Below are 54,973 nucleotides of genomic sequence, written 5' to 3'. Positions count from 1 at the left end.
CGGCCCGGCAGCGGCGGCAAGCACCGCCGCGCGGGCCATGCACGCCGCCGGGCGAAGCGGCGGCGCAAGGCGGCCTAGGCCTGCGGGGGCACCGCCGGCCGAAGCCGTAAGCACGCCGCCGCAGAAGGCGTGCATCTGCATTTGCTGCGCGACGTATGTGCGCAGCAGGCTGCAGCCACCCAGGCGCCACATGCACCCAAGAAAAGTGAAAATGCAGCTAAAACAGCGCCCGAAGGATGAATAGGTGGAAAAAGTAGACTTATTTCTCGCTGAAATCATCATTTAGAAGATTTAGGTGGAAGAAGTAAACTTAATTAGACGACGTGACCTTAAAAAGAAGCAAAACGATTGAACTAGTGATACTTTTTCCACTTATATTGTGGAACGCGTAATATTCGAGCAACTTAGTGATACTTTTTCCACTTAATCAGTTACCAGTGTCTCCAAGAAGAGATGTAACGTTTTACATTAACTTCTTGATGCTGCCACCCGGCCGCCACACGCACCCAACAACAGCAAAAATGCCGTTATTTCCGCCACCTGCGCGCCACACGCACCCAACAACAGCAAAAATGCCGTTAATACCGCCGCCCGCGCGCCACACGCACCGAACAACAGCAAAAATGCCGTTAATACCGCCGCCCGCGCGCCACACGCACCCAACAACAGCAAAAATGCCGTTAATACCGCCGCCCGCGCGCCACACGCACCCAACAACAGCAAAAATGCCGTTATTCCCGCCACCCGCGCGACACACGCACCCAACGTCATCAATGCTTTCTTTTCTTACCAGTGTGCCGTCCGCGCGATACCTGTGGGCCGTGCACTCAACGCCAGTCCGCCGCGCTTCTGCGGCAGGCTAACCTCAAAGGGGAGTGAACCCATGAAGATTATGACGATTTTGGGCACACGGCCCGAGATCATCCGCCTAAGTGTTATTATTCCGCTGCTTGATGAGCATGCAGAGCAGCATGTGCTGGTGCACACAGGGCAGAACTTCACCGCAAGCCTCAGCGGTATTTTCTTTGCTGAGCTGGGGCTGCGGGCACCGGATTATGTGCTGCAGGATAAGCAGGCGGGACTTGGCGGGCAGCTTGCCGCTATGTTCGGAAGCCTGGAGAGCATCCTGCTCAAAGAGCAGCCGGACCGGATTCTGCTCCTGGGAGATACGAACAGTGCGCTGTGCGCCATCCTTGCTGAGCGGATGGGCATTCCTGTAGTGCATATGGAAGCAGGCAACCGCTGCTACGATCTGAAAGTGCCGGAGGAGAAAAACCGCCGTGTCATAGATGCTGTCTCTACTATAAATATGCCCTATACCCAGCAGAGCAAGCGGCATCTGCTTAGCGAAGGGTTCCCCGGCCAGCGTATTGTATTAACCGGTAATCCGATCCATGAAGTCATTACGCATTATGAGCAGCAGATCGCAGTCAGCGATGTTCTGAACCGGCTGAATCTTACGGAGGGCCGCTACTTTCTGGTTACTGCACACCGGGCAGAAAATGTGGATGATCCCGAATCACTCCTGCAGATTATGTCCGGACTGAACCTGGTGGCAGAGCATTTTGGCATCCGGCTGGTCTGCAGCATCCATCCCCGTACCCGCTCCAAGCTTACGGAGCAGTTCAAGCTTGTGATGAACCCGCTGGTGGAATTTCATGAGCCTTTCGGATTTTTTGATTTTGTCCATCTGGAACGGTACGCCTTGTGTGCGATCACCGACAGCGGAACCGTACAGGAGGAATGCTGCCTGATGGGAGTGCCAACCGTAACGATCCGCCGGACCACAGAACGTCCGGAGACGGTGGATTGCGGCAGCAATGTTGTGTCAGGAGTGGAGCAAGACAGTATTTTGCGCTGTACCCGGCTGATGACGTCACTACGTCCTGAATGGGAGGCGCCGGAAGGTTATTTGACCCCGGATGTCTCGGTTAAGGTAGTCAAATTTTTGCTTGGAGGGAACCTGCATGTTCAATAATAAAAGGATTTTGGTTACAGGCGGAACCGGTTCCTGGGGGCATGAACTCATCCGGCAGCTTTTGCCGCAGAACCCGAAAGAGATTATTATCTTCTCCCGCAGCGAGTCTGCGCAAGTGGCAATGAACCGCGAATATGAAGATTCCCGCCTCAGTTTCATCATCGGTGATATCCGTGACAAGGATGCTTTGATTGCAGCTTGCCGCGGCGTTGATTATATCTTTCATCTGGCGGCGCTCAAGCATGTTCCGGTCTGCGAAGATCAGCCGTATGAAGCGCTCAAGACCAATGTGGTCGGTACCCAAAACGTCATTGAAGCAGCGGTCTCATGCAATGTGGAAAAGGCCATTTACATCTCCACCGACAAGGCAGCCAATCCTTCAAATTTCTATGGTATGACCAAAGCCATCGGAGAGAAGCTGTTTGTCTACGCCAATCTGCTGGGCTCAAGCACCCGGTTCGTGACGGTACGCGGCGGCAATGTGCTGGGAACCAACGGCAGTGTAGTCCATCTGTTCATGAAGCAGATCAGGGATAAGGGACAAGTGCGGATTACCGATATGAAAATGACCCGCTTCTTCTTCACCCTTCGCGATGCCATCACCTTACTGTTCAAAGCCTCCGAGGTTAGCCTCGGCGGAGAAATCTTCGTCATGACTATGCCGACCTGCCGGATCGTGGATCTGGCCGAGGTGCTGATTGAAGCCTCCGGCAAACCGGATGTGAGCATTATCGAAACGGGTATCCGCCCGGGAGAGAAAATTCACGAAATTCTGATGAGCGATTTCGAAAGCCAGACAACCGTCGTCTACGATGAGCAGTATCTGGTCATCCTGCCTACACTGGATATGCCTGAACTGAAGGCTTATTACAGCAGATATCCTCATGTTTCCTTCAGCAGCTTCAGTTCCGAGAACCATCTGATGGATCAGGAGGAGATCAAGGAAATCCTGATCAGGGGAGGGTTTCTAGAGTGAAGCTGCTTATCCTCGGTGGAAACGGTATGGCGGGTCATATGCTGGCGGATTATTTCCGCCGCCAGGGCAAGCATCACGTCTTCCATACAACCCGGGATAAGAGTGATCTTGGCGGGCTGTATATAGATGCCGATGATGTTGCCGGAGTTGAAAAGCTGGTCGAAATCGTCTCTCCCCATTGCATGATTAATGCCCTGGGTGTCCTGAATCAATTTGCCGAACGCGATAGAATCGGCGCATACCATGTGAACGGTTTTCTGCCTCACCGCCTGCGCCGTGCGGCTGACAGTGTCGGAGCCCGCCTCATCCACATCAGTACCGACTGCGTGTTCGAAGGAACACGCGGCGGCTACACAGAGGAGGATACGCCTGACGGAACATCCGTATATGCAGTCACCAAAAGTCTTGGAGAAGTGCGGGAGCAAGGGCATCTGACCATCCGGACTTCGATCATTGGTCCGGAGATTCGTCCCTCCGGCATCGGACTGATGGAATGGTTCCTGGCCCAGAAGGGAGCCGTATCCGGCTACCAGCGGGTGATGTGGAATGGTGTCACCACCCTGGAGCTCGCTAAAGCTATAGATTCACTGCTGGATTCGAAGGTGTCCGGCCTGATTCATCTGGCGCATCCGCAGCCGGTCAGTAAATATGAGCTGCTTCGGTATATGCAGGCCGCATTCGGCAAGGAGGATACTGAGATTATCCCTGAGTATGCACATATTCAGGACCGCACTTTGATCAGCACGAGAGCGGATGTCCAGGTGCAGCTGCCTTCGTATCCTGTCATGCTTGCCGAACTCGCGGCGTGGATGAAGCAGCCGGCGATGTCGATATGAAGGCGCGGAGACTGCTGATTACCGGAGCATCCGGATTTACCGGAAGACATGCGGTGGCTTACTTTCATGCAGCAGGTACCGAGGTGACAGCCGTGGTTCGGAGCTCCGTAGCACCCGGCATCTTTCCTGCAGATGTGAAGCAGCAGGTCTGTGATCTGAGCGACCGCAGCGCGGTCAGGGCGATGATTGAAAAGACTCAGCCGGATGAAGTCCTTCACCTCGCCGGTAAAAATTCGGTGCCTGAGTCCTGGCAGGACCCGCTACTTTATATGGAAATGAATGTAATGTCTACACTCTATTTGCTTGAGGGATTACGTACTCAGCCGGTCCGCCGTATTCTGGTAGCCGGCTCCCGGCTTAAGTTCAATCCGGGATATGCGCAAGGACCTCCTCACCCCTACAGTCTAAGCAAAACTCTGGAGGAGCTAGTATCTCTTGCCTGGTATTCGTTGTTCAAACAGCCTGTGCTGCTTGCAGAGCCCAGCAATCTGATCGGGCCCGGCCCATCGACTGGATTTTGTTCTTTACTAGCACAGCATGTGGTGCGAAGCGAGGTTGCTGGAGGCACTTCGGCACCTCCCGAGCCGTTTAAGCTCTCCTCCCGGTATGCTCTCCGGGATTTCCTTGATGTACGCGATGCAGTAAAGGCTTATGATTGGATTTTGCGCACCGGTGAGCCGGGAAAGATCTACAAGATTGACTCCGGCATTCAGCGGGAGCTTGGAGCGGTAGCAGAACAGCTGTTGGCACATGCGAGGGGTCCGGTTGAGATGGATTGGGGACCGGAGAACAGAGGAACAGAACAGGCTGCTGCACCGGCGGCAGCGGCCGTTCCGTCAGCAGGTTGCGCAACATTAGCTAATCAAGAAGGATTATCCGCAGTTGCTGAAGACAATGCTGCAAGTCTCGGCTGGCGTCCGCAGCTGGAGTTCTCCCGCTCTCTTGCAGATATTGTAGACTATTACCGGGCAGGCATGAAAGGAGGGGCTTCATGAAACCGAGAGTATCCGTGGTGATTCCTTTTTACAATTGCCCTTATATTGAGCAGGCGCTGCAAAGCGCCCTGAACCAGTCCTGGCAGCCGTATGAGATCATCGTTGTCGACGATGGTTCTACTATGCACAAAGACCGTATTATACCTTACCTGCCGCACATTCATTATCTGGGCAAGGCCAACGGGGGGACTGCATCTGCCCTGAATCACGGGATCCGTCATGCCACAGGCGACTATGTGGTCTGGCTCAGTTCAGATGATATGTTCTACCGCGACAAGATCAACAATCAGGTACTGTTCATGGACCAGAACCACCTTCTGATCACCTACACTAACTTCAATTACATCAATGAAAACTCACAATTGACTGCACTTAACGCGGCTGCGGTATTCCCGAGCCATCTTGAGTATTTACGTTGTTTTTTACAGGGTAACCCTATTAACGGCTGCACGGTAATGTTCAAACGCGAGCTGTTCGGTGCCATCGGGCTTTTCGATGAGTCGCTGCCTTACACCCATGACTATGACCTGTGGTTCCGCTCGATTCTGAACGGATATGCACCTGTAATGCTGAATCAGTCTCTGACTGCCTACCGGCGGCATGAAGGGATGGGAACGATTAAGCATTATGATGCCATCGTGGCTGAGGCTGCTGCCACCAATGCCCGTTACAGCCCCATGCTCCGGGGTTTAATTGCCTCGATGGGCGGCTGAACAGCGACCTGACCGCTAGAGGAGGTGGAATTAATGTACCGCGAAATCGTAGTGAAGGACTTTCTTCCCGTTCTTCTAGAGCATCTGAAATTTGCGGAGAGTATTCTGGATGTGGGGAGCGGGACCGGTACGCTGCTTGAACGATACGAGGCTAAGGTAGTGATCGGGCTTGATATTCACAGGCCATATCTGCTGCACCGCAAGTATACCGCGCCTCATATCATTCCGGTGCATGCTGATGCCAGACATATCGATGAACTGTTTCTGCCAGGCACCTTCTCGGCGGTGACGTTCATCGATTCTCTGGAGCATTTCACCATGAGAGAGGGCAAGGAACTTCTAAGAAAGGCAGAGATCATTGCCGCTAACCGCGTGGTCGTGTTTACCCCGCGCGGTTTCTTTCCCCAGGAAGCGGATCATTACCATCTGCACGGAGAACAGTTTCAAAAACACCGGAGTGGTTGGGAACCGGAGGATTTTCTGGAGCTGGGATATCATGTGACGGTGCTTAAGGGCTTCCATCATGCGGAGAATCCTTCATTCCAGGAAGCGTTTGGGCAGAATCATGCGCCATTGGATGCTCTTCTTGCCTGCAAAACCGTATAACTATAGTCCGTAAAGGGGGTGAGCGCATGAATCATGGAACCAAGGTTTCAGTGGTTATCCCATTTTATAATTGTCCATACATCCATAATGCCATAGAAAGCGTACTTGCGCAGAGCTATCCCGATATTGAGCTGATCGTTGTGGACGACGGATCAACACTTCATATGGAGAAGCTTGCACCTTATGTAGACCGGATCAAGGTGCTCCACAAAGCAAACGGCGGTACGGGTTCCGCTCTCAATCTGGGGATTCAGGCTGCCAGCGGGGCATATTTTGCCTGGTTAAGTGCTGATGACTGCTTTCATCCCAATAAAATCAGCCGGCAGATGGAGATATTGCGTGATTCACAGACCTCTTTTAATCACACAGCTTATTATTACATCAATGAACTCGGAGAGCGCTTTTCCGGCATGGTAAGTGCGCCTTTTCATAGCAGAGCAGAGTTGATCACAGCCCTGATGAAGGGTTGTCCGGTCAATGGCAGCTCAGTGATGATGGATATGAAGATATTCAAAAAGGTTGGACTTTTTAATGAGAAGCTGCTGTATACCCAGGATTATGATCTCTGGCTCCGTATTCTGCCCTATTATGAATGGTCTTATATCGCAGAGCCGCTGCTGGATTACCGGGTGCATCAGGAAATGGGCTCCCTCATTCACAGTGACGGACAGAACCTGGAGATTAAGCAGGTACAAAAAATGCATTACAATACTCTGTCGAGACTGCTCAGAAAGGAGAGAAGGAGATGAGAGTAACCTTTCTTATTCTGACCCTATCCCGGGGAGGCGCACAGCGGATGCTTGCAGAGCTCGCCAACGGCCTCACAGAATTAGGACATAAAGTGACCATTGTCATGTCGTGCCGCGGTATTGTGGAATATCAGATGAAATGTCCGGTGCTGCTTGCCGGAGCCGACTTGATAACCGAGGACGATATTCCTGCGGGTGATGTGATTGTTTCCAACTACTACAAGACTGTACCCGTGGCGCAGCGGGCAAGTGAACAGGGAAAAGGGGCGCACATCCGTCTGGCGCTCTGTTATGAGCCGGCGTTTCTGCCGAACAATAATGAGTCGTTTGCTTCGTATCATCTTTCACCGAATCTGCTGGTGCTCTCACGCTGGCAGCAGGGGATCGTACACATGAATCATGGAATCAAAGGCCGGATTGTGCCCATTGGCATCAGTGCGGGTTTTTATAATATGCATTTTCGTGAAGTGAGCAGCAAGCTAATTGTCACTGCCATAGTGCGCAAGCCGGAGGGGGGCTTCTCGGGGCACCGGGAACAGGAATATCTCCTGCAGCAGCTGGATTTGATTAAAGCACAACACCCGGAGATCGTGATCGATCTGATCACACCGCCTGGTGAATATGCGGAATCTTCATGGCTGCAGACTCTGTTTGCAAGCGGGTACTATCGTCTGCGTACGCCTTCTAATGATGAAGAACTCTGTTATCACTACAATGAAAGTAATATTTTTATCAGCTCCAGCACTTATGACAGCGGCTCACTTCCTGGTCTTGAAGCCATGCGCTGCGGGGCGGCACTTGTAACGATCTATTCCGGAGGCAACCTTGAATATGGTGTTCATGGGACCAACTGCCTGATGTCGTACCGGTATGAAAACCGGCTGGCTGAAGATGTTGTAACGCTCATCCGGAATAAGGAGCTTCGTGAACGCCTGGCCAGGGCCGGTGAGGCAAGCTCAATGCAATTCACCTGGGAGAGAAGTGTGGAGATTTTCCAGGCAGAACTATTTGAGCTGTTATCGAAGCAGGGCTGAACCAGAATCTGGATTATTATACCGGATAAAGAACCTTCAACTCCACGTGGCTGTGTGGGATTGAAGGTTCTTTGTATGCTAAAAAATAGCGAAGGAATTCATCATCTCGCGAAAGGACTGGGCATATTGCTCGGAACCGAAACGGGAGATCATATGAAGGCGCCCCTGCTCGCGGATGAAGCTTCGGAGGGGAAGATCATTCATCAGCTCCAGGCCTTCGGTAACGGCAGCTTCCACATTGCCAAGCGGATAGAATTTGCCGGTGCGATTATGAATGATAAAGGACCGCACACCGTCAGAATCTGTGCTCAGTACCGGACAGGTACAGCAGACGGCCTCGGCAACGGCGTACCCAAATCCCTCAGTGATGGAAGAGGACAGCAGGAACCCGCCTGAAGCGGCAATAGAGGAGTAATATACGGGCATTAGATGATTAGGAATATTGGTAAATACATTCAGCCGGTCATTCAGTCCCAGAGCATGAAGCTCGGCATCGAACAACTGCTTCTGCTCCGCAGTCGCCAGATCCGGATCATGGAACATCCAGAGATGCAGATCAGGTTTGCTGTGCCGGATGTGATGGGCAACTTTCAGGAATTCGCTCCAATTCTTATTTGTCTCCAGGCGTCCTACCCAGGCGATTACCGGATCACAAGGCGGTTCACCGGGAATGTACCGGAAGGATTGGACATCGACAATATTGGGAATGATATAACGCTGCAGCCAAGGGCAGATCGAGATAAACAGCTCCAGCAAATGATCCGTAGGCGGAATCAATACAGCATTACAATAGGAACGTAAAAAAGGCACAGCCTCCTTAACCACGAGCTTGGCTTCTGTTGTTGTGCCCAGGCCCTGGGATTCGTAAATCAGAATCCGGCTGTACCCCAGACGGCGCAGACGTTCCAGCAGCAGATAATCCGAAGTTACAATAATCGCGTCATAGTTATGGGTGTCCAACAGATCCTTAATATCTGTATCGGTAGAAGCGATAAATACAGGAAATCCCGCCATGCCCTGGGTGCTGGATCCCGGCATCAGGTACAGCACATGGCACTCAATACCGCTGCGCTGTAGACTCTCGCACCGCAGCTTGTTCAGAGTCTCTACTCCCCCGCTGGGGACATAAAATGTGAATAAAACCTTCAAGCTCATCCCTCCCTGACTTTACCTAGCGGAGTACACCTGCGCCCTTCGCATAAGCAGGGCCTGCTGTTTATAAGATACGCCAGATATCCTCTGCAGGTGACGAAGAAAGGGCGGCATGCCAAATCCTTTCAGGATAGCCCGGCCTTACGAGGGCTATCCTAATGATTGTTACGCGCACCTTATAACAAGAGATGGAGGATGAATTCATGTTGCGATCGAAGATCAGCATGTCGGTTTCCGCTGCACTACTGCTGGGTGTGGTAAGCATCACGGGCTGCGGTACCAATAACACCGCAAGCGATAATAATGTGCAGACCAAAAGTGTACGCGGAACCCATGACGGACGGCTGGGTGTCAACTCCGTAAGGGCTAATACCTTTGACAAAATGGAGATGAGCCGTGAACTGGCAGACCGGATTGCGGCTATGCCTGAAGTCCGTTCTGCCAATGTGGTAGTGGCAGGGAAAAGCGCCTATGTCGCTGTAACCCTGGATGAAGCTTCAGGCGGTGTCCATGCCAAAAGCTACGGCGATACCATGACAGGTACCAGAGGGACGTCGGGAATGCTAGGCGGTGGAAGAACTTTAGGCGGCACCACTACAGGCATCCTCGGCACAAACGGGATGAACGGGACTGCCGGAATGAACGGCTCCACCAGCGCGAGAGGTTCGAGAAACGGTGTACCTGGAATGACAGGTGCTGGCGGTTCAATCAATGGCATGTCTGGAGCCCTGTCTACAGGTACAGGAACGGTTGGCGGTACTGGCATGACGAACCCGGGGGCTTACGTAGGAAACGGGGGCAACGGAATCATGTCCCGAAGTAACATGACCGATGGCCGGGTGTTGAGAAATGACATCGACAGAAATATGGGCACTGCAGCGGGAACACGGACAATCACTCCTTATAGCACTAATGGCGTGACTAATGGTACAGGTACTCTGACTAATGATACAGTGACCCGTGAATTGAAGGACAAGATTGCCGCCGAGGTCAGACGTTATGATACAAACATCGACAATGTCTACGTATCCGCGAACCCTGACTTCGTGGAACGGGCGAACTTCTACGCCCAGGAATTCCGTGCAGGTCATCCGCTGAAGGGGTTTGCCCGGGAATTCAGTATAATGGTTGGACGAATCTTCCCGACGCGCAGTGGGTATTAACCCAAGAAAGCCAGTAACAGATTTCTCTTAGTATTCCTGGAGAAAGTTGCATTATTCCAGCTGTTATCCAAAATGAAAAAAAAACGCAGCCCCTTCCGGCATCAACGCCGTGATGGGGCTGCGTTTTAAATTGAATTCAGGACAGGCTGGTCATTTTGCGGCCCTTGATCCAGACTCCGCGCAGATTCAGCGCATCATCCAGCAGCAGGATATCGCCGCGTTTACCGGCTTCAAGCGTTCCGATGGTCCGCTGCATGCCGATGGCTTCTGCCGGTGTAAGACTGGCGGCTCTGGAAGCTTCCTCCAGAGTCAGACCGACCTCTTCCACCAGATAACGGAATCCACGGATCATCGTTAACGTGCTGCCAGCCAGGGCCTCCGGATTCTCCTTCAATCTGGCGACACCATCCCTGACCAGAACGGGTAGATCCCCGATGGTGTATTCGCCGTCGCTGAGCCCGGTTGCCGACATGGAATCTGTAATCAGCAGCAGATTGCCTTCGTTCTTGAGACGGGACAGAACAGCGATCGCTGCCGGATGCACGTGAATACCGTCGGCAATAATCTCCGCACGAATCCGCGGATCAAACATGATGGCGCCAGCTGCACCAGGCTTACGGTGATGAAGCGGAGTCATCGCATTGAACATATGCACGGCCTGATTAAGTCCGGCGTCAGCGGCGGCGATTACCTCTTCAAATGTTGCGTTTGTATGGCCCAGTGCTGCTGTTATGCCATGTCTGCGCAGCCAGGTAATTGCCGCAAGTGCCCCTTCCCCTTCCGGTGCAAGTGTCACCTGCCGGATTAACCCGGGGTATGAGGCTTCCCACTGCTCCATCCATTCAATATTGGCGGGAACAATGTGGTCCGGGTTCTGGGCCCCTGACCACTTGGGACTAATAAACGGGCCTTCCAGATGTACCCCGGCTAATTGGGCAAAGGGCATTGGGACAGAGCGGAAGGCATGGACTTCCGAGAGTGCCCGGTCAATATCCCTTTTGTCCGCGGTCATTGTTGTCGCCAGCATGGTCGTGGTTCCCTGCGAAGCATGAAACCGTGTAATGATCTCCAGTGACTCTGCATCGGCATACATGAAGTCAAAGCCGGCTCCACCGTGAACATGCACATCCACGAACCCGGGGATGAGCAAGCCGTCAGGAACTTCTTCGGTACTAACGGGCCATCCGGCATATGCTTCCGGCAGCCAGGCGGCTTCGCCGGCATACAGAATGGACTCTTCCGATACAGCAATCACACCTTCCTGCACGATCCCTGAGGGTGTCAGAACTTTTCCGAACAACAGCTCACCTGAGGTATTGGCTATTTCAACCATTTTGCCGCACCTTCATCCAGCAGTACAACGACATTAGGGTGGCTCTGGAGCAAGGAAGCCGGACACTGTGTAGTGATCGGTCCTTCCAGCGCATTCTTCACCGCGTCCGCTTTCTCTTCACCACGTACCAATAGTACAATCTGCCGCGCTTTCAGAATGCCGCCGATTCCCATCGTTACCGCCTGTCTTGGAACATCCTCCTGGCTGTCAAAGAAGCGGGCATTGGCTTCAAGGGTCTCTGGCAGCAGGTCAACGACATGTGTACCGCTGGTCAGACTGGCATCCGGTTCATTGAAGCCGATATGGCCATTGCTTCCGATGCCCAGAATCTGCAGATCCACCGGACCGCCATCTTCAAGCAGCTTATCGTAAGCGAGGCATTCCGCATCCAGATCCGGAGCGTTACCATTCGGCACATGGGTTTTGGCGGGGTCGATATCAATATGGTTGAACAGATGTCCGTTCATGAAGCTGCGGTAGCTCTGTAGATGATCCACAGGCAAGCCTACGTATTCATCCAGATTATAAGAGGAAGCTTTAGCGAAGCTGACGATTCCTTTGGCATGCATTTCCACCAGTTTGGCATATACCCCGACCGGGGAGCTTCCGGTAGCAAGGCCCAGGACAGCTTTGGGGTTACTCTGCAGCAGGCTGACAATCAGGTTGGCTCCGGTCTGTGCAAAGTCTTCATCATTCTTAAATTTCAAAATATTCATTAGGATTGACCTCCCCGTTTATGACGGTAATGTTGGACATTCATGTAAGACTGCTCCAGCTTGGGAATGAAATCGCCAAAGCGTGTGCTGACCATTCCGGTGAACAAAATATCAATAATATGCAGCTGTGCGATCCGTGAGGCCATGTCGCCCCTCCGCATGCCTTGCTCCAGTGAGGAAGAGAACAGCGGAATATCGGCCAAAGTTGCCAGCGGGCTGCTCCCATAAGAGGTTAGCGAGATCGTAGCTGCACCGCTCGTTGCGGCACAGCTTAAGGCGTCAATCGTTTCCGGGGTTTCCCCGGAATAAGAGATAGCGAAGGCTACATCGCCTTCCTTCAGCGAAGAAGCGGATGTAATCTGCATATGGGAATCGGAAAAAGCAGTGCAGTTCACGCCGATGCGGATCAGCTTCTGATAGAAATCCTGAGCCACTATCGAAGAGGTGGCCATCCCGTACAGATCCACCCGCCGGGCCTTACATAACAGATCAATGGCATTCTGCAGCCGCTCTAGATCAAGCAGGGAAGTGGTGTCCCGGATGGAAGCCAAATGATTAGCCTGCATGGCTTCGACAATCATCGCAAGCGGATTGCCTGCCACGATATCCTGATATGAGGACCCGCCATCCTGCGGGGAGTTATATTCGTGGGCAATCTCTGCGGCAAGCTTCACCTTGAAATCCGGGAATCCCTTGAAATGCAGAACCTTACAGAACCGTGTAATTGTAGCCGGGCTAATGCCGCATTGCTCGGCCAATTCCGTAATTCCCATATGGACAATTTCTCCCGGAGAGGACAAAATCCGTTCTGCCAGCTTACGCTCCATCTGTGACAGCTTGGATTGCTCATGCTCCAGGGCATGCAGGATGGGAGACATCCCTTCACCTTCTTTTCTTCAGATATGGTGAAATTATTTTTAATAATATGGATTCATTTAAGAAAATTATTTTCATAAATAGAATAATACATACACTGAGAGGATGCAAGAAGGAGTTTTCTCGGGTTCGCAAAGAGGGACTGTATGGATTCAAGGGGCTTGATACAGCAAAAACTCCATGGAGTGCAGCAGCGGATTATAGTCCGCACAGCTGACTCCATGGAGGCGATTATAGAGAAGTAAATGAATTTGAACATATTAGGCTCATCTATACGGAATGCCTTGGTATTCAAGGCGGTTCCGGGGGAAGCTACTATTCCGCTGTCCGTGACTTACCGGTTGCTCCTCTGCTGCGCAGCAGCTCCCAGAGAATGAAGGCTAGCATAAGAAGCTGCGGCACCAAAGTTTCCCAGGTTGGGAACAAACCAAGCCAGCCGATGGAAGGCAAGCCGTTCTCCGTATGTGCAGGGAGAGTGCCTGCTACCTGAAGTGCATGAATGCTCTCGCCGAGGAAGCGGAACACCAAATAGTAGATCAGCACGGTTGCGATGCGGAAGAAGGCCGCAAGCGGCAATTTTGCGCTTAAAGCGATAATGGCATAACCCAGGACGATCAGCACGGCCAGCGCGCCGCCAATCCCAAGCAGCAGCTGCGAAACAGCAATGGAAGGAGCCATTCCTACATAAAAGATGGTAGTCTCCGCACCTTCACGCAAAATGGCCAAAGCCGCTACCAGGAACAAGGACCACAGATTGCCCCGGGCCAGTGCGCCACCTACCTGCTGGCCAACATAATTGTTCCAGGCTGCCGTATTGGACTTGCCGTGAAGCCAGCGGCCGATCGTTAGCATCATCACCACGGCGAATAGCCCGGTAATGCCCTCAATCAGCTCACGCGCTCCGCCGGAGGCGGCTTGGGAGATGGTTATACTTAAGATCACAGCGAGCAAGATGCTTCCGGCGAGACCTGCTGCGGCACCGGACCAGATCCAGCGCCGGGTTCTGGGTGTACCTTCTCTCTTGAGATACGAGAGAAGAGCGGCTAGGACAAGAATAGCTTCCAGACCTTCGCGCAGCAGAATCAGTGCAGCATCCCAGGCCGTGTAGCTTGTTTCTCCGGCCAGCGGCGTCAGCTCGGAGAGCATATGGTCCATGGCCGCCAGCGCCTGATCGAGCTTCGGAGGATTGGAGAGAAGATCACCAGTGACTGCTGCGCTCTCATTTTCGATATTCGCATAGACTTTGGGCGACGCAATCTGCACCTGGCCTTCGGCTGAAGGCCAGGCGGTGATGAACTGTTCCATGATGCCGGCTGCTTCGGCGCTGTTGCCGGCGGTTGCTGCAGCGGAAGCTTGCTTCAGGTAGCCGATCAGCGCTTCAATCGATGCCGGCTCCGCCGAGGCGTCTCCGGTATCGACCGCGTTGCCGTCATGGTAATCGGCCAGCAGCGTATACAGCGCTTCCGCTTCGGACAGCGCCGCTTCTTCGCGCAGCGGATGAGCCTGGAGCGAGATACGCAGCAGGCTCATCTTCGTCTCCAGCAGGCCGTAGACGGCTGGATTATCGGCACGGATGCCGCGCTCTGCCGGCGTCCAGCCGCTGACCACGGCGCGGTACGCTTCCGCGGCCGCAGTCCAGTCGCCGCTGCGCGCCGCATCCCGCACGCGCTCCGCCGCGGGCAGCAGCTTCGCCGCCGCTTCACGGCCGGCGGCGCTGGAGTCTGCGCCGCCCGTGCCGGAGGCGGCGCTCACGTACGCGTCCACGCTTCTGGCGAGCGTGGATAGCGCAGTCTTGGCGGGCGTGCCGCCGCCCGCCGCAAGGGCCTTCGCCGCGTCTGCGAGCGCGGCGTCCACGGCGGACGCCGGACCGGCGAGTGCCGGGTCCGGCGTGCCGGTGTTCGCGGTGCGCCACAGCGCCGCGAACGTGTCCACATCGGCGGCGGCCGCGTCCCAGCGGCTCTGGCCGGCTTCGACGAGCGCGCTGCCGACAGGCGGCAGCAGCTCGTCCAGCGGCGTGCCCGCCGCCGCGGCTGTGGCTGCTGGCCTGCTGAGCAGCAGCAGGCAGAGGCAGCCGAGCAGAGCGGCTGCCTGCAAGCCGTGCATCTGCGCCTTCCTGTGCGATTCCTGCACAGTCAGCCGCTGACGTGGTTTCGACAGCCATCCCCCTGGGATTCTATGTACCAGTCTTTGTATCCACAACAGCATCGGGATAACCCCTTTCCATTCTAACCGGGAACGCAGGAGATCGGGTTTATGCTCCTTTAAGGCGGCATTTCCCTTTTCTTTCACTGCGATTGACCCCCATTTATCTTTACTTTGAAAGCATAAGTTTGTATAGGGACGGCGAAGCCATTTCCACTTGCGTACTCAGCCCAGCAGGGTTTCTCCGATATAGCCGCCTTCGCGTACACCCGGAAGACAGGCAAACACTGCGCTGCCGGTATGCACCATGTATTCGTTCAGACGGTCGTTTTTGGCAAGGCGCTTCTGAATGCTCACGAACTGCTTCACGAGATCCTTCTGGAAGCTAATGAACAGAAGGCCCGCATCCAGCTGCCCGGTGGTAAGATCCATGCCACTGGAAAAGGAGTAGGAACGACGCAGCATTTTGACGGTGCCATCCCCATGGGCCAGCGCCGAGTGGGAATTGGGCGGGATGACCGGTTTTCCGGCGGCATCGGCCGCCTCCAGATTCAGCTTGGCGAATTCATCGGTAGCTCCGATAGGGGCGCCGCTTTTACGGTGGCGCCCGAAGGTGGCCTCCTGATCACTTAGCGAGGAACGGTCCCATACCTCGATGCGCAGCCGCACGCGGCGCACAGCCATGTAAGTGCCGCCGTTCATCCAGGCAGGGCTTTCGCTGCCGCACCAGACCACCTCGCGCATTTCTGCCGCATCGGTCACATCAGGGTTGCCCGTGCCATCCTTGAAGCCAAGCAGATTGCGCGGAGTTCCGCCTTTGGGGTCTGCTCCGCCAGTCCGCTGGAAGCCTTCCTGCGTCCAGCGGAGCACAGCGGTTCCTCTGGCGATACGAGCCAGATTACGGATGGCATGGAACGCCACCTGCAGATCATCTGCGCAAGCCTGTACGCAGAGATCGCCGCCACACCACTGCGGATCGAGACTGTCTCCGGCAAAGGCCGGGAGATCAGCGAATGTAGACGGACGTTTCGAAGCCAGTCCAAAGCGTCCGTCAAACAATGCAGGTCCCACGCCAAAAGTAATCGTACATTTGGACGGTGTAAGTCCATCCGCCTCTCCGGTATCGGATGGGGGCAGATTTGGATGATCATTGGCATCGCCGATCAGCGTTCCTGTGGTTAAGGCAGCCGCAGCCGTGGTCCAGGACTGCAGCAGTTTTTTGACATCTGCAATGCTTGAGGTCGTCAGATCAAACGAAGCGAAGCAGAGGAAATTCTGTGCAGGAGTAAGAATTCCAGCCTGATGGCTGCCGTAGAACGGGATGATGTCCTCCCTGGAGGCTTGCAGAGCAGAAGGGGCCTGATGCGTCGCACCACTTGCCGCCAAAATCCCGCTGACCCCGCCGCCGCCCAGCAACAGTCCAAGACCGGAAGCTCCGGTAAGCCGGAGCATCTCGCGGCGGCTGAGTTTTTTATCGAATATCTGTCCGCCTTTGTCATTGTTCTTAATCTCTTCTGTGGCTGCATGCCCGTTTCGGGGCAGGGGATTAACTTTCTTTTTCATGCCGGTCACACTCCTAGAATAGTCCCCATATTGGAGAGGGGTTCCGCCAAAGCGTCGAGATTCTGGCTTAATTTACGCACTTCATCTTTTTTCAAAGTTTCATAGGACACATATCCATCCCCGGATTTAAAAGGAGCCAGCTCGGCCAGCAGAGCGGTAAACCGGTCGCCGATCGTCTTCTCCAGGGCCGGATCTTTTTTGGCCAGCTCGGGCTTCAGCAGCTCGTAAATCTTCTGAGCACCTTCCACATTGGCTACAAAATCATACAAGTCCGTATGGGAGTAACGTTCTTCCTCACCGGTTACCTTGGAAGAGGACACCTCGTTCAGCAGCTCGACAGCTCCGGTAACAAGCAGGCTTTCATCAATCTCCACGGTCTCTACCTTGGCACGCAGCAATTGGGCATCCTTCAGCAGTTGATCTGCCACCTCGGCCATCCCGTTTGTGGTCTTATTCTGCCAGAGTGCTTGTTCAATCTTGTGGAACCCGCGCCATTCAGCCGGATCGACATCATTCTCACGAGCATCGATATTCGGGTCCAGATCGCCAAGCGCCTCGGCAATCGGCTCAATCCGTTCATAATACATGCGGGCCGGAGCGTACAGTGCTTTGGCTTCCTCCAGCTTTCCGGCTTTGACAGCATCGGTGAAACCTTCCGTCTGCTTCACAAAAGCATCGCTCTGCTCAATGACGTAAGCACGGTATTGCTCAATCGCAGAGGTGAAGTCGGCAGCACCGGTAGAAGCATCGTTCGTGGTGGCTGGTGTGTTCGTTGCTGTAGCCGCCGTGGCCGCCGCCTCATTATTGGAATTGTTACTATTATTATTGTTGCTATTGTCACCACAGCCGGTGAACAGTATGGAGGCCGCTATTAGACCGGCGGGAAGCGCATAACTATATTTCACTCAAAACACCCCTTTTTATGTATGCAAATGATAATCGTTATCACTAGCGCTGGATTTATCATAAGGGCCTGCACAGGGGCTGTCAATATAAAAATGTGATTTATATCACTGTCATGTCCTAATGTGAAAAATCTCACGCGTAATAGGAGCAAGCGGACAAGTATAAGGGATGCCGGAGCAGAAGGGAGGAGAAAGTAACAGAGGAGTAGAGGTTATGGAAGGTACTGAAGTCTGGTGACGCCTAGCAGCTTGTGAATCTCGTTGAAGCCGGCGAACCCATTGCAGTATGATATACAACCACCACATACGTTATGGACGCATCGTTATTCGAAGCTTGTGCACACCTCAGATTACACCGTAGACCGCTCAATAATCCGGTATTCCAGCTTCCGGGTCACTGGAAGACTGCTGCCGTGAATATGCTCATGAACCATCCCGAAGGCCGCCGAGCCCATCTGGTAGAGCTGGTTGTCAATCGTTGTGATCTCAAGCAGCCGTCCGATCGGCTGGTTGTCGAACCCTATCACCGCAAGCTCCTCCGGGATACGAAGATCGTGCTTGCGCGCTTCAATGATCAGTCCAGCAGCCACATGATCGCCGGAAATAATCATCGCCTCAGGCCGGTTGGGATTACCCAGCAGGCGACGGGCCACCTCTGCTCCGTCCTCTTCACGCACACAGTCGAAGACCATCCATTCCGGATCAAAAGGCAACCCTTTTTCTGCAAGAAAATCCTGAAAAGCGTTCTGGCGGATAGAGGCACTGCTGCCGTTCTCGCGGCCTTCACAATAGCCGATTTTGCGGTGCCCCTTGCTATACAAATAATCCAATCCATGACGGAACGCGGCGTAATGCTCAATATAAATAGAAGAGTACGGACGCTGCCCGCTATTCTGGCAGGTTACAATCGGTCCGTAAGCACAGTATGGCTCGATCAGCTCAGGCTTCAGTGCAGTCGAGACGATGATTACTCCGTCAATTTCCTTGTTACGCAGCATATCCAGCACCTTAAGCTCCTCTTCGGGAACATAGTTGGTCTGGCATAGAATCAGACGGTATTGCGCCGCCAGCGCAGCCTGAGCCAACCCGTCCATCACCACCGAGAAGTAAAAAGAATTGATTGACGGCAAAATAACCGCAACCGCCCCGGTACGCCCCGTAATCAGATGAACGGCGTTCATATTGCGTGTATAATTCAGTTGCTCTATGGTTTTCAGCACGGCTGTTCTTTTATCCTTGCTTACATATGGATGATTGTTCAGCACGCGCGATACAGTTGTTACGGATACCCCGGCAATGCGGGCAATTTCTTTGATATTGGCCATCGGACTGCCTCCTGGGACAAGAAATATAGTTCATCTATTTTAGCATAGTGTGCGCTTATAACCTTCCGAATATAAAGCTAGCCATAGAATCCATTTCATAAAATATAGCCTCTCCGCTATCGCCCATTTTAGGGCTGCGACCGCACCATTACCACCCACTATACATAAAATGATTTTGACTGTATCCCTTTACCTTGTTATACCAAACAAACCCAGGGCAAGGAGGGGTGACACCATTGAAGGGTGTACTACACATTGAGAAAAACGTTGTTAATAAAGGTTTTTTTAAACAATAAAATTGCTATTTTAGCGATTTGGTGCTAATTTGGTGTTAATGATGTTTTTAAATGATCGGAGGCTACCCATGGGAGTGTACAAAGATAAAAATGTAAAAAAGAACCCTTGGTATTATTCGTTTTATACGGGAACAATCACAAATGGAAAGCGGGATCGGGAGAAGCAGCGGGGTTTTAAGACTAAGAAGGAAGCAGAGGCAGCAGAGGTAGAGCATAAGTCTAGATTGAAGAATGGAACTTATTTTAGTCCTCAGAAGACTCCATTCGGGGAGTTTATTTCAGAATGGTGTAAAAATAAAAGAAAGATATCCGAAGAAACAAGGGAAATGTATGAGAATAACATAAGGCTCTATATCAAACCTTCTCTTGGTGATATCCCTTTATCTAAATTAAATGCCCAACATATAGAGGATTTTATAACATTCATGATAGAAGAAAAAGGACTCGGTGAATGGTCGGTTAAGCGAACATTTTCTAATGTTAATACATGTTTGAATGATGCCGTTAAGAAAAAACTTATTGAGTTTAATCCTTGTGGTGTTGTAGACAAGCCAAAGGTAAATAAACGGATACGCCCGATTTGGACTCCAGAGTTCGCTTTTGAATTTTTGGATAAGACAAAAGGGACGAGTAGATATTGGATTGCAACATTTCTTGCCATTATGACTGGTATGAGGCCTGGGGAGATATTAGGTTTACGCTGGTCTGATATTGATTTCAAAAATAAGACTCTTTCTATAAAACAGACTGTAACCAAACGCCGTCGTATCAAGGAAGGTGCAAAAACTAATTCGAGTATTCGATCAATTGCGTTATCGACGGATACTGTCGAAGCTTTGAAAGAACATCGGTCCCTTATATTACAGGAACGCTTATCATTAGGTTCTGAGTATCAGATGAATGACCTGGTTGTCTGTACTTCTTTCGGCGGGCCAGCAACTATGAGAAGTATTCAACGAATGTGGGACCGGCAATTGAAGAAATATGAAGCTCCTCATATTGCTTTCTACGATCTGAGACATACGCATGTGGGATTCCTGATCCAGCAGAAGGTACACATTAAAGTAATATCTGAAAGATTGGGTCATACCTCAGTTTCATTCACGCTGGACACATATGGGCATTTGATGCCGAACATGCAATCAGATGCAGCTGAGAGTCTGGATCAACTCCAAAGAGATGTTTTAATCACCACAAAGTAACAGCAAAGAGTACAGAATAATAGAAGGAAAAATAAAGGATTAGGAATGAGCATTAGGTTTTAGACGTGATATTCTTATAGCATGGAAAACAAAGAGAACAGCACCCGACACACCAATTACCTGTTTGATGGCCAAGAGCCGCAAGGGTAGAACACGCGGGCATGCTGTTCTATTTACGTTCCTGTGTGTCAGTCAGCAAACGCACACTACTTATCAAAGCCCCCTGAGGGCACGTACAGCGTGTCTATGTAAATGAGGGGCAAACACTCGCCCTATGAGTCTAGGCTGTACGAAACGCGTTCGTGCGGTCTGGCAGGGGCAATCTGTGGGGTTAGTGTAAATAGATAGCACACCGGCTGTGATCGGTCGGTAGTGGTGGTTCGAGTCCGCTTCTCCACTATTGAATTCAATTTAAAAGGAGTGTTGTCCATGTGGGTTAAGTAGGAAGGCGATAAACGGAAACAGCCGGTCAAAGGTCAGTGTGTCATCTGTAATGATCCGAAGCCGACAGAGCACACGATCCTCAAAGCTTCGTTCTGTCAGACCTGCTGGGACTTGATGCTGGTCGACAATGATGAAGAATTGAACAAGCGCACCTTATGAGATTAGCAGGAGATTTATCTTCCATACTCCGAACTACGGTATGAGGGAGGAAGGACAAAATGGATATCATCGAAGTAAACAAGGTAAGTTGCTTTTTTCAGATCATGTAGGTATAGTTGCTCCTCTTTTAGATGTTGACCCTGATCGATTGAATGGTATTTCTATTATCCCTGATCAGGTGGAGTTGACTAAAGAAAGTGAAGACCAATTGATTTACAAGGCATATCATCTCGGGATGGAAAAGGTTTGGGAGAAAGAAATGTTTTTATCAAAAAATAAAAACAATGCGTTGAAAATAATAATTTAGGCACCCAAACCGGTGATTTTTCTGTGTAATAAAAAAGGCGACTTAGAGTCACCTCACTCAAATTTATTTTTTAGAGCGATAACATAATTACAGAATGCTGAACAAGCAACAAGCATGAATTTAGCCTCTTCAAAAGTGCTTGTTTCTTCAGACCATATGGCATGTCGTATTCCTTTTTCGTCACTTGTATAGCCATAAAGCTTATTGAAAGCCTCTTTTAAAGATGGATGAATCGTGACGCCGAAGCTCTCCAACTTCTTTAATCCTTCTCCAAGCGTAGCTTTTTTATTCTCTGTAAGTACTTTACACATTGACTCAACGGCACTGATAGATTCTTTGATTGAGTTTCGATAATCAGGGGTTTTTCGGTCAGAAAGTAAATCGAGAGCTCTGTTTATATGTATTGAAATTCCATGAAACGATTTATCATAGGACAGACTTACTTCGATTTCAGTGATCTCAACTGAAGATACTATAGGTGATATAGTCAGATCTATGATGCGAAATCCTGACATTTCCTTTTCTAATTCTATATTGATTTTAGTAATAATGTTTTTTTGAAGATATTCTTTGTTGGGTAAGTCACTATATTTAATAGCGCTAATTAGGAATTCTAATAAATCGTATTTTACATACCATTGAACATTTTCTGAAAAAAAGTATTCTCTAACAACTCCTTTTAAAGCAAAGGTGTCTGGTAAGTTGTCAACCGGTTTTTTGAAAAAGTTTCTCCAAATATTTTCGTGCAGTCTATGAAGTATTGTGGGATACATTAAGTTCTCTACCCTCCAGATAAGGTCCGACAGAACATTCCATATTCCGGTTAATAACTCAAGGTCAATATTATCAGTTTGAAGAATAGTACGAGGGCTTTTAAAACCCATTCTTTCTGAAAATAACATGAATTAATTTCTCCTTTTTTCTAAATTAATTAAAGTATAGTTAATATGAGTGAAATTGTCTGTATTAAAGTTGATGTATTATCATTCTACACATGATAGTGGGAGTAATTCTTCACCCAAGAAAGATAGAAATTTATAAAGAAAGATTTATAGCACTAATAAAAAATGCTCCATAATTCAAATATGTGTATGCATAAAGCCATCCATAACCTGGGTGGCTTTTTCTATGCCCATAATCTAAACCCAAAAAGCCCATAAGGTGATGGCGAAGTAAGGTACATGGGATGAGAAAAGACGGAAGAAACCACGGTAGCGACAGCACAATTTGCCGAAGCGCACTTTGCGACATTCCCGGAGAAACTGATCGAGCCCTGCATTCTCGCTGGTGCACCGCCGGGCGGACATGTGCTTGATCCCTTTGGTGGATCCGGAACGACCCGCAAAGTCGCGCTGGAGAACAACCGTGAATGCACAATTATAGAAATCGGCCCGCAGTATGTGGAGATTGCACAGCGGCGGACAGCAATTATACAGCAGCAGTTATTTTGAGGGCATAGCCCCTATAAGGAGAAATCCCAGAATATTAGCCAATATGTAGATGCAGCCAAGGTGTACAGTGACAATGCTGGACTGTTTCAAGGCTGCGGGTTGGCGAAGCAAACAGCGGAAAATGATTCTTTTACAATATGCCCTTTTTAGAAGATGTGGCGAATTATCCATTCAATTGCATTCAAAATCTCAGTTTTGTGATCCCAAATGAAACGAAATGATCTTTTCTCGATCAGAGAAACATAGGTTTTCACCCCAAATCTTTCAATCTTTTTGATCATATAAGGCCCCCCTTTCGAAAGAAACGAACCTTATATGATGACAATAGACTTCGAGATTAGTCGGGGTGTGACGTTCTATGAGGTTCTATCACTTGACCCTTATAAAGGAGCTGACAAGCCACCAGATCCCCGCAAGTACCAGGACAACACCATCACAGCTCCGCAGCTTGGCTATAACAACAAATACATGAAAAAGGGCGGGGCGGGCAGATAACAGCAAATGCAACAGGAATTATTCCAAATTTTATTCCGAGAGGAGCAATTATAAATGAAAACCACCATGAACGTGCTGTTTAAGTCGATGCAGAAAGACGACAAGAAGGAAATTCTGAAATTTGAGATTAAAGGAACCGAAGATGTGGGCGATGAGATTGATCTGTACGAACTGTCCGGCAGCATTGTTGTCCTCTCCCTGGAAGTCGCCGGTGATGATGTATGCGGCGATATCTCAGCCGAATTTGTCTCCATGCAGCGTGACAGCAAAAAAACGGTTATGAAATTTGGATTAAAGGTGACAAGGATGACAAGGCCCAACTCCTATACAAATTTGCTGGAAGAAATGTAATGCTCGGCGTGGCCCCCAGTCAGATGAGTATTGAAGAATTCAACGAGCCCCGGGAAGGTGTTCGTGGAAAAATCAATGCTGATGGCACGGTTGATATGGAAGATGATCCGAACCAACTCACTCTCGACGATGCTGCTGATGAAAATGATTCTGACGATGACGAGGCTGAAGATCCAGGGCAGCAATACCCAGACGACACCAAAGGTCCGGACATCCCAGATGGTGACTCTTACGATCTTCCATTCTAAATAGTAACACCTCCCCGGCTCCGGTCGGGGAATCTTTTCACAGATTGAGGTGATACGGTGACGCAGATGTCATTTGAACTTCCGGAGTTTGATAGAAAGAAAACACGGGTTGCAGTAGAGGCCGCGCTTGAGAAATATCGAATTTATAAGTCAACGCTGTTCGAGGAGAGAGAAGCGAAAACGACAGCTGAATGGTCTACTACACCCAGGAGCGATACGGGAGTAACAAGCGACCAAACTGGAAGTATAGCTACCTATAATGTGGATGAGCCAGCAGCCCGGCGAGCCTATTGCGAAAGGATCGAAAGGGTGGTGAGTAAACTTCCCAGAAGGGAACGCATATTGATCTCAGAACGTTACCTTAATACAGATTGTGATTTCGATTTATGTCGTTTATAACAACGCATTTGATCAGCCAATAAGCGAGACGACATATTACCATCTTAAATGGAAGGCGTTCTATAAGATCGCACTGAACCTTAACATACAGGTCGTGAAGGAAGAAAAGGAACTGAAGGGATTTGAAAATATTGAAGGGATAAAGAAGTCATGAGACAACCAATTTCAGCATTATGATAAATTGAGGTGATGGTATGAGTTCACTAAATATAGATGATCTGCCTCCAGTTCTCAAGGTAGAGGATATACAGAGATTTTTAACAATTGGCAGAAACCAAGCTTATGACTTATGTAATTCAGGGCAGTTCCATGTGGTCAAAATCGGGAGAACCATAAAGATACCCCGTGAACCATTTGTGAATTGGTTTCTTGGAGAGAGACAGGAAAGCAGGGGTAATTAACCTGCTTTTTTGTTTTTATATGCAATCCAGTGAATGAACTAGAAAAATTTATTCCAAATGCTTCATGATTCTGACATATTATGAATAGGACAAAACTATTGGAGGATGAAGGATGAAGATGCAGATCAATCTCGATGAACAGTTAATTGAAAGATTTAGAGATAAAGTCAATGAACATCAAATTTTTAGTGAGTTATACAAAAACATTAATGGGAAAAACAAATGGAATATTATTTGTTCAGCAATGGATTGGATCAATGTTACTGTCGAGGGAATACCTGAAATAGAGTTTAAAGATATGCATGCTGGTTTAGGACATAATCATTCTTTGTCTCTAACCTTGATGCAATATATAACTTCTATCGATATTTTGTACGAATCTATTGTCCAGCTCCATCGGGTTCTACAGGTAGATTATCCGTTCTCAAACGACAATTCTGTTTTCCATCAGTCCAAATTAAGTGACGATATCTATTTCAAACACATTAGAGCTGTATTTAGCACACATCCTGTTAATTTAACTAGTATTGATGGTGTCGTAACCAAACAAGGAGAAAGATTTTATGCAAGTTGGCCGGCGCGAGGAGTATTTCCCGGTGCTGGCGATTTTATGGTCTTTGTCTATAGTAACGACCCTTCAAAAAATGAAAGATTAAACCCACTAAGCATTAATATCAGTGACCTAAATATGTATACAGAAATGCGGTATCAACTTCTCGCAGACTTATCCATAAAAGTTGATGAAATTATGGATAAGCATATCCAAGAATATAGAGCTAAACAAATTGAAACAAATACGGATGCATTAGCATTAGCACATAATCTTCTAAAAGAGAATAATGATAGATTTGGGGAAAAAGGGGGTCATTCAAACACACTACATTACATAATTAGAATGTTAGAGACCAAATTAGATAACGTGAAGGATGCGGATCTTGAAATTATAGATGAATACCTTAAACACGTTTCATCTCGACTATCCGAAATTAGAGACGATCTCCAAAATATGATGATTTCACTTAAGTGGGAGTTTACACACGAGGGTTACGAGTTTGAAAAAATTTACTCTTACTTTTTTGATTTGCACCCTATTGGAGAGTCGTTTCTTGTGAGACTGATTGAGAAAGAAATACTTCCTTCATCTCTGTTGGATAATGCGGATAAGTTAAATGAAATTCAGCTTGTATTTGAGGCGTATTTATACCGCGCATATTTGAGAAATGGTGGGAAAGTTAATTTCGAGCAGTTTCTGAATGCAAGTTTGAATTGATATCATCTTATATTAATTGGGATAAAAAATGGTGTTATTTTTGGTGCTAAACGCTCAAATATATCAAGGGATGATCAAAAACCATAAGGGATACAAAAGCGGTCGAATCCTTTACTGACGCTTATTTGAAAGGATTTATGAGGATGGCGAGGGAGTAGGAAAAACGCACGAATACACGGTGTTCACACCATTGAAGGGGAACGAACATCACAGCAAATTTCTATTGACGCATCGCGAGCGCGAAGTATTCGAGCTTCTAGTGCAGGACAAAACCACACGGGATATTGCCGGATTGTTATTCATCAGTGAAAAAACGGTCCGCAACCACATCTCCAATGTGATGGGATTTGAAACACACCCAATATGAAGCAGCGGGAAGCCTTGATTTTATTGGGCTTGTGGGATTATTCACCTTTATTATTATGCAAATAAATCAGTTGAGACAGGAAATGCAGATGTCAATTTGATATGACATCTGCATTTCTCTTGTGTTTGATTGTAACTATGCATTCTTTATGATGAGGAAGTGTTAAAAATTATACTTCTCCTGCCTACGTCTGAATGCTTCTCTAGATCCTTCCATGATGTCTAATACTGCTTCTTTTACATGTGGCTTTTCTAGTCCACCTTCAGCCTTTAAGATTCCTTTGCCCATTTCGGTATTTAGTGCATAGAGCAATTCACAATCTCCGTTCACAGGTATATTGGCGTTATGCGTAGCAAGGATGATTTGACGCTTGTACTTGACTCTTCTAAGAAGTGGAACAAGTTGATTGTAAATGAAATCTGAATCCAGCTCGTCCTCTGGTTGATCAATCAGGATTGGATTTGTACCATGAGCAAACAGCAACGCTAAAATCGCAGTGTTCTTCTGTCCGTCTGAAAGCCCGCCGTCATCGAGGGAGCCAGCTCGGGTTCCGTCATCCCGAAATAATGTGATATTAATTCTGTCGTTTACACGAGTAATTTGCATTGTCTCCCAGAATCCAATGCCTTCTCCTGTGAGATATGCATTAAGGTCGCCATGGTGTCCCTGTAACTCAGTTGGCATTAGTTCTGGGTTCTCAAGCCACTGTGAGAGTATCGTCCATGGCGTCAATTCCTCGCTTGTCTCGAATAATTGAAACAATTTCTCACCAATAGCATCCCAATTTCTTCCTAATCGAGTGTTTCCGCGAATGTTATGATTTGTACTCCAAATCTGCTTGAAATGTTCCTGATCTCTGCATTTAAAGATTTCAACGGATATGAATGGAGAAGCCTGCCTTGTATATGGAATAGATCCAGATGCCAAAATCGAATTAATTTTTTCAGTTTTCAATGTTGTCTGTGCTAACCAAGTATCGTGAAGATTTCCAACACTTGTGAATAGTTTTTCTATTTCTTGTGAAGAGTTGATTAACTTCTGTTCTCTGTCCTCCAAATCTTGTTCCTTTATTCGAATACTCTGCTCTAGCCCCTCCATTACTTCAAGTTTATCAGGGTGTACACCTTTCTCATGACATGCGGCAATGAAATCAGATTTTGTTTGCTGAATAGCGTTCATTATTGTTTCCCATTTTTCATGTTTCTCCGTGACTCCATCAATCGCTTCGGAATATTGTATTAATGCAGCCGTTATATTCTTTTCTAGTTCTTCCTTCGCAGCTTTTAGACCTACGTTTAAGTCATCAAAGAAAGGATCATCTAACCAATCTTGTTTTACAAGATCAGCATGCTCTCTCGTGAACAATTTAATATTTTCATTCCACGATGTAACGAATTGCTTGGCTTCTTCTACTGCTTCACGTAAATAGCTTTCTGCAACAATGGCTTTGTTCCTGCGTTCGTTTTCCGTTTGCACTGAGACAAATGCATCCCACTGTCTTTGAATCTCGCCAATTTCTTGAAGAAGAGTATTTCGCTCATTCTTGAGCCGCTCAATCGTCTTTCTTGTTTGAAATAAACTTTGAATCGTCGATATTAGCTCAGTTTCTGTTGATTTCAACCTAACAAGCTCAGACCCAGAAATTGTGTCAATCAAGCTTGATAAGCTTTTTTGTTCTTGGGCAATTTCGGATATCTCACGCTGGCTAAATACTTGAACTTTCAGGTTCCTCAAGATGGTTGCAGGATCTTGCACTTCTCTGCTAGTTATTCTTGCGGTTTGAGTGGCGGCATCGTATTCAAAGGTATCCGTTAGCCCATTTGCACCTTCCCAAGTGAGCCTTACTACTGATGGTTGAGGCAGTGTTCTCCGTACTCTTTGAATCTGTTCTGTATCTTTTAAATCGGGCTTATGAGATACTGCGAGCCTGATGTATTCAAGAATTGATGATTTTCCTGAACCTCTACCGCCGATAATACAATTTAAATTTGGTGATAAATGAATCGTTTGATTATTAAGAAAGGCAACGTTTTCGATGGAAAGTGAAACAATCTTATCGTGTCTAACATCTTCGTCTGGACTATTTGAACACAATGCAATTCGTTCATAGTCCAAAAAGGCTTGAATGACTGATTCTAAAGAGGGATTGGACATCTTAACCCAAGTATGCCTTTTTCCTATGTATCCTTTAGAACCTTCAGACAGGCTGTATGCATCTGAGGACATGACAGCAGCTATTCTCCGTTCTCTTCTCCACTCGGCGTGACAAGCCACATCTGCTGTAATCAGCTTCTGCATATTGGCAGAAAACTCAGCAATTGGCTTTGGTAGTTCAAGGGCTAGCAGTTTCGGATTCAAAAACATATCCCTTTGAAAAAAATCAGTAATAAAATTATTATTTAAAAGACCGCTTTCTGACATTGGATGAGCAGCAATAATGACCCCGTGATGATCATCCTGTACAATTTTCTCAATTTGAGCAAACGTAGCTTGCGGCAAAGGTACAATATTGCCATTTTTAACTCGTTCAGATCGGGTAAGACCTAACTGCGTGACGATATCATCGATATCATGCAAAGATTTATTTTCTTCGAAAATGCATAGCAAATGAATACCTAATCCCTGAGATACTTCTACCTCAAATCCAGGGAATATAATTAAAGGTTGCTTTTGTAATTGATCTGCTATGAGTTCATTTCTACCTTTCAACATTCGAAGATAATCAATACCAATGAAGTTGTGGTCGGTTATACATACTACTTCTAATCCGACCTCGTGGCATCGAGTTAAATATAAATCAACGGACGCAATTAGTTCTTCTTGTGAATATTCTCTACTTAGAAATGCAGGATCATCTTGTAACCAGTTATTAGGGTCACCAGGTGTTTGCATTTGAAAATCACACTTGTACCATCTCATTCCATTGTAAGACATTACAGTTACCTCCATGCAACATTTTGATGAGGTTAAATTCGACACCAGAAATGGAATAACCTTCAAATTGACCGATCTTTTTGGTTGAAAACAAGGGATTAAGACCTACCCTGTCGAATAAGTTACCATTCTTGTATACTCAGAGTAGAAACCAACAGGGTGGCGGATTTATATGAGTACTGCGTATCATAGCCAATATTATGCTTACGAACTAACAAAGCAGAGTGCTTCTAATACAGTTGGCCGCCTTAGTCAATCATTGATTAATGCGACTGTAGACCTAAACCCGCATCAAGTAGAGGCGGCGTTGTTTGCATTCCGCGCTCCGCTTGAACGAGGCGCTATTCTTGCCGATGAAGTCGGACTTGGCAAAACGATTGAAGCTGGTCTGATTATTAGTCAGCTATGGGCAGAACGGAAACGAAAAATCCTTATCATTGTCCCTCCCCCGCTGCGTAAGCAATGGAATCGGGAACTGATTGAGAAGTTTTATCTCCCATCAATCATCATTGAGAGCAAAAACTACAATGAATACGTGAAGGCAGGACAAGGCTTCCCATTCGAGCAGAAGGACAACATTGTCATCACTTCATACCAGTTCGCTCGGAACAAATCGGCTGATCTTAAACGAACCGATTGGGATCTAATCATCATCGATGAAGCCCACCGTCTTCGTAACGTCTACAAGAAAACAAATAAAATATCTAGAATACTTCGAGAAGCAACAGATGGCGCACCTAAGGTACTTTTAACTGCTACACCATTGCAGAACTCGCTTATGGAGCTATACGGTCTGGTAAGTTTCATTGACCCAAGATTATTTGGTGATGAATCAACTTTCCGTAAGCAGTTCGGAAGCGGAACCAAAGAAATGACCAGGCTTGATTTTCTTGACTTAAAAGATCGGCTGCATCCCGTGTGCCATCGTACGTTGCGCCGTCAGGTGACGGAATACGTTCCCTACACGAAGAGAATTCCACTTGTTCAGGAGTTTTCATCGAGCGAAGCAGAATGGGATTTGTATGAGAAGGTCTCCTCATATCTTCAAAGAGAAAATATTCAAGCATTGCCCCGAAGTCAACGTAATCTCATGACCTTGGTTGTACGTAAGATATTAGCTTCATCATCCTTTGCTATTTCTGATACCCTTCTATCACTTGTCAGAAGGCTTGAATCCTCTTTGGAGGAAGAAGGAAGTGGGCAAGGGATTGAAAACATTTATAATGATATTGATGAGATGGATTCAACGGTAGAAGAATGGTCTGATGACGATGAGCAGTCTGAGGGAAATATTGCTTCAAAACAGGAACGAGCGCTGATTCTTCGCGAGCGAGAAGAACTGCTTGCTTATTACGAATTAGCTAACTCCATCACAGAGAATGAAAAGGGTAAAGCATTGCTTGTTGCCCTTGCAAATGGGTTTTCCACACTTCGTGAACTTGGTGCAAACGATAAAGCCATTATTTTTACAGAGTCCCGAAGAACACAACTGTATTTGAAAGAAATGCTTGAACACAACGGTTATTCTGGAAAAATAGTCATGTTCAACGGTAAGAATAGCTCGCCTGAGATTAAGGGGATTTATCAGGAGTGGCTTGAACGGCATCAGCATGATGATCAGATTACGGGTTCTAAGACAGCCGATACGAGAGCGGCGTTGGTTGAATATTTCCGCAATGACGCTGCCATTATGATTGCGACTGAATCAGCGGCGGAGGGAATTAACCTTCAATTCTGCAGTCTGGTCGTCAATTATGATCTACCTTGGAATCCTCAACGAATCGAGCAACGAATTGGCAGATGCCATCGCTACGGACAGAAGTATGATGTTGTCGTCATTAATTTCATAAACCGTAAGAACGCAGCGGACCAAAGGGTATTTGAGCTATTATCTCAGAAGTTTAGTTTGTTTGATGGTGTATTTGGTTCGTCTGATGAAGTCTTGGGGTCGCTGGAGTCAGGTGTCGATTTTGAAAAAAGAATACAGCAGATCTATCAAACTTGCCGTTCTGCTGAAGAAATTCAAGATGCCTTCAATCAGTTGCAATTGGAACTCGACGATCAGATCCAATGTAAGATGCAGGAGACAAGGAAGAACCTGCTCGAGAATTTCGACGATGAAGTGCGTGAGAAGCTGCGAACGAACTACGAGCAGACTACTCTCCAATTGAATAAGATGGAGCGTTTTCTATGGGCACTCACCGAATATGAAGGAAGTTCGTATGCACAGTTTAATTCGGAGCAGTTGAGCTTCCAACTTATGAATAGTAAGGATAAGTATCAGCTCATATCGCATGTGAAGAAAAGTGAAACGAATGAACACGTCCATCATTATCGATTAGGTCATCCGCTGGCTGAAAATTGGATTGAGCAAGCCAAGAGCCGTCAATTACCAATGATGAAACTTAACTTCCGTTATAGTGATTATGAGGGCAAGGTGAGTCTTCTTCAAAATAGAATTGGTATTAACGGTTACTTGTCTTTATCTTTATTGCAAGTAAGTGCTGCTGAGAATGAAGAGCATTTGATATTCTCCGCAGTTGACTCGATTGGAAATCAGTTGGATCAAGAACTTTGCGAGAAGCTATTTGATCTACCAGCTACTGAAATTGAACTGAATGATCATGAACAATTTATTAATTCAAATGTTACGGAGCAAATTGCTGAAATTAACCAGCAGCAAGAATCGGCAATTCTGTGGGATATTCAAGAGCGTACGAATGAATTTCTTGACCGCGAGCTGGAAAGATTAGATAAGTGGTCAAAGGACTTGAAAGACAGGCTGGAGTTTGAGTTGAAAGAACTTGATGCGGAAATCACTCAGTTTCAAAAAGACGCAAGATTAGTGCGTCAAATCGCTGAGAAGCTTGAGATCAACAAAACGATTCGCGAACGTGAGAAGCAACGCAGCGAATTGCGACGCAATTTATTTGAAGCACAGGACGAGATTGATCGTCAGAAGGAATTATTGTTTCAAGACGTTGAAAAGAAGCTTGAACAGAAAGTCAGCAAGAAGCACTTATTCTTAATCAAGTGGCAATTAGTATAACAATCGGGGTGTGAAGATGAACAAAAAAACGAAATTGGAATTAACTTGGATTGGTAAAGAAGTTGATTCAAAACCTGAACCTCGCATTTTAATAGAAAATGATGAAAATAATTATTGTGCGAAAATAAAATTAAGTGATAAAGATGTATTTGATAATAAGCTTATATTTGGCGATAATTTATTGGCATTAAAGGCTTTAGAAAGTGAATTTATCGAGAAGGTTAAATGTATTTATATAGACCCTCCGTATAATACAGGAAATGCATTTGAACATTATGATGATGGTTTGGAACATAGTATTTGGTTATCTTTAATGAAGGACCGTTTGAAAATACTGTTTTCATTATTAACAGAAGATGGATCTATTTGGATTTCAATTGATGATTATGAATTTCACTACTTGAAGGTGTTGTGCGACGAAATTTTCGGTAGAAGAAATTTCATTACAACGATTATTTGGCAACAAAGAACAACAAGGGAGAATAGAAAAGTTTTTTCAAACAATCATGAATATATTTTGGTTTATGCCAAAAATGCCATCGAGTTTACTAAGAGCAGAAATTCACTTGATTTGGATGATTCTATACTAAGTCGATATAAAAATCCAGACAATGACCCTAGAGGGGTTTGGCAATCTGTATCGGCAAATGCACAGGCTGGACATGGAACAGCTAATCAATTTTATACGTTAACTGCTCCAAATGGTAAAAAGCATGATTTGCCTAAAGGCAGATGTTGGCTCTATACCGAAAAGAAGATGAACGAAGAGATATCAAAAAATAATATATGGTTTGGTAAGGATGGTAACGGAGCGCCTAGGATTAAAAAATTCCTTTCAGAGGTAAAAGTAGGTCTTACCCCAGAGACATTATGGCTTGCTAATGATGCGGGAACAAATGATGAAGCAAAAAAAAATCTAATAAAAATGTTTGCCAATGAAGAAGTGTTTGACACACCAAAGCCAGAGCGATTGATCCAAAGGATTATCCATATTGCTTCGAACCCAGGGGATCTAGTACTAGACTCATTTGCTGGTTCTGGAACAACAGGTGCAGTCGCACATAAAATGGGGCGTAGATGGATTATGATTGAATTAGGGGAACATTGTCACACTCATATCATTCCTAGAATGAAGCAAGTAATTGACGGTTCAGATCAAGGTGGGATTAGCAAAGAGGTGAACTGGCAAGGGGGCGGTGGATTTAGGTATTATCGCCTCGCACCGAGCTTGTTAGAGAAAGATAAATTCGATAATTGGGTTATCAACAAAGAATACAATGCTCCAATGCTTGCTGAAGCGATGTGCAAACATCATGGATTTAGCTATGCACCTGATGATACAATTTATTGGAAGCAAGGCAATTCAACCGAAACAGATTACATTTATACAACTACCCAATTGATGACAAGGGAATTAGCCGAACAGATTCATGATCAACTTGGTGAGAACGAAACGTTATTGATTTGCTGTAAAGCTTTCAATCTAAACGTTGCAGATTTTCCGAAGATTACTTTTCAAAAGATACCCTCTTCTATTCTCAATAAATGCGAATTCGGTCGCGATGATTATAGTCTTAACGTGGCGCAGCTTCCTCAACAAGAGAAGACAGAACAATTGGAGTTGTTTAGTGAAGGGGAAGAAATATGAATAAATACTTGAACTCAATCTCAGCTAGACTCAGTCTAAGAAAACCACAAAAAGAGTCGTTAGAGATCTTATCGGACGTAATCAATGTGATTGAGCTTGGACGATATGACAACGATATGCTAGTTGCTGAGTTGGAAAAAATAAAATTATTGTATCCATCTGTTACAGATTTTGAGCGTGAGTTCCCTTCGCTTTGTTTTGCATTGGCTACAGGGGTTGGTAAGACTCGATTAATGGGGGCATTCATTTCCTATTTATATCTAACAGGGAAGAGTAAGAATTTTTTCGTTCTCGCCCCCAATTTAACAATCTATAACAAGCTGATTCAAGACTTCACTCCAAACACACCTAAGTATGTCTTTAAAGGAATTGCTGGTTTTACGACAGTGCTGCCAGTGATTATTACAGGTGACAATTATGAAGATGGTATGGGTAATCGAAATCAGTATAGTATTTTCAACGATGAAATCCATATCAACATCTTTAATATTTCTAAAATCAACTCTGAAGTGCGCGGTGGAAAGGCACCGCGCATTAAGAGACTTAGAGAGTACATAGGAGATAGTTACTTTAATTATCTTGCAACATTACCCGACTTGGTGCTTCTGATGGATGAATCCCATCGTTATCGTGCATCTGCTGGTGTTAAAGTATTGAATGAGCTGAAGCCGATACTCGGTCTGGAATTAACAGCGACTCCCCAAGTGGAATCAGGTACTCGGACAATTCCGTTCAATAACGTCATCTACAGCTACCCTCTACATAAAGCGATGGAAGATGGTTTCGTAAAGGAGCCAGCGGTTGCGACTCGTGAGAACTTCAATGCAAGCCAGTACTCCGAGGATCAGCTTGAACGATTAAAGCTTGAGGATGGTATTTTGGTTCATGAGGAAACAAAAGTAGAGTTGGAAGTTTATGCGCGGCAGAATCATCAACCGATAGTGAAACCATTCATACTTATAGTGGCTCAAGATACCGTACATGCGAGCAAATTGATGGAGACCATTCAATCCGATAACTTCTTTGATGGGCGCTACAAGAACAAAGTCATTACCGTACATTCCAATCAAAGTGGTCAAGAAAAGGATGATACGATTCTTGAGTTGATGAGGCTTGAGAACCCAGCTTCTGAGACGGAAATCGTTATTCACATCAACATGCTCAAAGAAGGCTGGGATGTGACCAATCTCTATACGATCATCCCTCTTCGAGCCGCGAATTCGAAAACGCTAGTTGAACAATCAATTGGCAGAGGTTTACGGTTGCCTTATGGGAAAAGAACAGGTGTTAAAGCGGTTGATCGACTAACGATTATTGCGCACGATAAGTTCCAAGACATTATCGATGAAGCGAACAACCCGAATTCCATCATTCGGAATGGTGTCTACATCGGGAAAGATGTTGCCAAAGAGCAGAAAAAACCTATAACGTCTGTTCCAAAGCTCGAACAGACGGTTGTTGAACAGGTTCAAGCTCAGTTCGCTAATGTAAAGACGACAAATAATGAGTCAAAGCCTATTCAAACGGAGGATGTCAGAAGTGTATTTGAACTGGCACAAAGAAAGATCCAGAGCTACGAGCATCTGCCAAGTTCTAAGCATTTGGCGAAGGGGGAAATTAAGCGTCAGTTGATAGAAGAAGTTCGGTCGGAATATCTCGTCAATCAACTAGATTTATTTCCCGAACAGACGAATGCCTTGGTGGAACAGGTCATAGAAGCATTGGTCGAACAAACGATACAGCATAGCATCGATATTCCGAGAATTGTCGTTCAACCTGTAGGTGAGTTGACCTGGGGCTATCAAGATTTCGATTTGGAAGCTTCGAGTGTTCGACTGCAGCCTGTTGATGAGCATATCTTAATTCAGCATCTAAGGACGCATGATCGTGAAATATTACAACGAAGCGGCAATCAAGCCATGGAAGAAAGATTGGCAGACTACTTGATTTCGGCATTGATGGACTTTCCTGACGTTTCTTACGACGACCATGCAGAATTGTTGTATAAATTAAGTAATCAAATGGTTATGCATTTACAAAGCTACTTGCCCAATGATCATTCTGTTCGGAATGTCTTGCAGTACAATCGTGGCAAGCTAGCCGAATTTATTCATATTCAGATGAAGAGCCATTATTTTGAGACGACGACTGCTTATGAGGTCGTTGTTAGCAAAGGTTTCTCAACATTCAAGCCTGTTAGCTACACGACATTGTTAGCAGAAGGCGTAAGACCTTTCCGCCAACCTGTGGAAGACAAATTACGTATTCGCAGCATGGTATTTGGCGGATTCATTAAATGCCTATACCCTGAGCAGAAATTTGATTCAGACAGTGAACGCAAGTTTGCAGTTATTTGTGAGAATGATCCTAACGTTAATAAGTGGTTTAAGCCGCTAGCAGAACACTTCAAAATTTACTACAATCACAGCAGCATCTATGAGCCTGATTTTGTTGTTGAAACCAAGACGAGCAAGTTTATATGCGAAATTAAGAAAGAAAAAGAAATAGAAGATCAAACGGTTCAAGCCAAAGCGCGGGCGGTTATGGAATGGTGTTCACATGCTTCTAGGCATGAGCGTGAACATGAAGGAAAAGAGTGGGAATATCTTCTTATCCCCCACACTGATGTTCAAGTGAACATGACCCTTGAAGGATTAAAGTCGCGTTATTTGTTTAAATAAGTCTTGAATTTGGAGTCAGAAGAGGGTTCTCTTAGCTGATGTTCCCCTTTACCAAGGACTAAGGATTAATTGTAAAAGCTAGTAAACAAGCGTAAATAGCGGGTTTAGGTAGTAAAGATGTTCAAAACCACAGGATTATCGTTATCTAAGTGCAGGCCGTTTTGGCACATGGCTTTTTCAAAGGGAACACAAGTAGTTAATTTCAGTCGATAGGCTCCACTACTCGCGCTGAATCCGCACTCGTGATATATCGTCTACTTAATTTAAAATTATTAATGGGTTTTTAAGGCTTATCTCAAAAAGCAAGCATGGCATGGAGAATTCCTCTTGCTGTGCTTTTTTATTTCACTTAATAACTTGCTTTTTATGGATATCTCACGATAGTTGGAGTAAGCCAGCCAAATCCTTCTTTCTGGAGTTTGAGGAGGGTATGTATGAATAAACAGAAGAATACGGCAAAGTAATTGGTGAAATCAAATTTTAGAAAATTCATAAAGGCCCAAAACAGTTCACAACTAATTAGGGATTGCTACTTTGTATTTGAATTATTTGATATCAATAATTAAACCAGAATGCGCTCCACCCATTCACCGAGATAATCAAAAAAAGCTCACCAAATCGCCGAGAAATGTTTATGAACGGAAATGATTGTCTAAACTAATGAATAGGAAAACCCTTATTCCTTATGGGACAGGCGCTTTTTCGCCGTTCAAACCTCGGTTTGTAGGTGAGAACGGCATGCCGATCCTACCTACAAACCGAGGTTTGAAATATGTTGTCCACCTATTCACCGATATTGGAGGATAATTAAAACTCCCCAATTTCTTGGAGAGTTAGCGATTGTTCAAATTAATCTTATTTGTGATATAAATTCCACCGCCATTATCGATTTCAATTTTCTCAAAGAGGAGAAGTAGCAACTTGCGAACTTGGTGGGACTGATCTTTATTAACTGGCAATGTATCGCCTAAAAAGTGATCCCAGTGATTTGATTCAAGTTCTAGGCTTTCCAACCTTTTTATTACGTCAGAAATTTTTTTAAAATTTTGCTGAGTATCTGCGATATCACTCGTTAATATAGAGGATAAGGTTTGTAATACATCTATTGCTATACGATCACTTTGAGTTACGAGTAGAGGGTGCAATTGATTTTGTGCAGCATCATAATCTTGTCTTAGGTCTTGTAACTTTTGATACGACCTACTCCTTTCGATTTCAAGTTCCTGCTTCTGGCTGATGTAGAATTCTTTGATCCTTTCTTTGATTAAATCGCGCTGTTCAATGTTGTTATTTAGGATCTCAGACTTCTTAATGTAGTTTATAAGGTAGTCATCTAATTCTTTTGATACTATTCGGATATGACAATCCGAGGTTCTACCGCAACAATATATTTGATCTCCGTATTGACCACTAGATTGATTTTTAGTTAGCAGTGGCTTTCCGCATTGTCTACATTGAATAATATCTTTAAAAAGATACGGTGTTGAGAAATATTGTGGATTGCTAATTTCACGTGTTTTTCTTTTCATGTATAAATCGTAACAGTATTCCCACTCTACAAGCTCAATTATTGGGTCCAATTCTTTATATCTCTCCATAATCCATTCGTCACGATTTGTTGTAGAATTTCTTGATCCTTTTTTGCGTTTATGAATACTAAGGTAGCCGCAATAGATTGGATTTGTAATTATAGATTTCGCCCGTTCTTTGCTCCATTGTTGTCCCGAAAGTGGATGGTGAATATTCAAATAAGTAGCAATGGAGTTGAAACCCAAACCTCCCTTATACTGCTTAAATATATCTCTGATAATTTTGGTTTTGTCCTTCTCAAATTGTAGTACTTTCATTTTTAATACATCGTCATATTGATAACAAACTCCAAAAGGGGTTTTCCCTCCTGTCCATTTACCATGAAATACAACTCTAGAATAAATACTATCTTTCATCCGAACACGTATATTATCAGCCTCGATTTTACTGTAATTATCTCTTATTGCATTACTTAAAATGTCCTTATTACTATAAACTTGATTTGAACTACTTAAGTATACAGATACTTGGAGATCCGCAAACCATTTACGCAATCGAAGATGCTCTAATGGATCGCGCGCAAGTCGATCATGATTATAGACAACAATAAAATCATATTCTTTGTTCTTAACAGCTTTGATAACTTTCATTAAAGCTTCCCGCTTAGTTAATGGAACACGAGTTGCAGAAATTTTTTCTACATATTTTTGAAGATCAATGGTTACATCACAATTATTTTTTTCTCTAAAACCTTTGCAGGAATCAATCTGCATTTGCAGGTCTTGCTCCTGAGAAGACACCCTTCCATAAAATACTCCCTTTTTATTCCGTAATTGCTCCTGAAGAACTGAGGTCATCAATAATTCCTCCTATATATTTATCGCTAAGTAAATTCGGGATTTTTAATATCACAGCTGGTTTCCCACCGCAATCCACAACAATGGTGTCAACAATATCCTCAATAAAACGTGACTTGGCTTCAGGATCTAATTCTTTGAATGTGTGGAGCAGATCTTTATTCGCTTCCATTGAAAGTAATAAATTACTTTCAATTTCAAGCTTAGAGTTGGATTCATTCAATTTTTCTTTAATGCGTATCAATGCACCACGGGCTTCATTGCACTGTAGGAGGAGAGAGTTTTTAACAGAGGGATCTTGCGCATTAATGAATTGTTTTGTTAAATTTGAAAAATTATTTGTAAGCTTGTTAAATCTCTCATTAAGCCCAGCGCTATAAAGCTTTCGGAGTTTGACATGTAGCTTTTGAATATTCTTTAAATATGGCTTTCCCTTAATCAGTTCAGTGAAAAATTTAATGCAATGGTCAACGACAAGTTGTTCGATTTGTTGCTTATCCAGACTGATTTTATGCTTTTTACATACATAACTGCATTTCTGGAGATTAGGCTTCAAGAGGTGGCCTTCATTGGAATCATGTAGGCATTGATCACATTTTAATATGTTGCTAAGAAAAAATTCTTTGTTTGATAACTTATTTCCTTTAGGAACACGCTTTTTTGGAATCAGTTGTTCTAATGCACTTTGCGCTAGGTTCCAGTTTTCCTCGGAAATGATTTTCAATTCAGGTGAGTATCTAGTGCTGGGGCGCTCATGAAATTGATACTGTCTCTGGAGGAGTCCTTTATATAGAGGTTGCCGAATGAGCTGTTTTATGTGTTCAGTTTCCATAGGGTCACCATTTTTACTTCTAGTAAGTTTAAGCTTTACCAAGTGACTTCTGAATTGATCCATCGTTTCAAAGGAGTTTGTTAATAGTTCGTTGTAGATTTGCTCCACAACTTTGACAGCAGGTGGATTTAACTTAATCGTTACTGTTTTTTTTACTTTACCGAACTTATCAGGCTTTGAAATATCTGATTCATGTCTTTTATAACCAAAGGGGAGCCTTGAGGGAATTAATGTGCCTTCACTAAATTTAGATGCATTCGTATCTGCTAATCGCTGCTTTAATTGAATATCTTCATGTTCAGCAAAAGATGCTAATAAGTATTCAATTGTGAAAGCTTGAGGTGTAAAGAACATGGGAAACTCATTAGATGCGCTAAAGTAAACAGTGACTTGGTGTTGTTTAAAAACTTCATAAATTTCCATGTATTCCTCAGTTCTTCTTGCAAGTCGATCTCTTTTATAGACAATCAAGCTTCCGATAAGACCAGCTTTAATATCAGAAAGTAATCTAGATAAAGCTTCTCTATTTTCAATTGATTTTTTTCTGGCAGAAGTATCAGAATCATTGTAAATTTCATCAATGGTGAGCGAGTTCTTTGTTGCACAGATGTACGCCTGGTCTTTTTGAAGTTGTATTGAGTTATCCTGGTAAATATCAGCTGAATTTCGCATATAAACTACAGTTTTACTTACCGAAAACATTAATTATTCACTCCTTCAAGGACCATCAATTTTGGATTTTAAATGCTTTATTAGCAGTTCCGAGTACATATCTATCCAAAGTGTTGCCGCTTTTGGATCATGTACGAATTGAACGGATTTCATAGATAGTGGTTGCGTTGGTTTCTTTTTAGCCATGTTGTATATTCCTTTCATAGGTGGTGAGTGTGTTGAAAAATTTCGGACAACAAATCCGAGTAGTGAGAGAGCAGAGAAACATAAGCTTAAATAAATTTGCGAAGGAACTTGAAGTTTCGCCAGCGTATTTAAGTAACTTAGAGAATGGAAAAACCGACTCCATTAAGCTAAAAGTACTATGGAAGCTTCAGAGTCGGCTCCAAGTGTTAGGGCTAGAGTGTAATGAAGCTGATACGGAATTTCAGTATCGATTAAATCGAGTTACTCATAATTTAATACAACTTGAGAAACATCAGCCTGCCTTCGCAAGTTATTTATTAGAGATAACCGAAAAGGGAATTGACGTTTGTTGTGACAAGCTAATTTAGATCATTAATGTTATATTGTCCCTCTGTGAGGAAACTATGCATAATAGTAAATGATTGTTTACTGAAGTGTATGATGTTTAGTGTTTAATTCGAGGAACTGACTGAATAATCGTTAAATTACTTTTATCAATGGTAGGCCCGTATTTTTTAGGTCTTTGTGGTGTAATATCATCTACTCCTAATTGCTTCTTTATATCACCTAAATATTGTAGAAAAGTCATTTGTTCGGCTCCAATGCTTGAAGAGACTGATTGGGGTGATTTTAGTGAAAAGAGGTTTGGATCAAACTAAGGAACAGAGTCATCGTCATCTACTACCCCTGGTTCAGAACTTGGATCACTGCTTGTAATTTCATGTTGAATGGGATTTGGGGCTACTTCAATCGGAGTAGCTTTATTATTTTTTTTGTACGGGCCTCTACCTGTTGATTTCGTTTGAGCATAATCCTCTGATTTTGCTAATGCTATTGCATGTTGCTCCAATAATGCGTTATTTTCTTTAACCATTACAGCTAATTCAGTAACTAAAGTGTTGTTGGTTGTTACTTTAGCCAAGAGATCCTGATAGCTATGTTGTAGATCATTATTTTTATGCTCAAGGTTTTCAATGAAGTCATTTGATAGTCTGATCTGAGGAACATTAATGGGAAGATTGGGATCTGTTTTTTCATTCTCAGTAATTGATTTAATAATGATGTTTCTAAACACCTGATTAATCTGAGCTGTGAGATCGTCCATTAGTCTTAATTCATCAGCGTATTTTTGGATTCCTGAATTTTTCCGTTTACTATGCAGTGATAATGCTGCCTCCAATAATGTTTCAGCATCAACACCGTTATACTGTAACAATTGTTCAATTTGTTCTGAAAATTTGGACAAGTGTACCACTCCCTCATATCATTATTAGTACAATCATATGCTTGGTCTCATGAAGGACGAACATCAATATGGGCAGAATGCATATCTAATTTCGTACAGTAACATTCTAATTGTTAATTACATAAATTAACGTTCACGACATCGAATGACTTAATAAAGCTTAGGAGAGCCTAATTCCCATAAGGAGTTGGGCTTTTCGCTTTGGAATCCAAAAGATCACAAATTCTATAAGGAATAGGACAATCTTATTGAGTAATAGGCATTACCAAGAGGTGATGTCTGTGCAGCTCAAGGTCGTGTTTAAGTCCATTGAAAAGGAAAAGTCACTTGAGAAGATCATTGAAGAATTGATTGATGATACCATTCGGAAGGTGCTCGTAAAACATCCAGGCATAAGCTACAGTAGGGAGACCTCTAAGGACAGACTACCATGATGAATCAGGTGATGTATAAATGATAAATCCTAATGTAACGGCTATATATGTACGCGTGTCAACCACGAAGGATTCTCAAAAAGACAGCCCTGAACACCAAAGAGGGCTTTGCGAAGAGAAGGCTAGAATACTTGATTTGAATGTACAGTTTTCTTACGAAGACCGTGATACAGGAACATCGATCGTCGCACGGGAAGAAATCCAAAAATTGATTCGAGATGCCAAAGCTAAGTATTTTGGGACGATAATATTCGCTTCGTTATCGCGTTTTTCAAGAGATACGCTTGATTCACTGAACTTAAAGAGAATCTTGGTTGATGCATTAGGCATCCGATTGATTTCTATCGAAGAGGGCTTTGATTCGCTGAAGGATAATGATGAGCTTAAATTTCAGATTATATCGGCAGTGAATCAGAAGCTCAGCGAACAGATCAGTCTTTCATCGAAACGTGGGATTAGGCAGTCTGCTCTAAAAGGAAACTTTACGGGCAGTGTTTCTCCATTCGGTTATAAAAAAATTGTGAATGGTGATAAAAAGACACTTGTCCCTGATGAAAATGATAGGTATATCGTCGAACTCATCTATCATTTATATGTATCTCGTAAGATGGGCGAAAAGGCAATCGTAAAATATCTCAACGAAGAGATGGAGATTCCTTCTCCAAAAGGAGGAGTCTGGGGAATTACCACTATTCAAAGGATTCTCACTAATGAGGTATACACAGGGCAGAATGTGTTTGGCAAATATGAAGTGAAAAAGGTTTACAACGACATTAACAACATGTCTGACCGAAGTAGGAAACAAGTGCAGCGCGACAAGACTAAGTGGGAAAGATCTGCCGAACAAACTCACGAGGCGATCATTGATAAGGAAACATTCGAACTTGCGCAAGAGATTCGTTTGAAACGTGGTGGAGGTAGGCGTGGAGGCGTTAGAAATCGAGTGAATGTATTTGCTGGCATGATCTTTTGTAAACATTGTGGGGCATCATTGGTGAGTTGTAAGGGGAAGTCAAGAAAGGACGGCCCAGTATATCGATATTTGATTTGCTCAACTAGGAGACGGCAAGGAGAGATGGGATGTATCAACAACGCTTGGATTCCCTATAACAACATTAGAGATACCGTCATAAATGAAGTGAGCAAGAAGTTGAAGCAAGTTATCAACGTTGAGTCCACAACGAGTGAAAGCAAAGATAGAATTTTGAAGAGAAGGTCATCTAATGAAATGGACAAGGATCTTAAAAAGTTGGAAAAGGCAATTCAGGGGAACCGTAAGTTGCTATTCGAATTGAGAAAACAGAATATGCTCGGAGAAATTGACGAAGAACAATATCATTTTGAAAAACAACAATACGAACAGGAAATTGCTTCACTACAATCAGAACTAGCAAAGGCATCTCAGAACAAGGAAGCACAAATCAATATGGAGGAAGTTTATGATGAGATAAGAACAGCATTGGAAAGTCTTGTTGAACTTGATTTTGATCGCTTGGACGAGATGAGACTTGTTTTGACCAAGCTTATTGAAAAATTAGTTGTGAGCATGGATGGGGAAGTGGAGATTTATACTCCTTTGGGGCAGTTGGAATCGTAGATCGTTCACAACATCTACTCCTTTTAGCTATATGATTTAATAATGTATAGGATTCAATAATGGATAAATAGGGATGATGGCAAATCATTAAGAGCATGTGAATTAAAATAATATTGAAGAACTCCTTAAAATTGCAATTGTGGAGAAATCGATCAGGGAAGGTAGCGAAAACTAGATGAGCATATTTCTAAATTTTGAAGCGCTGTACTTTGGTAGCACAGCTGCAAAGAATACTTCTAAAATTAAATTGTTACTTGTTATTGAAGAGTTCCTTACAGCGGTATTACGCATTATGCAGTGCAGATAATATAGATGTGCAGATAATATAGAGCTGTTTGAAGGTACATCAACAAAGGTAAACTAATTTCGTACATATGACAGCTACGCTTGGAATTTACAATATATCCCTATATAATTATGCGAAGGTCAATAATGGTCAAAAATGATGCGAAACAGTCAGCAACTGGCCTTATATAAAATACAGCATGCGAAGGGATGATTTATATGACGGTAAATTTAGAGTATGAGATGTTTATTCGAAGTGCTTTCTCGCGTGGAACAGGAAGAGATGTTGAACGTTGGGGTGACCCAGCTGCGCTTGCTAACACTGACATCTACGCTGCTGGCGAACTCCACGAGGTAAAGGGAGCTGTCGCTTATAGCATGCTGATTTATAACAACCTCACTCGTAACGAACATACTGAACATCCGATCATTACGAATCAGGTGAATTACAATCGCCAGGATACTATCGTACAGGATGTTCTCAATGCACCTGACAAATCGACTGTGCTCGACCTTATCCGTGAATACAAGCAAACTTTTTTACCCATCTTTCAATAATATAATTAAAAATACAGGCCTTGACGGTCTGTATTTTCTTCGTTATGAAGATTTCTGATGTATTAAATGTTGGTTAATACTGAAATCTACTTAGATTGTCTACGCGAACAATAAAGATCTCTTGACCTCCGCGATTGTCAGATCATTTAGTACGCAGAGCCGTTATTTATCACAATTATTCTCAACAATTCATGCTGAGAACGGCCTTATTTACATCCAGATTAAAACCAATGACCATATAAACAGCAAACAAATTTTCAGGTATTCTGCGCATAATGTGCAATGAGCAGCCTATTTTATTTTCCTTAATGAAGGCTCATATTTGCTCTTTTGTCCAAGGTCCTATGAGTTCTCTTAATCATTCTATTAGTTACTATTTTAATAGGTATGGGAGTTTACACAGACTGTTTTAGGTTTGTATCGAGGATAGGCAAGAAAAAACCAAGCAAATGCTCGCGTAGGCATTACTTGGTCTTAAAAATTTTCATCGCTATTCATTGCTATTCAATCGGGATAATGAATTATTCTTAAAATTTCAAAGAGAAAACAAGGTTTTCACAATCAGCATCAGTTTGAAAAAATTCTCTCAAAATATTGTACTCGGTTATTTTACGAAGTCCTCCAATATATCTACAAAAAATCAACTCATATCGACTACTTGTTGGAATTTGATTTAGACACTTAACGATAAGCTGTAGCTTTTTCAACATTAAATTGTTATCAGTACAAAATACATATCCCCAAGTCTTACTTGTGATTCCATTTTTCATTAAAGCATTGCGATAGTTTTCAGTACGTGTTTTTTGAGGATTACTGGATAGTTCGTTTAATATCTGTTCTGCTAATACAGATTCTTCAGCAATCATAGTTAGAGCAGGACTATCTTCAGTATGATATGTCCCTACACCTAGTCCGCAGTCTTTAGTAACACCTTGAGACAGCATGTGATATAAGTATCTTACGATATATTGTTGCCATATTTCTGGACATTTTTCTTGAGTGTAGTCTTGGAAATAATCATAAAGCAGTTGCATTTCAACTTTATAACCATCTGCTACATTATTGATAATTCGCCAGTAATCATTGGATTTTACTCTGTCATGCCTCTCCGCAATGAAATTAGGTAAGTAACTAATTGGTTTAGCACAGTGAGTATGTGCAGGCATATCTATTAGAACCTGTTTTACGTAGTTGAATGCTCTATCATGGTTTTTTTTGAGCGCTTCTTCGAAATCCTCGCGTAAAAGCCTTTCAGTATCTCCACTGAATGCACGGATTATTCTATTTGCAAATTTTTCACGAAAGAGTTCTTCAGGAAGTGACAAATCGTCTGGGTCCATCGGAGGATAACAGATACATGTTTTGGATGGGTGTAAAACATCCATAGCCCTGCTAATAACACTGCCTTTCAAATCTTCAAACAAATCCTCAAAATGTTGCATGTTTTCTTCGACTTTCTTTTGTTCTTTTTCAAATTTCTCCTTTGTAGTTATAAATCCATTGCTTCGATATAAAAAACATGCATTGCTTGTAGCGATATATTGTTTAATTTCTTCAACAATCTTTTTTAGAGTTTTAGCTTCATCATTATTTGTATCGTTAAGTAAAAATACATACATATCAGCTTTTGAAATCTTTGCAAACTCTACGTTGCCAGAGACTCCAGGTGTGTCAATTACTTCAAGTCGTTTTAAGTTGGCTTGCTTCATGATTGTCTTACAGAACTCACTAGGCTTGCAATAAACACTAATTTCATTTTGACTTTTCTTTGATTTTTTATCAGGATATTGTTTTTCATATTGTTCTTCCGCATCGATAATTCTTCTCACAAGCTTTTCAATATTTTGTATAAAATGTGGGAGTTTTTCAATATTCTCAAGTGATACTTGAGTTCCATTCATAAATTCGGCATCTACACATAAATCCTCATAGCCAGGTATATCTTTAAATTCAATATGGAATGACGAACTGAACTCAACAAACGAAATAAAGTCATCATTTGCATCTATAAAAACATTCTTTACTGCACAAGCTGTTTTGTCACCGCCACCACTACTAAAAGCAATTCGATAATAAACTGTTTTATCTGCAAACATTGCAACCAGAAAGCTTTTTCCAACCTTTGCTCTGCCCACGATCGCAATTGTTTTTGAAGCTCCCTGCATAGCTGGAATATAAAATTCGTCTTCAGTCAATCGACCAGTCCTTAACCCATATGCGAAGATGTCTTCTACCCTCCATATTGGGCCAGACTTAGGGATTTCGCTTGGTAGTGGAAACGATTTATCCCTGTTTCTTAAATTGCTAAGTGCAGTTGAGGATAATTTTAGTTTTGTTGCAGATTCATTTAATCCTAAAAACTCCATTGAGTTGTTTTCATTTTCCCTCATCAACAAAACTCCCTTCACATAACTTGTGAATTACGTTCACTCACATGATAGGGTTATTTCCTGTTTTTGTCAACCTAATTTTAGCGTTACATGGCGCTTAATATTTATTTTAATGTTCAAAGTAAAATATTAATGGATGAAATGTTCTGGTGTATTTCAAACCCCACCACGAACGTCATGCAAAAACTAAACGTCAAAGGCCGTTCGCAAGCGGTTGTCGAGCTGATCAAGCTTGGGGAGCTGAAGATATAGCTGCTCTGCTACAGAAGCGACGCGTTTATGCCTTCTTTTACCTTTAGGGGTGAGGGGAGGTTTTTTGTTTTATACATGGCAAGTCAGACATACATGAGAAAAATGAATTTAAAGATCAATCATTATAATAAGCCTGTTTTTATATTTATCACAATGTGTACCATCGCGCGTAGAAAGACTTCGTAAATCTCAGGCCTGATTCGTTGTGCAGACGCGGTAGAATAGGAGTATGTGCTATGTTGCAATGTAAGCGCTATCGAAAGTGGGGCCGGGAATACTACTCAGTGGAGCTTTTTGAATACCATCCACAGCAGCGCTATAAGACAGGCTCCGACAGCGATAAGAACGAATGGAAACCACTGGGGAGCGTGATAAGCAGCCAAATTTCTCGATCCCATTGTATGACTCAACTCCCCTCTGGTGAGGTGTAATTTACATATCAGAACTGTAGAGAACGGATATCTGATATGTATTCAGAAAAGCGATCCATTCCTCCGAAGGCTTTTGATCGGTCACAATGTAATCGACTTTATCAAAGCTGAAGAGCTTGATGAAGGCAATTCGGTCAAATTTGGAATGGTCTACGAGCAGCACGACTTTACTGGCCTGCTTTTGCATTAGAATTTTCAATTCGCTCTCTTCTTCGTTGGAATCACTGAGACCTCCCGTCATTGACAGTGCTTTACAGCTGAATAGAGCTACATCTACATTGTACTTTTGTATGCTCTGGGAAGCTGTGGGGCCTACGAAGGAGCTGGTTTCAGGCCCTAAAGTTCCGCCGGTAGAGATGAGCTTGTGGCCGGAATGCTGGAATTCGGACAAAACAGCCAATGAATTGGTGATTATAGTTAGATTATGCTTGGCTTCAGTAATTTTGCGTAAGGCTTCAAAAGCTGTTGTACTGGTATCGGTCATCAGACTATCCCCGTCATTAATCAAGTCCAGCACATTGGAGGCAATAATGCCTTTGGCTTCAAGATTGATCTGGTGTCTGCTTGCATAGGAAGGATCTTCATTGGTATGCGCATTCAAAATTGCGCCGCCGTAATTCTTTTTGGCCAGTCCTTCTTTATCGAGCTTGTCAAGATCGCGCCGGATCGTCTCTTCTGATACCTGGAATTTTTGAGCTAGGTCAGCGACATGCACTTTTTTATGTCTATAAAGCTCATTAATAATGAGGTCCCGCCGTTCAAATGCCTTCATGTCTTATCCACCCTTAATTAATAATCATTTTATATTCATAGTGTACTACAATTTACTAAGTGATAGTCAGAAATCATCATAAATACCACACTATTTTTTAATAATATCACATTAAACCACAAAATATAAGATTATTATGTGGTTTTTTGTTGACTACATTGAATTTGAATTCTATTATTAACATGAACTTCATTTAATCTTCAACCACTTAATTTGAGGAGGAACAGCAGTGGCAACAAATTATCCGAAGATTGGTATCCGGCCCACCATCGATGGCAGAAGACGCGGTGTCCGCGAATCGCTGGAGGTCCAAACCATGGGCATGGCGCAGCGTGTAGCCAAATTTCTGGAAGAAAAGCTTTTTTATCCGGATGGTTCCAAGGTAGAGTGTGTTATCGCTGATTCTACAATCGGCGGTGTTAAGGAAGCCGCGGCTGCCGCACAGAAGTTTGCAAGTGAAAATGTTGGTGTGTCTATTACTGTAACCCCTTGCTGGTGTTATGGTTCAGAAACCATGGATATGGATGCCACTATTCCACATGCAGTATGGGGTTTTAATGGAACCGAGCGTCCAGGTGCGGTATATCTGGCTGCGGTATTGTCTGCCTATGCGCAAAAAGGAATTCCGGCTTTCGGGATTTACGGTGAGGATGTTCAAGATTCCGGCAGCGAAGAGATTCCGGCCGATGTGCAGTCTAAGTTGCTGCAGTTTGCGAAATCCGCTTTGGCGGCGGCCTTGATGAAGGGCAAATCCTATTTGTCGATGGGCTCCGTCTCCATGGGGATCGCGGGTTCGATTGTTAACGAGCAGTTTTTCCAGGAATATCTGGGCATGCGTAATGAGTATGTGGATATGTCTGAATTTGTCCGCCGGTTTGAAGAGGAGATCTATGATCAAGCAGAATTTGAGCACGCACTGGCCTGGGTCAAGGAGAATTGCCGGATCGGAGCAGATAATAACCCGTCTGAACTGCAAATCAGTGATGAGGAAAAGGAAAAGCAATGGGAGACATGTGTGAAAATGACCCTCATTGCGCGTGATCTCATGGTTGGTAATCCTAAGCTCGCCGAGATTGGCTTCGAGGAAGAGGCGAACGGGCATAATGCGCTTGTCGGGGGTTTCCAGGGCCAACGGCATTGGACGGATCATTTTCCGAACGGAGATTTCATGGAGACATTGCTGAACTCCTCCTTTGACTGGAATGGCAGACGTGCACCGTACATTATTGCAACTGAAAATGACAGCTTGAATGGCGTAACCATGCTGTTCAATTATCTGCTCACGAACACCGCGCAAATATTCGCCGATGTCCGCACCTACTGGAGTCCTGCCGCCGTTGAGCGTGTAACCGGATATACACTGGAGGGAGACGCGGCAAACGGACTATTGCATCTGATTAATTCCGGCTCTGCAGCGCTGGATGGAACAGGAGAGCAGAGTATTGACGGAAAGCCGGCGATCAAGCCCTTTTGGGAGATTACAGATGAAGAAGCGGATAGCTGTATTGCACAGACCCGGTTCCGCGCTGCATCGCAGGAATACTTCCGGGGAGGAGGCTTCTCAACGGATTATTTAACAAAAGGCGGAATGCCTGTTACTATGGCCCGTCTCAACCTGGTTAAGGGACTCGGTCCTGTACTTCAGCTTGTAGAGGGTTTCACTGTGGATTTGCCCGAAGCTGTTCACCAGACGCTGGATGAACGGACAGATCCTACGTGGCCAACAACCTGGTTTGCTCCGAAGCTGACGAATCAGGGCTCATTTAAATCGGTTTACGATGTCATGAACAATTGGGGAGCCAACCATGGGGCGATAAGCTACGGGCATATCGGTGCAGATCTGATAACGCTTGCATCTATCCTGCGGATTCCGGTCAGTATGCACAATGTAGAAGAGTCACGTATTTTCAGACCACGGGTATGGTCATTATTCGGTACAGAGGATCTGGAGAGTGCGGATTACAGAGCCTGCCGGAACTTCGGGCCGCTGTATTAAATCCTCAAATGGAGCAGGTGCGGATAGTATGAGTGATGCTATAAATTTGCTGGCGATGGATCTGGGGGCAAGCTCCGGCAGGGTGATGCTGGGCATCTATGACGGTGAGAGCATCCGCGTAGAAGAAATTCACCGTTTTGCTAATCAGCCGGTACAAACGGGCGGACATTTATACTGGGATGTTCTGAGGCTTTTTCACGAAATGAAGCAGGGCATACGTAAGGCTGCTAAGGCACAGGGTCCATTGACGGCTTTAAGCGTAGATACATGGGGTGTCGATTACGGCTTCATTGACAGTCAAGGACAGCTGCTGTATTCTCCGCACCATTATAGGGACCAGAGAACAGCAGCCAGTGCCGGCACCCTTGAGTCCTTATTACCGCCGGAAGAGCAGTTTCGGCTAACAGGCAACCAATCAGCCAGGATCAATACAGTATATCAGCTGTTTGCCGATCTTCGAATCAGCCCTTGGCTGAGAGAGACTGCGGACAAAATGCTGATGATGCCTGACTTGTTCCATTACCTGTTCTCCGGTGTTGCTGTGGCGGAGCAGACGATTTGGAGTACAAGCGGTCTGCTGGCTGCAGGCGTTGCCAATCCTTCTCTGGAGGTATCGAATAGGCTGGGTCTCCCGGTTGAACTGATTCCTACTCTCGTTCCGGCTGGTACGGTCATCGGCTCTGTAATGCCTGCCCTGCAGGAAGAGCTTGGCATCGGTCCGCTCAAGGTGATAGCCGGAGCTTCACATGATACGGCTTCTGCTGTGGCCTCGATCCCCTATATATCCAAACCAGATGCCGCGTTTATCAGCTGTGGAACATGGTCCCTGGTGGGAATGGAGACGGATCGGCCGATAATAACGGATCTGGCCCGTGAATGCGGGTTTACTAATGAAAGCTGCTATGGAAGCAGCAATCGTCTGCTAAAGAATATCACAGGGCTATGGATTTTGCAGGAAACGCAGCGGTGCTGGGCTGAAGCGGGGGAACCGGTGTCTCATCATGAGGCAGCCTTGCTTGCCCAGAGTGTTCATAGGACAGCGTATACTGCGGCAGTTATCGATCCTAATGATGCGCTCTTCAGTACACCTGGAGATATGCCGAAACGGATAGAGGCGTATTGTACCCGGACCGGACAGACACTGCCGCGGACAAAAGCAGAGTTCATTCTAACTATTCTGAACAGTCTGGCCTACTCATACGCAGCGACGATTAAAGAGCTGGAAGCATTAAACGGGCAGACCATCCGCAGAATTCATATGGTCGGCGGAGGGATCCAGAATGTTCTTCTATGCCAGCTTACGACAGACGCCACCGGCAAGGAAATTGTCGCCGGACCTGTAGAAGCGAGTGCGATCGGGAATATCGCTGTTCAATTAACGGCCTTGGGAGCAGTTCATCCTTCTGAGGTAAGAGAACTTGTGGCACGTTCCTGTACACTTTCCAGCTATTATCCGGCTTTATAAATCATCGATTAGTAAAAGGAGAGTAATCATGAATCATTCTGAAGAGGAATTGCGGCTGCTAATTTGTGATATAGGCAGAAATCTGTTTAATAAGGATTTTATAGCCGCTAACGACGGCAACATCTCTGCGCGCCTATCGGAAACAGAGATTCTTACTTCACCGACCGGAGTCAGCAAAGGGTATTTGAAGCCGCACATGCTCGTAAAGGTCAATCTGCAGGGAGAGATTCTTGAAGCAGCGGAAGGCTATCGTCCGTCTACCGAAGTGAAAATGCACCTTAAGATTTATAATGAGCTGCCTGAGATGAAAGGTGTAGTTCATGCGCATCCTCCATATGCAACTGCATTTGCCATCAAAGGAGAAAGCCTGGACAAGATGATGATGCCTGAGTCTGTAATTGCTATGGGGGATATTCCACTGGCAGAGTACGGGACACCTTCAACGGAAGAGATCCCGGATTCGCTAATTCCTTTTCTGGGCAAGAAAACAGCGGTCCTTCTGGAGAGCCACGGTGCACTGACCTGGGGCAAGGATGTGATGAGCGCCTACCTGAACATGGAAAGGCTTGAATATACTGCTAAGCTGACGTTTATTACACGAATGATCAACGGTGAACGTGAATTGCCCCAGAACCGTATTGATGAGCTTGTTGCTTTAAGATCATTCTACGGAATGTAGCTTTATTTAATATGGATTGAACATCAAAATAAACATTAGGGAAAAAGTGACGGAGGGGAATATTGGAACTGTAGGAGCGGAAGCGTCCGCCTGAAAGCTTTCCGAAGGAAAGCTAGCATCGTAAGCATAGACAGTCTGTGGATTTCCACCGTGAACAGCGGTATAGAATCACTAGTTCAATTTATATGGAGGAACAACATGCTGAAGAAAATACCGAAGCTCCTGTCTCCCGAACTGGTTCGTGTACTGATGGAGATGGGCCATGGGGATGAGCTTGTGCTGGCGGATGCCAATTATCCGGGGCATGCACTGCATTCAAGAGTGTTAAGATACGATGGAATCGGGATTCCGCAGCTGCTTGATGCTATCCTTGAACTGCTTCCCCTGGATCATTATGCGGCGCATCAGGCGGCGTTCATGGCAGTGGTTGAAGGAGACAAGACAGTACCGGTGATCTGGTCTACCTATGAAGCCATTATCTCCAGGCATGATGAGGCGGCAACCATCGAATACGAGGAACGTTTTTCCTTTTATAACCGCTCCAAACAGAGCTATGCCATTGTAATTACGGGTGAAGAGGCTTTATATGGAAATATAATCATCAAAAAGGGTGTTATCAAACCGGAGGACAACAACTGAGATTCATTACGGGAGAACGATATTGATGCCCAGGTAGAAGGGATTAACGCGCGGATAGCGGATTAAAAAAGGGAGGTTACAGAAGCCGGAGGCTACTGCGACATCCCTTGTTTTTATAAATGTACGGGTTAACCGCCAGTATTTTTGCTACGCCAGCTCTATCACTGCCATCTGGTGATTCTCCAGGTAAGGAACTGTATAAGAGAGTTCACCCTCTTGGCCTGCCGTGAACGGCAGCTCAGTCATCGAGGGGGCAAGATAGACACGGTGGACGGGGGCAGCTGACGGGAGACGCAGGCTGACGGAAATGTCTCGCAGCGGCACAATGTCCTCGATGACCTCAATGCGGCCCTTGAGTACGGGGGCGGCATAGAGCAGATGGTTCACATATCGCCGCTCTGCCTGCTGGTACTGCAGGGTCGTTATTCCCCGGGCCGGCAGACTGGTAGTCAGGGCTGGCTGAGGAAGGAGGCGGGATAGGGAAAGGAGCACCATCTCCTTCAGGATGAGATGTCCGCCCTCCGCATAATCACTGAACACCTCCCAGGCGATATAGATTCCGTCTTCGCTCTCGACCATGCCTGGACCATTGTCTTCTCTGGCACCAGGTGTGTGCTGATGCGAACAAAAGCTGAAGACATCACGGTTGAAATAGGGATTCTCTAAGTGGCCCAGCGAATGACCGCCGTTTAGCTCCACTAGCTGGCCCTCGCCATACATCACATAGGAGGCAGGCAGCAGGGCACCGGGAGTGAAATTCGGACTGAAATAAGATGGACGGTACGGATTAACTCCCAGCCAGTTGACTCCGAGGTTCAGCTCAAAAGCATCCCCGGCCGTGTTCAGACCCGAACGCCCGGTGGCGAGCACCTTGCCGCCACCTGCCGTAAAGGTATCTATAGCGCCGGCCAATTCCGGCCATACCGGCACCTCGTCCGGCAGAATCAGCACCTTGTAGGCGGTGAAATCGCTGGACATATCCACGATGTCGAACAGGTAGTGGCCTTCAGTCAGCATGCGCACTACACCGGCATCGGCCAGATTGCGCTGCCCCATGAGTTCGTGACCGCCGGGACAGGCTTCACGCGCCGCTTCCAGGGACAGGACCGCGATGTCGGCAACCGATTCTACCCCGCTGCACCACGGTTCCTTCGCCTCTACCTCTGCGTAGGCAGCGCCAATCAGGGCATAGGTTGCTTCGTCCATCAGGCCTGAGGGGTGAAGCTGGTCGCCGATGGAGCATTTGGCGCCGTGGGCGAGACTGAGTGCGGCTTCAAACCGCAGTGCGTTCGGATGCTTGTAGCCGCCGAATTCGCCCCACGAGGTATGGAATTTGCCGGTCATGCCGAGAAATTCCATGCCCAGTGGCTGGGCGTACCGTGCCGACA

General features: G+C 45.2%; 45 protein-coding genes, 1 tRNA gene and 2 pseudogenes (1 of these 48 only partly in view). 31 read left to right on the top strand and 17 right to left on the bottom strand.

Annotation, left to right across the window (positions count from 1 at the left end; translation table 11 throughout):
* Positions 1–468 precede the first annotated feature (468 nt).
* The gene (locus AC0MA3_RS15630; RefSeq protein ID WP_474656855.1) at positions 469–774 is read right to left on the bottom strand and encodes a hypothetical protein; all 306 of its coding nucleotides are present in this window, start codon (positions 772–774) and stop codon (positions 469–471) included.
* A gap of 109 nt (positions 775–883) precedes the next feature.
* Between AC0MA3_RS15630 and wecB the strand changes: the two genes are divergently transcribed.
* The 8 genes from wecB to AC0MA3_RS15590 are packed head-to-tail and all read left to right on the top strand — an operon-like array spanning position 884 to position 7,887.
* The gene (wecB, locus tag AC0MA3_RS15625; protein ID WP_474656854.1) at positions 884–1,978 is read left to right on the top strand and encodes a non-hydrolyzing UDP-N-acetylglucosamine 2-epimerase; all 1,095 of its coding nucleotides are present in this window, start codon (positions 884–886) and stop codon (positions 1,976–1,978) included.
* Positions 1,968–2,954 carry a polysaccharide biosynthesis protein gene (locus AC0MA3_RS15620; RefSeq protein ID WP_474656853.1) on the top strand — a complete coding sequence of 329 codons (987 nt, stop codon included), beginning with the start codon at positions 1,968–1,970 and terminating at the stop codon, positions 2,952–2,954. The genes wecB and AC0MA3_RS15620 overlap by 11 nt, the downstream gene beginning before the upstream one ends.
* Positions 2,951–3,790 carry a dTDP-4-dehydrorhamnose reductase family protein gene (locus AC0MA3_RS15615; protein ID WP_379159356.1) on the top strand — a complete coding sequence of 280 codons (840 nt, stop codon included), beginning with the start codon at positions 2,951–2,953 and terminating at the stop codon, positions 3,788–3,790. Before AC0MA3_RS15620 ends, AC0MA3_RS15615 begins: the two co-directional genes overlap by 4 nt.
* The gene (locus AC0MA3_RS15610; RefSeq protein WP_474656852.1) at positions 3,760–4,785 is read left to right on the top strand and encodes an NAD-dependent epimerase/dehydratase family protein; all 1,026 of its coding nucleotides are present in this window, start codon (positions 3,760–3,762) and stop codon (positions 4,783–4,785) included. The genes AC0MA3_RS15615 and AC0MA3_RS15610 overlap by 31 nt, the downstream gene beginning before the upstream one ends.
* The gene (locus AC0MA3_RS15605; RefSeq protein WP_474656851.1) at positions 4,782–5,498 is read left to right on the top strand and encodes a glycosyltransferase; all 717 of its coding nucleotides are present in this window, start codon (positions 4,782–4,784) and stop codon (positions 5,496–5,498) included. The genes AC0MA3_RS15610 and AC0MA3_RS15605 overlap by 4 nt, the downstream gene beginning before the upstream one ends.
* Before the next feature lie 33 nt (positions 5,499–5,531).
* Positions 5,532–6,104, top strand: coding sequence for a class I SAM-dependent methyltransferase (locus AC0MA3_RS15600; protein ID WP_379159365.1), 573 nt, complete (start codon positions 5,532–5,534; stop codon positions 6,102–6,104).
* Positions 6,105–6,130: 26 nt separating this feature from the next.
* Positions 6,131–6,853 (top strand): glycosyltransferase family 2 protein, encoded by a 723-nt coding sequence (locus AC0MA3_RS15595; RefSeq protein ID WP_379159368.1) that lies wholly within the window; start codon positions 6,131–6,133, stop codon positions 6,851–6,853.
* Positions 6,850–7,887: a glycosyltransferase family 4 protein gene (locus AC0MA3_RS15590; RefSeq protein ID WP_379159371.1), complete on the top strand. Its 1,038-nt coding sequence runs from the start codon at positions 6,850–6,852 to the stop codon at positions 7,885–7,887. Before AC0MA3_RS15595 ends, AC0MA3_RS15590 begins: the two co-directional genes overlap by 4 nt.
* Before the next feature lie 78 nt (positions 7,888–7,965).
* Here AC0MA3_RS15590 and AC0MA3_RS15585 read toward each other — a convergent pair whose 3' ends face one another.
* Positions 7,966–9,042, bottom strand: coding sequence for a glycosyltransferase family 4 protein (locus AC0MA3_RS15585; RefSeq protein ID WP_474656850.1), 1,077 nt, complete (start codon positions 9,040–9,042; stop codon positions 7,966–7,968).
* A gap of 200 nt (positions 9,043–9,242) precedes the next feature.
* On the opposite strand from AC0MA3_RS15585, the gene AC0MA3_RS15580 reads away from it, so the two are divergent.
* Positions 9,243–10,202, top strand: a complete 960-nt coding sequence (locus AC0MA3_RS15580) for a YhcN/YlaJ family sporulation lipoprotein (RefSeq protein ID WP_474656849.1) — start codon at positions 9,243–9,245, stop codon at positions 10,200–10,202.
* A 136-nt stretch (positions 10,203–10,338) separates the two neighbouring features.
* Here the strand turns inward: AC0MA3_RS15580 and nagA are convergent, their stop codons facing one another.
* The 7 genes from nagA to AC0MA3_RS15545 form a co-directional block, all read right to left on the bottom strand.
* On the bottom strand, positions 10,339–11,535 hold the full coding sequence (nagA, locus tag AC0MA3_RS15575; RefSeq protein ID WP_474656848.1) for an N-acetylglucosamine-6-phosphate deacetylase: 1,197 nt from the start codon (positions 11,533–11,535) through the stop codon (positions 10,339–10,341).
* Positions 11,523–12,251: a glucosamine-6-phosphate deaminase gene (gene nagB / locus AC0MA3_RS15570; RefSeq protein ID WP_474656847.1), complete on the bottom strand. Its 729-nt coding sequence runs from the start codon at positions 12,249–12,251 to the stop codon at positions 11,523–11,525. The genes nagA and nagB overlap by 13 nt, the downstream gene beginning before the upstream one ends.
* The gene (locus AC0MA3_RS15565) at positions 12,251–13,129 is read right to left on the bottom strand and encodes a MurR/RpiR family transcriptional regulator (protein WP_474656846.1); all 879 of its coding nucleotides are present in this window, start codon (positions 13,127–13,129) and stop codon (positions 12,251–12,253) included. The genes nagB and AC0MA3_RS15565 overlap by 1 nt, the downstream gene beginning before the upstream one ends.
* A gap of 313 nt (positions 13,130–13,442) precedes the next feature.
* Positions 13,443–14,981: an FTR1 family iron permease gene (locus tag AC0MA3_RS15560; RefSeq protein ID WP_474656845.1), complete on the bottom strand. Its 1,539-nt coding sequence runs from the start codon at positions 14,979–14,981 to the stop codon at positions 13,443–13,445.
* 513 nt (positions 14,982–15,494) lie between these two features.
* Positions 15,495–16,832: an iron uptake transporter deferrochelatase/peroxidase subunit gene (efeB, locus tag AC0MA3_RS15555; protein WP_474656844.1), complete on the bottom strand. Its 1,338-nt coding sequence runs from the start codon at positions 16,830–16,832 to the stop codon at positions 15,495–15,497.
* Between the two features lie 5 nt (positions 16,833–16,837).
* Positions 16,838–17,737, bottom strand: coding sequence for an iron uptake system protein EfeO (gene efeO / locus AC0MA3_RS15550; protein ID WP_474656843.1), 900 nt, complete (start codon positions 17,735–17,737; stop codon positions 16,838–16,840).
* A gap of 350 nt (positions 17,738–18,087) precedes the next feature.
* A complete protein-coding gene (locus AC0MA3_RS15545) occupies positions 18,088–19,062 on the bottom strand; it encodes a LacI family DNA-binding transcriptional regulator (protein ID WP_474656842.1) in 975 nt (324 codons plus the stop codon).
* A 364-nt stretch (positions 19,063–19,426) separates the two neighbouring features.
* Here AC0MA3_RS15545 and AC0MA3_RS15540 point away from each other — a divergent pair, with 364 nt between their 5' ends.
* From AC0MA3_RS15540 to AC0MA3_RS15530, 3 genes are all read left to right on the top strand, one after another.
* Complete coding sequence (locus AC0MA3_RS15540; protein ID WP_474656841.1) at positions 19,427–20,560, top strand: site-specific integrase; 1,134 nt, start codon at positions 19,427–19,429, stop codon at positions 20,558–20,560.
* Positions 20,561–20,885: 325 nt separating this feature from the next.
* Positions 20,886–20,959, top strand: a tRNA-His gene (locus AC0MA3_RS15535).
* Positions 20,960–21,203: 244 nt separating this feature from the next.
* Positions 21,204–21,470, top strand: coding sequence for a hypothetical protein (locus AC0MA3_RS15530; RefSeq protein ID WP_474656840.1), 267 nt, complete (start codon positions 21,204–21,206; stop codon positions 21,468–21,470).
* Between the two features lie 53 nt (positions 21,471–21,523).
* Here the strand turns inward: AC0MA3_RS15530 and AC0MA3_RS15525 are convergent, their stop codons facing one another.
* Positions 21,524–22,372 (bottom strand): AbiJ-NTD4 domain-containing protein, encoded by an 849-nt coding sequence (locus tag AC0MA3_RS15525; protein ID WP_474656839.1) that lies wholly within the window; start codon positions 22,370–22,372, stop codon positions 21,524–21,526.
* Between the two features lie 324 nt (positions 22,373–22,696).
* Here AC0MA3_RS15525 and AC0MA3_RS15520 point away from each other — a divergent pair.
* The 8 genes and pseudogenes from AC0MA3_RS15520 to AC0MA3_RS15485 all read left to right on the top strand — a co-directional run.
* Positions 22,697–22,921 (top strand): annotated as a pseudogene (locus AC0MA3_RS15520) (DNA methyltransferase); the annotation flags it as partial.
* Positions 22,922–23,236: 315 nt separating this feature from the next.
* Entirely contained in the window at positions 23,237–23,416 is a 180-nt protein-coding gene (locus AC0MA3_RS15515; protein ID WP_474656838.1) for a hypothetical protein, read from the top strand.
* Between the two features lie 54 nt (positions 23,417–23,470).
* Complete coding sequence (locus AC0MA3_RS15510) at positions 23,471–23,767, top strand: hypothetical protein (protein WP_474656837.1); 297 nt, start codon at positions 23,471–23,473, stop codon at positions 23,765–23,767.
* Complete coding sequence (locus AC0MA3_RS15505) at positions 23,767–24,015, top strand: hypothetical protein (protein WP_474656836.1); 249 nt, start codon at positions 23,767–23,769, stop codon at positions 24,013–24,015. Before AC0MA3_RS15510 ends, AC0MA3_RS15505 begins: the two co-directional genes overlap by 1 nt.
* Before the next feature lie 66 nt (positions 24,016–24,081).
* A complete protein-coding gene (locus AC0MA3_RS15500; protein ID WP_474656858.1) occupies positions 24,082–24,414 on the top strand; it encodes an ArpU family phage packaging/lysis transcriptional regulator in 333 nt (110 codons plus the stop codon).
* Between the two features lie 194 nt (positions 24,415–24,608).
* Positions 24,609–24,815 (top strand): helix-turn-helix domain-containing protein, encoded by a 207-nt coding sequence (locus tag AC0MA3_RS15495; RefSeq protein WP_474656835.1) that lies wholly within the window; start codon positions 24,609–24,611, stop codon positions 24,813–24,815.
* Positions 24,816–24,927: 112 nt separating this feature from the next.
* Entirely contained in the window at positions 24,928–26,085 is a 1,158-nt protein-coding gene (locus AC0MA3_RS15490; protein ID WP_474656834.1) for a hypothetical protein, read from the top strand.
* 190 nt (positions 26,086–26,275) lie between these two features.
* Positions 26,276–26,452, top strand: a complete 177-nt coding sequence (locus AC0MA3_RS15485; RefSeq protein WP_474656833.1) for a LuxR C-terminal-related transcriptional regulator — start codon at positions 26,276–26,278, stop codon at positions 26,450–26,452.
* Positions 26,453–26,614: 162 nt separating this feature from the next.
* Here the strand turns inward: AC0MA3_RS15485 and AC0MA3_RS15480 are convergent, their stop codons facing one another.
* On the bottom strand, positions 26,615–29,386 hold the full coding sequence (locus AC0MA3_RS15480; protein ID WP_474656832.1) for a TrlF family AAA-like ATPase: 2,772 nt from the start codon (positions 29,384–29,386) through the stop codon (positions 26,615–26,617).
* Between the two features lie 172 nt (positions 29,387–29,558).
* Between AC0MA3_RS15480 and AC0MA3_RS15475 the strand changes: the two genes are divergently transcribed.
* The 3 genes from AC0MA3_RS15475 to AC0MA3_RS15465 are packed head-to-tail and all read left to right on the top strand — an operon-like array spanning position 29,559 to position 36,764.
* Positions 29,559–32,435, top strand: coding sequence for an SNF2-related protein (locus AC0MA3_RS15475; protein ID WP_474656831.1), 2,877 nt, complete (start codon positions 29,559–29,561; stop codon positions 32,433–32,435).
* Positions 32,436–32,451: 16 nt separating this feature from the next.
* Positions 32,452–34,083, top strand: a complete 1,632-nt coding sequence (locus AC0MA3_RS15470; RefSeq protein WP_474656830.1) for a site-specific DNA-methyltransferase — start codon at positions 32,452–32,454, stop codon at positions 34,081–34,083.
* Entirely contained in the window at positions 34,080–36,764 is a 2,685-nt protein-coding gene (locus AC0MA3_RS15465; protein ID WP_474656829.1) for a DEAD/DEAH box helicase family protein, read from the top strand. Before AC0MA3_RS15470 ends, AC0MA3_RS15465 begins: the two co-directional genes overlap by 4 nt.
* Positions 36,765–37,597: 833 nt before the next feature.
* Here AC0MA3_RS15465 and AC0MA3_RS15460 read toward each other — a convergent pair.
* Positions 37,598–39,151 carry a recombinase family protein gene (locus AC0MA3_RS15460; protein ID WP_474656828.1) on the bottom strand — a complete coding sequence of 518 codons (1,554 nt, stop codon included), beginning with the start codon at positions 39,149–39,151 and terminating at the stop codon, positions 37,598–37,600.
* Entirely contained in the window at positions 39,117–40,685 is a 1,569-nt protein-coding gene (locus AC0MA3_RS15455; RefSeq protein ID WP_474656827.1) for a recombinase family protein, read from the bottom strand. Before AC0MA3_RS15455 ends, AC0MA3_RS15460 begins: the two co-directional genes overlap by 35 nt.
* A 185-nt stretch (positions 40,686–40,870) precedes the next feature.
* Between AC0MA3_RS15455 and AC0MA3_RS15450 the strand changes: the two genes are divergently transcribed.
* Positions 40,871–41,209 (top strand): helix-turn-helix domain-containing protein, encoded by a 339-nt coding sequence (locus AC0MA3_RS15450; protein ID WP_474656826.1) that lies wholly within the window; start codon positions 40,871–40,873, stop codon positions 41,207–41,209.
* Positions 41,210–41,496: 287 nt separating this feature from the next.
* Here AC0MA3_RS15450 and AC0MA3_RS15445 read toward each other — a convergent pair whose 3' ends face one another.
* Positions 41,497–42,087 (bottom strand): hypothetical protein, encoded by a 591-nt coding sequence (locus tag AC0MA3_RS15445; RefSeq protein ID WP_474656825.1) that lies wholly within the window; start codon positions 42,085–42,087, stop codon positions 41,497–41,499.
* A 453-nt stretch (positions 42,088–42,540) separates the two neighbouring features.
* Between AC0MA3_RS15445 and AC0MA3_RS15440 the strand changes: the two genes are divergently transcribed.
* Together AC0MA3_RS15440 and AC0MA3_RS15435 are read left to right on the top strand one after the other, a co-directional pair.
* A complete protein-coding gene (locus AC0MA3_RS15440) occupies positions 42,541–44,118 on the top strand; it encodes a recombinase family protein (RefSeq protein WP_474656824.1) in 1,578 nt (525 codons plus the stop codon).
* Between the two features lie 504 nt (positions 44,119–44,622).
* Positions 44,623–44,961, top strand: coding sequence for a hypothetical protein (locus AC0MA3_RS15435; RefSeq protein WP_474656823.1), 339 nt, complete (start codon positions 44,623–44,625; stop codon positions 44,959–44,961).
* Positions 44,962–45,488: 527 nt separating this feature from the next.
* On the opposite strand, the gene AC0MA3_RS15430 is transcribed toward AC0MA3_RS15435, so the two are convergent.
* On the bottom strand, positions 45,489–47,351 hold the full coding sequence (locus AC0MA3_RS15430) for a hypothetical protein (RefSeq protein ID WP_474656822.1): 1,863 nt from the start codon (positions 47,349–47,351) through the stop codon (positions 45,489–45,491).
* Positions 47,352–47,516: 165 nt separating this feature from the next.
* Between AC0MA3_RS15430 and AC0MA3_RS15425 the strand changes: the two are divergent.
* Positions 47,517–47,603: pseudogene (locus tag AC0MA3_RS15425) on the top strand (helix-turn-helix domain-containing protein); the annotation flags it as partial.
* A gap of 432 nt (positions 47,604–48,035) precedes the next feature.
* Here the strand turns inward: AC0MA3_RS15425 and AC0MA3_RS15420 are convergent.
* Entirely contained in the window at positions 48,036–48,806 is a 771-nt protein-coding gene (locus tag AC0MA3_RS15420) for a DeoR/GlpR family DNA-binding transcription regulator (RefSeq protein WP_474656821.1), read from the bottom strand.
* Positions 48,807–49,035: 229 nt separating this feature from the next.
* On the opposite strand from AC0MA3_RS15420, the gene AC0MA3_RS15415 reads away from it, so the two are divergent.
* From AC0MA3_RS15415 to fucU, 4 genes are all read left to right on the top strand, one after another.
* Positions 49,036–50,802 carry an L-fucose isomerase gene (locus tag AC0MA3_RS15415; RefSeq protein WP_474656820.1) on the top strand — a complete coding sequence of 589 codons (1,767 nt, stop codon included), beginning with the start codon at positions 49,036–49,038 and terminating at the stop codon, positions 50,800–50,802.
* Between the two features lie 28 nt (positions 50,803–50,830).
* Entirely contained in the window at positions 50,831–52,267 is a 1,437-nt protein-coding gene (locus AC0MA3_RS15410; protein WP_474656819.1) for a rhamnulokinase, read from the top strand.
* A 28-nt stretch (positions 52,268–52,295) separates the two neighbouring features.
* Positions 52,296–52,946, top strand: a complete 651-nt coding sequence (locus AC0MA3_RS15405; RefSeq protein WP_054941925.1) for a class II aldolase/adducin family protein — start codon at positions 52,296–52,298, stop codon at positions 52,944–52,946.
* Between the two features lie 198 nt (positions 52,947–53,144).
* Positions 53,145–53,585 carry an L-fucose mutarotase gene (gene fucU, locus AC0MA3_RS15400; protein ID WP_474656818.1) on the top strand — a complete coding sequence of 147 codons (441 nt, stop codon included), beginning with the start codon at positions 53,145–53,147 and terminating at the stop codon, positions 53,583–53,585.
* A 147-nt stretch (positions 53,586–53,732) separates the two neighbouring features.
* On the opposite strand, the gene AC0MA3_RS15395 is transcribed toward fucU, so the two are convergent.
* Positions 53,733–54,973: the 3' portion of a beta-galactosidase trimerization domain-containing protein gene (locus AC0MA3_RS15395; RefSeq protein ID WP_474656817.1), read on the bottom strand. It continues 745 nt past the right edge of the window; 1,241 of the gene's 1,986 nt are visible here — the last part of the coding sequence; the start codon falls outside the window, past its right edge; it ends in the stop codon at positions 53,733–53,735.

This window comes from Paenibacillus sp. LS-5 (assembly GCF_056121505.1).
This window is presented reverse-complemented; position numbering and strand designations above follow the sequence as displayed.

Coding starts and splice junctions, on each gene's coding strand:
- wecB (WP_474656854.1), top strand. CDS start 884: ATGAAGATTATGACGATTTTGGGCACACGGCCCGAGATCATCCGCCTA.
- AC0MA3_RS15620 (WP_474656853.1), top strand. CDS start 1,968: ATGTTCAATAATAAAAGGATTTTGGTTACAGGCGGAACCGGTTCCTGG.
- AC0MA3_RS15605 (WP_474656851.1), top strand. CDS start 4,782: ATGAAACCGAGAGTATCCGTGGTGATTCCTTTTTACAATTGCCCTTAT.
- AC0MA3_RS15600 (WP_379159365.1), top strand. CDS start 5,532: ATGTACCGCGAAATCGTAGTGAAGGACTTTCTTCCCGTTCTTCTAGAG.
- AC0MA3_RS15595 (WP_379159368.1), top strand. CDS start 6,131: ATGAATCATGGAACCAAGGTTTCAGTGGTTATCCCATTTTATAATTGT.
- AC0MA3_RS15590 (WP_379159371.1), top strand. CDS start 6,850: ATGAGAGTAACCTTTCTTATTCTGACCCTATCCCGGGGAGGCGCACAG.
- AC0MA3_RS15585 (WP_474656850.1), bottom strand. CDS start 9,042: ATGAGCTTGAAGGTTTTATTCACATTTTATGTCCCCAGCGGGGGAGTA.
- AC0MA3_RS15580 (WP_474656849.1), top strand. CDS start 9,243: ATGTTGCGATCGAAGATCAGCATGTCGGTTTCCGCTGCACTACTGCTG.
- nagA (WP_474656848.1), bottom strand. CDS start 11,535: ATGGTTGAAATAGCCAATACCTCAGGTGAGCTGTTGTTCGGAAAAGTT.
- nagB (WP_474656847.1), bottom strand. CDS start 12,251: ATGAATATTTTGAAATTTAAGAATGATGAAGACTTTGCACAGACCGGA.
- AC0MA3_RS15565 (WP_474656846.1), bottom strand. CDS start 13,129: ATGTCTCCCATCCTGCATGCCCTGGAGCATGAGCAATCCAAGCTGTCA.
- efeB (WP_474656844.1), bottom strand. CDS start 16,832: ATGAAAAAGAAAGTTAATCCCCTGCCCCGAAACGGGCATGCAGCCACA.
- AC0MA3_RS15545 (WP_474656842.1), bottom strand. CDS start 19,062: ATGGCCAATATCAAAGAAATTGCCCGCATTGCCGGGGTATCCGTAACA.
- AC0MA3_RS15540 (WP_474656841.1), top strand. CDS start 19,427: ATGGGAGTGTACAAAGATAAAAATGTAAAAAAGAACCCTTGGTATTAT.
- AC0MA3_RS15530 (WP_474656840.1), top strand. CDS start 21,204: ATGAGGGAGGAAGGACAAAATGGATATCATCGAAGTAAACAAGGTAAG.
- AC0MA3_RS15525 (WP_474656839.1), bottom strand. CDS start 22,372: ATGTTATTTTCAGAAAGAATGGGTTTTAAAAGCCCTCGTACTATTCTT.
- AC0MA3_RS15515 (WP_474656838.1), top strand. CDS start 23,237: ATGATGACAATAGACTTCGAGATTAGTCGGGGTGTGACGTTCTATGAG.
- AC0MA3_RS15510 (WP_474656837.1), top strand. CDS start 23,471: ATGAAAACCACCATGAACGTGCTGTTTAAGTCGATGCAGAAAGACGAC.
- AC0MA3_RS15505 (WP_474656836.1), top strand. CDS start 23,767: ATGCTCGGCGTGGCCCCCAGTCAGATGAGTATTGAAGAATTCAACGAG.
- AC0MA3_RS15500 (WP_474656858.1), top strand. CDS start 24,082: ATGTCATTTGAACTTCCGGAGTTTGATAGAAAGAAAACACGGGTTGCA.
- AC0MA3_RS15495 (WP_474656835.1), top strand. CDS start 24,609: ATGAGTTCACTAAATATAGATGATCTGCCTCCAGTTCTCAAGGTAGAG.
- AC0MA3_RS15490 (WP_474656834.1), top strand. CDS start 24,928: ATGAAGATGCAGATCAATCTCGATGAACAGTTAATTGAAAGATTTAGA.
- AC0MA3_RS15480 (WP_474656832.1), bottom strand. CDS start 29,386: ATGTCTTACAATGGAATGAGATGGTACAAGTGTGATTTTCAAATGCAA.
- AC0MA3_RS15475 (WP_474656831.1), top strand. CDS start 29,559: ATGAGTACTGCGTATCATAGCCAATATTATGCTTACGAACTAACAAAG.
- AC0MA3_RS15470 (WP_474656830.1), top strand. CDS start 32,452: ATGAACAAAAAAACGAAATTGGAATTAACTTGGATTGGTAAAGAAGTT.
- AC0MA3_RS15465 (WP_474656829.1), top strand. CDS start 34,080: ATGAATAAATACTTGAACTCAATCTCAGCTAGACTCAGTCTAAGAAAA.
- AC0MA3_RS15460 (WP_474656828.1), bottom strand. CDS start 39,151: ATGACCTCAGTTCTTCAGGAGCAATTACGGAATAAAAAGGGAGTATTT.
- AC0MA3_RS15455 (WP_474656827.1), bottom strand. CDS start 40,685: ATGTTTTCGGTAAGTAAAACTGTAGTTTATATGCGAAATTCAGCTGAT.
- AC0MA3_RS15440 (WP_474656824.1), top strand. CDS start 42,541: ATGATAAATCCTAATGTAACGGCTATATATGTACGCGTGTCAACCACG.
- AC0MA3_RS15435 (WP_474656823.1), top strand. CDS start 44,623: ATGACGGTAAATTTAGAGTATGAGATGTTTATTCGAAGTGCTTTCTCG.
- AC0MA3_RS15430 (WP_474656822.1), bottom strand. CDS start 47,351: ATGAGGGAAAATGAAAACAACTCAATGGAGTTTTTAGGATTAAATGAA.
- AC0MA3_RS15420 (WP_474656821.1), bottom strand. CDS start 48,806: ATGAAGGCATTTGAACGGCGGGACCTCATTATTAATGAGCTTTATAGA.
- AC0MA3_RS15410 (WP_474656819.1), top strand. CDS start 50,831: ATGAGTGATGCTATAAATTTGCTGGCGATGGATCTGGGGGCAAGCTCC.
- AC0MA3_RS15405 (WP_054941925.1), top strand. CDS start 52,296: ATGAATCATTCTGAAGAGGAATTGCGGCTGCTAATTTGTGATATAGGC.
- fucU (WP_474656818.1), top strand. CDS start 53,145: ATGCTGAAGAAAATACCGAAGCTCCTGTCTCCCGAACTGGTTCGTGTA.